Here is a 55603-nt window from a genome sequence, read left to right as displayed (position 1 = left end):
GCGCCGTTGTCCGCGCGGAAGCCGACGTCGGTGTTCTGCTGCCCGGCGGGGGCGTGGAAGCGGGTGGACCACGGTCCGGCGCCGATCACCTTCACCGGCTTGAGGTAGACCTGGAACTTGCTGGACGTCTGATAGTCGCCGGGCGGCAGGTAGACACCCTGAATCTTTCCGGTGGTGTCCATCCGGGCCTGGTCCAGCGCGTTCTGCACGTCCTGGTGGCCGAACCCGGCCGGTTGCACGAACGCCGCGGGGTCCGGGTTCGGCCTCGCGGAGACCTTCTCGAAGTCGACGAAGTCGATGGCGTACGAGGAGGAGTCGCCGGCGTCCTTCTGGAGCCGGATCGTGCCGCCCGCCGGGACGGTGCGGCCGAGGTCGAGGTGCGCCTCGTCGTAGATGTGCCGGGCGGGGCCCGCGCCCGGGTCGTTCACCGGGAACGCCTCGGGCCCGTACAGCCAGGCGTACTTGGATGTGAGGTCGAGCGGTTTCACCTTCGCGCCGTCCGCGTAGACGTTCAGCGTCGCGTTCGTTCCGCCGCCGCCCGGTGCGTCCGGGATGGAGAAGCGGGCGACCAGGGTGTTGGTCTCCACCGGGGTGGTGAACTCCACGTACTGGCCGGTCTCCTTGAGCGTCACGGCCTTTCGGCCCGATGCCTCGCCCGCCAGGTCGCCGATCTTCCGGTTGGGCCCGATCACCTGGGCGCCGCCGCCGGTGGTGCCGGTCTCCGCCTCGACGGTGGTGTACGGCATGGTGGCGCCGGCTGCCGCCGTCTTGGCGCGTCCCGGGCCCCGGCCCTGCGTGGGCTTGGCGCTCGGCGGGGTGAACGCGGCGCGCGAGGAGCCCTTGCCCGCCGCGACGGTGCGGGTGGCCGTACGGCTGTCCGGGGACGTGTTGCCCGACGCGTCCCGGGCCCGCACGCTGTAGTCGGTCCTGTGCTCCGTGCCGCCGGGCGCCGTGGTGTCGCTCCAGCGCGTCGCCGTCGCGGGCAGCCCGGCGCGCAGCCGGCCGTCGGCGTAGACGTCGTACCCGGCCGCGCCGGGGGCGCGCTCCCAGCTCAGCGTCGCGCCGTCCAGCCGGACGCCGCGCGGCGTCTTCGGCGGCGTGGTGTCGCCCGACGCCGCTCCGTACACGGCGAGCTCGCCGACCCGGTGCGCTCCGGCGAGGCGGAGATAGCGCAACGGGGCGCCGCCGAGGCGCAGCGTGACCTCGCCCTCGCGGGCACGGGCGTCGGACAGTTCCACGAAGTCGCGGCCGTTGACGGAGCCTTGGAGCTGGACCTGCTGGGCCTCGCCGGGCAGTCGGAGCTCGACCCGGTCCAGCCGGCGGGTCGTCCCGAGGTCGGCCCGTACCCAGTGGGAGCCGCTGCCCCGCGCGTACGAGGCGGGGTCGCCGTCATGCGCGCGGGCGGCGTTCGCGTCGCCGCTGAGGCTTGCCGGGAGGGGGGATTCGCCGGCCGCCTTGCTGTCCGGCGCGGTTCCGGCGGCGGCCGACGGCCCGCCGGCCAGCAGCAGTCCGGTGCCGAGCAGGGCGGCCAGTACGGGTCGCCAGGCTCTTGTGCGGTGTGCGGTGCGTTCCGTGGCGCTTTCTGTTGTGCCCATGACATTCCCTTCTGTGGGAGGGCGGGCGGCGGTCGTGCCCGGGTGGTCAGGCCCGCAGCCAGACCGCCGTGTCCTGCGGCAGCGCGCCTCCTGGCCTCAGAGGGCCGCTGGCCAGCAGAAGTTCGCGGTGCGCGGGAAGCGTCACGTCCGCCGCGCCGAGGTTGGCCACGCACAGCAGGTCGCCGCCGTCCGGCAGAGTCCGCGCGAAGGACAGCGTGTGCGGTATGTCCGTACGCAGCCAGCGCAGCGGGCCCGCGTCCCCGAAGGAGCGGCGCAGCCGCAGCGCGGTCCGGTACAGGGCGAGCATCGAGGCCGGGTCGGCGGCCTGCCGCTCCGCCGCGTACCGTCCCCAGTCCGCTGGGCGCGGCAGCCAGCTCGGGCCGTCCTCGTCGGCCCGCCAGGGCAGCGGCACCCGGCAGCCGTCGCGTCCCGGGTCCACGCCGCCGGAACGGGCGTGCATCGGGTCCTGCACCAGCTCGGGCGGTATCTCCGCCTCCGGCAGACCCAGTTCCTCGCCCTGGTAGAGGTAGACGGAGCCGGGCAGGGCCAGTGTGAGCAGCGCGGCGGCGCGCGCTCTGCGGGTGCCCAGCGCAAGGTCGGAGGGGACCCCGAAGCGCTTGCGCTCAAAGGCGAATCCGGTGTCCTCGGCCCGTCCGTAGCGGGTGACCGTGCGGGTCACGTCGTGGTTGGCCAGCACCCAGGTCGCGGGTGCGCCGACGGGCGCGTGCGCGGCCAGGGTGAGGTCGATGGACGCCCGCAGTTCGGCCGCGTCCCAGGGGCGGGCCAGGAAGTCGAAGTTGAAGGCGGTGTGCAGTTCGTCGGGGCGCAGGTAGCGGGCGAAGCGCTCGGGGTCCGGCAGCCAGATCTCGCCGATCAGCACGGCCCCGTACTCCTCGGCCAGCCGCCGCCAGGAGCGGTAGACGCCGTGCAGCTCCGGCCGGTCGTGGAAGGGGTGCGGCCCCCCATCGGCACCGTCTTCGGCATCGCCGCCGGGCATGTCGGGCAGCCCGTCGGCCTTGGCGAGGAGCGCCGCGGAGTCGATCCGCACGCCCGCCGCGCCGCGCTCGAACCAGAACCGCAGCACGTCCTCGTGCTCCTGACGCACCGTCGAGTGGCTCCAGTTGAGGTCCGGCTGCTCGGGGCTGAAGAGGTGCAGGTACCACTGGCCGCTGTCGGTGCGCGACCAGGGCACGCCGCCGAACTCGCTCACCCAGTCGTTGGGCGGCTCGCAGGAGGGCGGCCGGAAGTGGAACAGCTCCTGCTCCGGCGATCCGGGGCCGGCGGCGAGCGCGGCCTTGAACCACGGGTGCTGGTCCGAGACATGGTTCGGCACGATGTCCACGATGGTGCGCAGGCCCAGCTCGTCCGCCTCCGCCAGGAGCTTCTCCGCCTCGGCGAGGGTGCCGAAGGCCGGGTCGACGGTGCGGTAGTCGGCGACGTCGTAGCCGCCGTCGGCGAGCGGCGAGAGATACCAGGGGGTGAACCACAGCGCGTCCACACCGAGTTCCGCCAGGTACGGCAGCCGGGCGCGGACACCGGCCAGATCGCCGGTTCCGTCGCCGTTGCCGTCGGCGAAGGAACGTACGTACACCTGGTAGATGGCAGCGGTGCGCCACCAGTCCGTGCGGGGCAAAGGAGGTTCCTTTCGTACGGGGCCGTGCGCGTGCGTACGGGCGTACCGGCGGGCGGGGCGGGCGGCGTCAGCCCTTGAGTCCGCCCGCGCCGAGGCCGGCGATGATCTGCCGCTGGAAGACCAGGAACAGCGCGATCAGCGGCAGCGAGGCCATCACCAGTCCCGCTACCAGGCTGTTGAGCGGGGTGTCCTGGGCGATGCGCTGGAGGAAGACGCTCAGCGGCTGCTTCGCCGGGTCGGGCAGTACGAGCAGCGGCCAGAGGAAGTCCTTCCACACGGCGACGACCGACAGGATCGACACCACGGCGAGGATCGGCCGGGACAGCGGCAGCACGATCCGCCACATCGTGCCGATCGGGCCGGAGCCGTCGACGCGTGCCGCGTCCAGCAGTTCGTCGGGGACGCGGTCGAAGAAGTTCTTCAAGATGTAGATGTTGAAGGCGTTGGCGGCGGCGGGCAGCCAGACCGCGCTCGGGCTGTTGATGAGGTTCCGGTTGACCAGCGGGACGTCGACGACCGTGAGGTAGGCGGGTACCAGCAGTGCGGTGGCGGGCATCATCAGGGTGACGAGCATCAGTCCCAGCACCACGTTCTCGAACCGGGGCCGCAGCTTGGAGAGCGCGTACGCGGCGGGGACCTGCACCGCGAGCTGGATCAGCCAGGCGCCGCCGGCCAGCAGCACCGTGTTCAGGAAGTAGCGGGTGAGGTCCATCTCGCGCCAGGCGCGGGCGTAGTTCTCCGGGTGCCAGTGCGTGGGAACGTAGCTGGGCGGGTTCTGCGCCAGCTCGGCCGAGGACTTCATCGCGCCCGTCGCGGCCCAGTACAGCGGGACGAGGAAGGCGACGGTGAACAGGGCCAGCGCCACGGCCAGCGCCGTCCAGTAGATCAGCTTCCCCTTGCGGGTGCGCAGTACGCCGGGGCGGACCAGCGTCCGGGTCGAGGCGGTCATCAGTCCTCCTTGGCGCCGCGGGTGGCGCGCAGGTAGAGGCCGGAGAACCCGGCGAGGACGAGGAGCAGCAGCAGGCTGAGCGCGCTCGCGGTGCCGAAGTCGTCATAGACGAAGGCGTAGCGGTAGACGAGGAACATCACGGTGACCGTGGAGTCGTCGGGCCCGCCGCCGGTCATCACGTACGGCTCGGTGAACACCTGCATCGTCGCGACGATCTGGAGCAGCATGAGGACCAGCAGGACGAATCGGGTCTGCGGGATCGTGATGTGGCGCAGTCGCTGCCAGAGGTTCGCGCCGTCCAGTTCCGCCGCCTCGTACAGCTCGCCGGGGATGGTCTGGAGGGCTGCCAGGTAGATCAACGTGGCGGTGCCCATGTTGGCCCAGGTGGAGACGATCACCAGGGAGACCAGTGAGGTGGCGGAGGAGTCCAGCCAGCCGGACGTCGGCAGGTGGAGGGTGCGCAGCAACTCGTTGAGCAGCCCCGGTCCCGGGTCGTAGAACCATTTCCACATCAGCGCCACGACCACCGGCGGCAGCATCACCGGGAGGTAGACCAGGACGCGGAAGTACGCGCGGGCGTGCCGGAACTCGTTGAGCAGCACCGCGGTCGCAAACGGCACGAGGAAGCCGAGGACCAGCGCGTAGGCGGTGAACAGCGCGGTGTTCCGCCACGCCGTGGCGAGCAGCGGGTCGCGGAAGAGCTTCGCGAAGTTGGCCGGGCCCGCCCATGTGTTGCCGGTGGCGAAGTTGACATGCTGGAAGCTCAGCAGCGCGTTGCGGATGATCGGCCACCACGAGAACAGCGCGAAGACGACCACGGCGGCGCACAGGAATCCGTACGCGGTCAGGTGCTCGCGCACCGAACGGCGGCGGCGGGCCGCGCGGCGCTCCCGCTCCGCGGCGGCCGGCGGGGGCGTGGACGCCGTTGTCTCCAGCGCGGGCGCGGTGGCCATCAGGACGCGCTGTAGATCTGGTCGACCTTCTTCTCGGCGGTGGCGAGAACCGCGTCGATGTCGGCGTCCTTCTCGGTGAGGACCGCCTGCATCGCGTTGTCGAGCGCGGCGTAGACCCGCTGTGCCTCCGGAGGCTCGATCACGCCGGGGACGCGGGGCGCGGCGTCCATGAAGGACTGGTAGTTGCCGACGGGGACGTTGGCGTACGTGCGCTTGGCCTTCTCCACCCGGTCGCGGACGGCCCCCTTCCAGATGTCGGGGGTGGGTGGCATGGGCAGCCCGATGGGCAGCTTCGCTTCGAGGTTGTCCTTGATGTTCCGCTCGACAAGGTCCGGGTTGAGGAATTTCCACTGCAGCCACTTGATCCCGGCCTTGATCTTCTTCGGCGAGGACTTGGGGTTGATCATGTACCCCTCGCCGCCGATCAGCGTCGCCTTGGCGTCAGGGACGGGTGCGAGGCCGTAGTCCCGGTACTCGCCGCCGAACTGCTTGGCGATGACGGTGATGTTGTCGGCGGCGGAGACGTACATCCCGAGCTTTCCGCTGCCCATCATCCGCTGGACGTCCTCGGCCTGGAGCAGCTGTTTGCTGCCCATCGAACCGTCCTCCCAGCGCATGTCGTGCAGGTCCTGGAGGGTGGCCCGGCCGGCCGCCGAGTTGAACGCGGCCTTCCACTTTCCGTCCTGTCCGGTGGCCACCCGGCCGCCGCGCGAGTAGAGCTCGGCGGTGAAGTGCCAGCCGCCCTGGTTGTTCTTGGAGAAGTCGGCGTAGCCGGCGATGTTGTCGCCGAGCTTCGCGATCCGCCGCGCCGCGGCACGCACCTCCGGCCAGGTCCGCGGCGGCCGGTCCGGATCGAGCCCGGCCTTCTTGAACAGCGTGCGGTTGTAGAGCAGGCCCATCGAGTAGTTGGCGGTCGGCAGGCCGTACTGGCGGCCCTTCCCGTCCTGGAACACCTTCATCAACTCGTCCTGGACGTCCGCGCGGTGCGGCATGTCCTTGACGTAGCCGGTGATGTCGGCCGCCTGCCTCTTCGCGATCAGGCCGCGAGTGTCGGTGAAGTAGACGTAGAAGACATCCTCCAACTTGCCGCCGGCCAGCTTGGCGTTGAAGGTCTTCGGGTCCATGAAGCCTTCGTGCGGCACGATGTCGATGTCGGGGTTGGCCTGCTCGAACTGCCGCACATGCTTGTCGAAGAGCGTGCGCTCGAACGCCTGCGTCGTGGGCGGCTGGCCGTTGACGGCGAGCTTCACCTTGCCACCCGGCGCGCCGTCGGTGTCATCGCCGCCGTCGCTGCTGGTGCCGCAGGCGGTGAGCGCGGTCAGGGAGAGGACCGCGACGGAGGCGAGCGCGAGGGAACGGCTTCTCGTGGGTGACGTGGATGACATCGGTGGACCCCTCTGGGCGTGAGCTCTGGGCGTGAGCGATGCGGTGAGCGGTGGCGCACACTCAAGCACCGGGGTCAGGGGAGGGCAAGATGTCATGCAGAGCTTGCAAAAGATTGACAGATATTGGGAGGCGGGCTCTCGGCGCGAGGGGCGAGACGCAAGCGCCGGGAAACGGGGGCTGTCAACGCGCGGGAGCGCGGTTCGCTAGCGCGAGGGGGCCGGGCCCGTCGAGCCGCGTACGACGAGCTCCGGCTCGAACATGATCTCGTCGCGGACCACTTCCCTGCCGTCGATCTGCGCGGTCAGCAGCTGGACCGCGGTACGCCCCATGGCGTCGATCGGCTGCCGGACGGTCGACAGCGGCGGCTCCGTGACGGTCATCAGCGGCGAATCGTCGTACCCCACCACCGACACGTCCTCCGGCACCCGCAGCCCGCGCCGGCGCGCGGCTCGCACCGCGCCCAGCGCGATGATGTCGCTGGCGCAGACGATGCCGGTGACCCCGGCGTCCAGCAGCCTGGAGGCCGCCGTGTGGCCGCCCTCCATCGAGTACATCCCGCGCACCACGCGCTCTCGCGGCAGCTCGGCGCCCGCGGCCCGCGCCACTGCCTGCCCGGCGGCCAGCTTGCGCCGCGAGGGCACGTGGTCGGACGGGCCGAGCGCCAGACCGATCCGCTCGTGCCCGAGCGAGGTGAGGTGGCGCCACGCCTGCTCCACCGCGACCGCGTCGTCGGTGGAGACGCAGGGGAAGTCCAGCCCCGGAATCGGCGCGTTGACCAGCACCACCGGCAGGTTCCTGGCGTGCAGCAGCCGGTAGTGGTCGTGCGGCGCGTCCGCCTGGGCGTACAGCCCGCCCGCGAACACCACGCCGGAGACCTGCTGCTGGAGCAGCAGATCCACGTAGTCCGTCTCCTGGATGCCGCCCGGCGTCTGGGTGCAGAGCACGGGGGTCAGCCCGCGCTGGGCCAGCGCACCGCCGACGACCTCGGCGAAGGCGGGGAAGATCGGGTTCGACAGCTCGGGCAGCACCAGCCCAATGAGCTTGCCGCGCTCGCCGCGCAGTTGGGTCGGGCGCTCGTAACCGAGTACGTCCAGCGCCGTGAGCACCGCCTGCCGAGTGCTCTGCGAGACCCCGGGCTTGCCGTTCAGCACCCGACTGACGGTGGCCTCGGAGACGCCCACCTTCTTCGCCACCAGCGCAAGTCGTCGCGTCATACACGCAATATTAGCGCAAGGCTTGCACGCTGCTTGCGGTTCTTGCGCCGCTCGCCGCTTACGGCTGGGGGTGGTTGGCTTGGCCTGGGCGACGGGCCCGATGGCGGGTGCGGCGAGTACGCCGCCGTCATCGGGCCCGCACGATGCCGGGGGCCGCTATATGAGGGCGGCGGGCCGTTGCATCAGGGCGACCGACAGGGGACGGTTCAGCGGACGAACTTCCAGCTGACCTTCTCGACCATGTCGGTGCCCGCCGGCACCAGCTTCCGGAAGGCCGCCTGGCCGAGGTCTATATGGGTCGAGGCACAGGAGGGGCACTTGTCCCTGACCGGCACGGTGATGGTCTTGCCCTTGTACGTGACCTGCACCTTCACCCCGGAACAGAGCGGGTCCTTGTTCGGGTTGGCCGAGGTCCACCAGGCGGCGGAGACGGCGACCAAGTCCTGTGCGGTGGGGTCGATGTACGTGCCGCAGGCGCCGTAACCCTTGTCGTTGTAGTAGGTCATCTTGCCGGTCATGGGCTTGCCGATGGGCACGTCGGCGTGGGCCGTTCCGGTGCCGAGGGCTATGCCGGTGACGGCGATCACGCCGCAGACCGTGGATCTCCAGCGTAAGGATGCGCGCATGGCTTCTCCTCATTCGAGTTCATCCGAGTACATCCGGGTCGTTCCGGGGCCTTGCTCGGGCAGGCGCCGTTGCCTGGACGGCGGTGCGTCCGGCGGTGCACAACGGCGGGAGACCGCCGACGCGTTGCCGTCGCCTACGCGCGCCCGGCACACCGGGGCGCGGACTTCGGCGGCGGCAGTCCTCGGAGCTCTCCCGAGCACATGAGTGTCATGGACTCCGGCCGCCCCACAACCCCCGATGGGCACAGCTGTCCTGAACCAGCGGATATATTCGGTGAGTTTGGCCCGGAACGGTCGGACGGACCGTCCGCTCACCGGACCGTTACGGGCGTCCCCCGCACCGCCGTCGCACCCGGACCCGCCGCGTCAGCCCCGGCACGTACGCGGTCGTTCCCCGACATACATGGGAGGTTCGGCCCCCGCGCCTCCCGCCCCGGCGCCCCTACGTCTCAGTCTCCGTCCGCCTCGTCCGTCGCCTCGTCCGCCGCCTCGGGCAGCAGGGGGAACAGCCGGGAGATGAGGGCCACGGGCCGAGCCCCCTCGGGCCGGGCCAACGGGCGCTGCTCACGGCCCTGATAGGGCGCGAGCGCTCGCCGGAGTGCGGCCGCCACCCGGCTCATCTCGTCGGGCGTCAGGTAGGCGACGGCGCTGAACGCTTCGTCCTGGCACCACTCCGCCGGCGCCTGGCCGCGCTGGGCGAGCCATCGGCGCCAGCTCTCGTCCTCCAGCCCGCGGGCCAAGTCGCTGAAATCCTCCGCGGGTGCGTCGGCGGCGTCGTCACCCTGCCGCAGCCGCCAGGGCCGGGCCCGTCCCCCGCCGTGCGGAGCCTCTTCGACGTGGCCGTGGCGGGCGAGCTGCCGCAGGTGGAACGAGCAGAGGCCGGAGCTGTAGCCGAGCCGGGCGGCGGCTTCGGTCGCGGTGACGGTCCCGACTTCCGCCAGTAGGGCCAGCAGGGCGGTACGGACCTCGTGCTCGCGCAGTCCGTCGAGGTCGCGGGTCCGGCCGGGCCGGGAGTCGCCGAGGTCGTCTTCAGTCACTTTGCAAAGTCTGCTACTTTGCAAAGCGCTTGGCAAGTCCGCGCTCAGCTCAGGCACGTCAGGCCGCAGTGACGCGTACGCGATACCTGTGGCGTGCGCACCGCCTGCCGTGGCGTGCGAAAAAGGGGAGACACCACCACCATGTCCGTTCATCACGACCGGTCCCGTCCCGCCGACCGGCGAGTCCGCGTGCAGGGGCGCCCCGTCGACTCGTACCCGGCCCGGCCGGCGCAGGCGCGGCGCGGTGCGGCGCGCCGCGTCACGGAGGTCGGCGAAGAGGTCCTGAGTCGCCGGTGCCGGGACGTCACCGAGTTCGGCTCCGCCGAGCTCTCGGCGCTGATCGACGACATGTTCCTGACGATGTACGTGGCCGACGGCGCCGGCCTCGCCGCCAACCAGGTCGGCGTCGGCCTGCGGCTCTTCGTGTACGACTGCCCGGACGACGCCGGGGTCCGGCATGTCGGCCACATCGTCAACCCGGTTCTGGAGCTGCCCGGTCCCGGTGGTCGCCGTCTCGTCGACGACCATGAGGGGTGCCTCTCCGTGCCGGGCGCCACCATGCCGGTGCCCCGTACCGACCGCGCGGTGGTGCGGGGGTTCGACAAGGACGGCGAACCGGTCGTCGTCGAAGGGACCGGCTACTTCGCCCGGTGCCTTCAGCACGAGTACGACCATCTCCAGGGCCACACGTATCTCGACCGGCTCTCCAAACGCGACCGCAAGGACGCGCTGCGGCAGATGGAGAACCGCCGCGAAGAGGTCTTCGCCCGGCGCGCCGTCAAGGCCGCCGAGCTGGGTCGGTGAGCCCGTTCAACTGCACCGGTGAGACCGCCTCGACGGACGTCACGGGTACAGCGGCCACCGAGCCACCAGCACAGGAGGACCACCCGAAGTAGCCGCCGTACCCACTGCCTCCGCTCCCCCGCCCCTTCCGCCTGCTTCCGGATGCTTCCGGATGGCGGAGCAGCGGTGGCGGCGCGCGCCGGGACGGGGGACGTTCGAGCCATCGTCCCGGCCGGTGCGGCGGGTGTCCGAGTGGCGGCGGCCGGAAGCGGGCCGGCGCCGTGGAGTCCTCTGGTGGTATGGATGGGAAAGCAGCGCTCGGCATCCGGCGGCACCGCGCCCTGTCTGCGGCTCGACGTCGCCCGGGACGGCCGGGTCGAGGCCGAGGGCGCGCCGTCCGTGTATCTCGGCGACCCGGACGGCGCCCCCGGAGACCCCTTCGCCGCCTGGCACTGGGATGGGCGGAAGCTCACCGTCCGCTGTGACCGCTACGGGCTGCCCAAGGTCTTCTACGCGGTGACGGACAGCGCTGTGATGCTCTCCACCGAGTTGTCCCGGCTCCTGGACATGGGGGCGCCGGCCGCCGTGGACGACGACGCGCTGGCGGTGTTCCTGCGCCTCGGGACGTTCCTCGCCGAGGACACCCCGTTCCGGGCGGTGCGCGCCCTGCCGCCCGGCGCGCGGATGGAGTGGACGCCCGTACGAGCCGGGGAGGGGCTGCCATCCCCTCCGGCTGATGGGGCACGGCGGGCTGCGGGTGCATCTGCCGTATCTCGACCACGGCCTTTTCGATCTGATGGCGGCGCTCCCGGAGCGCATACTGACGGACGAGGGTTTCCATACCGAGGCGATCCGGCGCGCCTATCCGCGCCTCGCGCATCTGCCGTTCGCCGAGGGTCCGATGCGGCGCGGGCCCCGTGTGGCGGCGAACCGGCTGCTGTACCTCGCCGACCTGTCCTTCCACGCCCTCACCCGGGAACGCGGATGGTGGCGATCGTCCGACGGGCTGCTGCCCAAGCTGCTCACCGGCGGCGGGCGCCCGCCGTCGTGGCGGGCGGTGGACAAATTCGCGCCCTTAGCCGTCCAGCTGTTCCATCTGGAGGCCCTTGTCTCCGAGAAGGGCGGCCGCGTTTCCGGATAGAGCCGTTGCATTCCGTATCGGACCACCAAGGAGAAGCGAATCCATGACCGATGCTTCGACCACGCGTGACGACGGGCAGCGAGCCGGTCGGCGCTCGTGGCAGATGATCGACGGGGCGCTGGAGGCCATCGACTATCCGGGGCCGACGGACATGCGCTTTCCGGAATCCCTGGCCGCGTACGCGGTGGAGAACTTCTCCCGCCCGGGCGACTGGGTCCTCGACCCGTTCTGCGGCTTCGGCACCACGCTCACCGTGGCCGACCGGCTGGGCCGCGAGGCTGTGGGGTTCGAACGCGACGGCCAGCGCGCCGCCTTCGCCAGGACGCGGCTGCCCGACCCGTCGCGCCTCCTCGTCGCGGACGCGGAGCACGCCGACGCGGGGCCCTGGCCCCCGTTCGCGCTGCTGCTGACCAGCCCGCCGTTCACCAGTTTCCGCACCTCCGTCGGGCGCGACGGCCACGACACCCATCTCGGCGACGCGCGACGGATCTTCGCGGGGCTTACGCGCTTCCTCGCCCCGGGGGCGACGGTGGCGATCGAGGTGTCCCAGTTGCGGCGCCCCGAATGGCGCTGGACCCGCCCGCTGGTGTGGGAGTTCGGCATGCTGCTGGGAGAGCTCTTCCACTTCAGCGAGGACATCGTTTTCGTGCAGACAGGGTCCGACCACGCGGCTCCCGGCTATCACCACACCCACCTCCTGGTGTTCCGCCACGAACCGTGACGGCCGCCAGCAGGTCGCGGGCGATCGCGGCGGCCCCGGTCCCCTCCGCGCCGGAAGAGGAAGGTGCGACGGCGCGGGCGCCCGCGCCCAGTACGGCGGCGAGGCCGTCCGCGATGGAGTGCGCGTCCGCCTCGGCCACCGTCGCGTTCAGCCGTGCGCCGGCGGCCCGCAGGTGCACCCGTTGGTCGTCGAAGTCGCGGACCCCGGGTACGGCCACGGTCGGCACCCCGGAACGTACGAGTTCCTGAACGGTGTTGTAGCCGGCGTGGGTGATGGCGGCAGTGGCGTGCCGGTAGATGTCGTAGCCGGGCCCGAGATAGGGGGCGATCCGTACGGGGCCGGGCAGGCCGGGCGGCACCAGGACGTGTCCGTCGAAGTGCGGGCCGGTGAGCACCAGGACGTCGACGCCCTCGGGGGCGTCGCGTAGCGCGTACGCCCGTACGCCGTGCAGTGCGGCGTTGAGGAAGCCGGCGGCGTCCGCGTGGCCGCCTCCGCCGGCTACCACCGCGATCTTCATCGCGGTGTTGCCGGGTGGCCATGGCGAGCGCGTATCGAGCAGGCGGCGCACGACGTTGTCCACCCCCACCAGGCGGACTCCGTGCTCCACGACCTGCCGTTCGGGGTCGCCCAGCAGATAGACGCGGTCGATGGCGGGCGTGTGGTGGGCGACCCACGCCGCGGGGTCGGGCCGGTTGCGCTGGAAACGATGGACCAGGAACTGGGGGCAGCCCAGTTCGGCGGCGCGCTCGTACAGCTCCCGCTGCACCGTCACATCGTGCAGTACCACGTCGTCCGGGCGCAGCGCCTGGGCGATCAGCGCGTGGGCGAGGCGGTGGTCGACGGCGGGGCCAGTGCCGTGCAGGGGCTCGCCGACCAGGCTGTCGGCGTCGGTGGGGATGACCGTCTGGCAGAGGCCGTAGTCATCGATGAGCCGTTGGTGGCGCTCGGTGAGCAGGAGAGAGCCCCAGCCCCGGGCGTGGAGCTCAGTATGGACGGCGATGAGGCGCGAGACGTGTCCCAAGCCCCGGCCCCAGGTGAAAGAGGCGACGCGGCGATTCATGACGGCTCCCGGGCGAGTGCGGCACGTTGTCGGCCCGCGGTCGATTCCTGATCCGCAGTGGATTCCCGGCCTGGGACGGATTGCTGAGCCGCGGCAGATTCTCGGCCCGGGACGGATTCCTGAGCCGCGGCGGGTTCTCGGATCGCGGTCTGGCTCGCCGTGCGATCCGGGTCCCCGGTGGATCCCTGGCCCGCGCCGCGTCCCGGGTCCGCGACGGGGAGCGGGAAGAGGGCTTCGGTGTCCTCGCCGATCGGGCGCAGCGGCGTCACGGTCGCATAGCCGGCGGCGAGGAGGGCCGCCTCGCCGTCGTCGCCGTGTGCGGCCGACTGGTGGGAGGCGTACAGGAGTTGCGGGCCGATGCGCTGGATGGTGAAGCGGCTGTCCGCGTAGGCGCCGAGCCCGGCGCGCACCACTCCGGCCAGCCGGTGCGCGGGCACGTTCGGTACGTTCAGGTTCCACAGCGGCGGTGGCTGCCGCCGCCTCCTCCGCGCGGCAGCCAGGATGCCGGGCAGTACGGCCGCCAGGGCGTCGAGCGCCGTGTCCCAGTGGTACGGCGCGCCGTGGCTGAGGGAGACGGCGACGGCCGGCCTCCCGTACTGGGTCGCGGTGAGCGCGGCGCCCACCGTGCCGGAGTGCACCACGGCCGGGCCGATGTTCGCTCCGGGGTTGATGCCGGACAGGACCAGGTCGGGCGCCGGTCCGAAGGCGCCTTGGCAGGCCGCCGCCACGATCAGCCCCGGCGGGGCCGCCACGGCGTGCACGGGGGCCCCGGCCGGCCCCGCCGGAGCGCAGGTCCGGGTGGGCACGAGCCCGTCCGAGGGGACCGCGCGGCTGGTGCCGCAGCCGCTCTCGTCCCTTTCCGGGGCCGCTACGACCACGTCGAAGCCCTGGTCGCGGAGGTAGCGGGCCAGCCGGTGCAGGCCCTCGCCCGCCACCCCGTCGTCGTTGGTCACCAGGACTCTGGTGGCTACCGTCATGCGGTGCTCCTGCCCCGGTGCCGCCGGGCCGGTCGGCGCATCGGGGTCAGCCGCCGATCATGGACATGCTGCGGTCGGGGCGGACGAAGTCGGGGTGGTTGATCTTGTGTCCGGGCCACTTGTGCCAGAGGGCTTCGCGGATCATCCGCTCTAGTCCGGGGTCGTCGGCGTCCGAGCGGAGCGCGGCGCGCAGGTCGGTCTCCTCCAGAGCGAACAGGCAGACGCGGAAGGCCCCTTCGGCGGTGATGCGCATGCGGTTGCAGCTCTCGCAGAAGGGGTTGGTCACCGAGGGGATGAAGCCCAGGGCGCCGGGAGCGCCGTCGGCGAACCGGAAGGAGGTGGCCGGCTGGGGCGAGTTCTGGGCGACGGGGACGAGGTCGAAGACGGAGGAGACGGCGGCCAGCGTCTCCTCGGCCGGCACCACCTTCTCGCGTTCCCAGGTCTGTTCGGCGTCGAGCGGCATGTACTCGATGAAGCGCACGTCGTAGCCGCCCTCCCGGGCCAGGCGCGCGAAGTCGACCGCTTCGTCGTCGTTGGTCCCGCGGATGACCACACAGTTGATCTTGATCGGGTCGAGCCCCGCTTCCCGGGCGGCCTCCAACCCCTTGGTGACCTTGGCGAAGGCGTCCCGCCGGGTCATCTCGGCGTAGCGGTGGCTCAGCAGCGAGTCGCAGGAGACCGTGACGCGCCGCAGCCCGGCCTCGCGCAGCGGTCCGGCGAGTCTGTCCAGCAGTAGCCCGTTGGTGGTGATGGAGACGTCCACCCCCTCCAGCGCGCACACGCGCCGCACGATCTCGGGCAGCTCGCGGCGTACGGTCGGCTCCCCGCCCGTGATCTTGAATTCGCGCACGCCCAGGGAGTGGAAGAGGCGGGCCAGGCGGTCGATCTCGTCGACGCTGAGGATCTCGTCCTTCTCCAGCCAGGGCAGTCCCTCGGCCGGCATGCAGTAAGTGCAGCGCAGATTGCACTTGTCGATGACCGAGATCCGCAGATCTCCCGCGACGCGGCCGAAGGTGTCGGTGAGCGGGCCCTCGGTGGGGGCGGGGCCCGGGTTACGCCAGTCGTACGTGGGTGCGGCCATGGCTGTTGCTCCTCTTCTGGACGGGGTTCTGGACTGAGTTCTGGACGGGGTTCTGAGTGGGGCCCTCGGTGAGGTTCTCGATGGGCTCCTCGCTGGGGGCGGAATCCGCTTCCGGGACCACTTCCCGGAAGCGCTCCAGCACTTGGCCGGGCGACATCTCGGAGGCGTCGAGATGGTGCACCGGCACGCGCGACGACAGCTCTTCGGCCACGTCTTCGAAGCACTGCGACACCAGGGACACGTAAGAACTGGTGAAGGAGCGCTCCAGGACACGGTCGCGGCGCCGCATCCGGCGCATCAGCACGTCCGTACGGGCCGTCAGGTGCACCACGGCCGCCGGCGGCGGCAGCGCCGAGGTGATCAGGTGGTGGTAGCGGTAGTAGGTCTCGTACTGCTGCGAGCTCAGCGCGCCGCTCAGCCGCATCGCCTTCGCGTACGCCAGCGAGCTGTGCACGTCCTGGTCCAGCACGCTGCCGCTGCCGGTGCGCAGGTTCTGCAGTACGCGCAGCAGCAGGGTCTCCATCTGGCAGAGGAGCGCCGAGCCGCTGTCGCCGCGCAGATAGCGGGTCAGGTAGTTCTCCCGTGCCCCGCCGCGCCCCCGGCCGCGGCTGACCGGGACGATGTCCCGCACATGTCGGGTCCGCGGCGCGCGGGCGGTGTGCCGCTTGAGCAGCGTGCTCTTGCCCACGGCGGGCGGTCCCAGGACCACGATGGGGGCCGGGGCCGCCTCCCGCCACAGGGCCGGGACCGGACCGATCAGAAGCCGTGCCGCGCGCTCGATGTCGGCCACGGGCGAATCGTCCTCGGCCGCCGGGCGGGAGAGCCGGTGCGCCTCCTCACTCAGGCAGTGTGCGGCCGCCGGTTCCAGCTCGCCGTCCGCGATGCTGTCCAGGGCCCGCCACCGCAGGTGGGGGCCGGGCGGCCGGGTGGTGGCCGTACCGCGCCGCCATGCGAATACCCGCAGGTCATAGGGTTCCTCGCGGTGCGGGCCGGAGGGGAGATACAGCTCGGTGAGGTAGTCCAGTCGGGCGCCGGACACGCGTTGCCGGCAGGCGCGCCCGGCGGCTGCCGCGGCGGCTTGCCGTGCCGTGCCTCCGGCAGGAACCACGGCCCAGGGGAGGCCGACGGCCCCGGACCCCGTTGGCGGGTCGGTGAGCAGGACCCGGCCTCGGCTGTCGAGGATCACGCATGCGGCGCGGCGGTGGGCGGGGCGGTGCCCCGGTGGCAGGTCGGTGAGCATCGCGTTCCTCACGGCTCGGTCGGCAACAGGCGGGGATCTGGGGCGGAATCGGAGCTCGGATCGAGGGCAGGGCCTGAGCCGGGGCCTGGATCGGGACCTGGATCGGGGGCGGAATCGAGACCGGGATCAGGATCGGAATCGGGGTCGGGGGCACGGTCGGAATCGGGGTCGGGATCGCGGTCGGGGGCGGAGTGGGTCGGTGCGGTACGCGGAGGGTCTGCCGCCCCGTCCGGCACTCGGGTACGGGCCAGGCGCGCCAGGGACAGCAGGGCCACCCGCTCCGCGAACGCGACCGGGTCCACCTCCCGTCCGGCACGCGTATATGTCTCCCGCGGCGGCAGCAGCCAGGAGAAGCGCGCGTCGCCGCGGAGCAGCGCGTCCAGGACCGCGGCTCCGGCGGTCTGCGGGGCAGGCGCGGGGGTGTGCCACCTCGCCCACACCCGGAAGTCGGGCCGCTCCCACGTGCCGTCCGCCCCGCCTCCCCCGAGAAGGGCGGTGGTCGCTTCCGATCCGTCTCCGACCAGCCCGTGCACTCGGCATCCGGGCGACTCCTCCACCCACAGGGTTCGGCTCGGCGAGCCGACTGCCCGTACGGGCGGGATGCCCAACCACCAGCATTGTTCTGCCGGGCTCCCGCCGGCCGTTCCCAAGGGCGGTGCCGGATCGAGGATCTCTCCGCGCCACCCCCGGCGCGCCAGGTCGGCGCGCAGCCGGTCGGCCGAGACGGGAAACAGTGAGGCGGCGCGCCACCGCGGCACTCGGGCCCCTTCGGGGAGGGCGCGCAGCACCTGCCACCGGCGGATCGGCGAGGCTTCGATGTTGGTCAGCAACTGGCGGTAGGACGCGGCGGGGAACCGCACGCCGCCGCCGAGGTGCGGTTGCGCCTCGACCAGGCAGGCCAGCAGCAGAAGCCCCAGGCCGTCGTCGGGTTGGGTCCGGGGCGCGGGCCACGGGGCGCGTCCGAGCACACCGGCATAGCGGCACCGGTCCCCGTCGATGACGGTGCCCGAGGCGTGGCCCGGGTCCTCGCCGCGCGCCAGGCACCGTCCGATGCGCGCCCACACGGTGTGCTGCCCCGGTACGTGCGTTGGCGGGAGTGCGGGACGTTCAACGAGGCCGGGGGGTCTGTGGAGTTCAGGGGGTTCAGGGGCTTCAGGGAATTCCAGCGAAGGGTGGAGCGTACGAGAGCGGGCCGCGGTGGGCGACCGGACCGGACGCCCGTGCAGACACGCCTCGATCTCGCTGTCCAGCTCCGCCGGCGGGGACCCGAGACGGGTACGGAGCAGCAGGGCGGACAGTCCGATGCCGGAGAGGGCCACTGCGCCGTGGGCGGGCAGCGGGTCGTGTCGGCTGGTGATCAGCGCCGGGCCCGGGGCGGCGTCGGCGGCCGGGCCGGGCCGGATCTCGCGCAACCGGCCGCCGTACTGCGCGGCGGAGTAGCCCAGTCGGCCGGTCAGAAGGTCGTCCAGGTCACTGGCGGCGACCGCCACCTCGATGTCCGGCACGGTCGCGGGCGGTTCCGCGGTGAGGCGGCCCGACGCCCACAGCCGCATGGTCCGTACGGCCGCGGGGAGCGCGCGCGAGTCCACCACGACGAAGCGGTAGACGGTCTCGCGCAACCGGCCGTGCGCGTTCGCGGCGAGTTCCCCGAGGGCGGGCGCCGGGGAGGGGAAGGGACCGGCGCTTTCCTCGTCGGCGGGCGGGAGACCCAGCAGTCGGTCCAGCGACTGCCCGGCTTCGGCAGGCCGGTCCCTCGATGGCGCGGCCCGGTGTTCCGCGGCGAGCGGCCCGATCCGGGAGCCGGGGTGGTACGCGCGGTCGCGGTGCTCGCCTGTGGCGTGTACCCATGCCAGCGCGTTCCGCTCCCGCCGCACGCCCGCCGTGGACGTCACGGTGATCCGGTCCCCCGGTTCGGCGCGCAGGATCTTCCGGTTCGGATCGTCCGCGCTCAGGACCTGGTCCACGAGGTCGGGCGGTACGGGGAATTTGTGGGCGTTGAGCCAGGCCGCGTCGCCGAGCCCGTACTGCCCCTCGGGCAGCGGGGCCACATGGGCAGGGCGGGCCTGAGCCAGCAGCGCCGTCAGCGGTTCCGCCCAGTCCGCGTCCGCCCCTGGCGGCTCCCCCTCCACGCTGCGGGTCTCCATGATCGGCTGGCAGGGCATCAGGAGCAGATCCGGCGGTCCGGCCTCGGTCAGCCTCTCCACCCAGGCAGGGGTGACCAGGCTGTCGACCATGTGCCACACGAAGCGGTCCGGCGTACGGACGGCCAGGCCGTGCTCCGGGCCGTCGAAGGTCGAGGGCGTCCACATCAGCTCCAGCCCCGGGCGCGGGGTGAGCGTCATCCAGTCGTGCACCACGGCCGTATCGGTGAAGCCGAGTCGCCGCAGGGCGTGGGCGATGCGGGGGTCGTCGGGGTGCAGCACCGGCAGGGTGCGGTCCAGGCGGTGGAGGGAGGCGATGTCGAAGTGGTCGCGGTGGGAGTGGGAGATCCATACCGCGTCGGGCCGAGGGATGGCCCGAGTCAGGATCCGCCGGGCGGGAGCGAACCCCATCAGCCCTCCGCGGTAACTGTCGTGCAGATGCGGATCGCACAGCAGCGTGAAGCCGTGCGCGCGCACCAGCACCGTGGCGTGTCCCGCGATCTCGATCGTGACGGACATGCCGGGCTCCTCACCGGTTCCGCAGGGCTCGGCCGGTCCCGCCCGGCGTGACGCGGCTCCGGACTTCCGCCCCACTCGGCCTGACGCGTACCTCGTCGGCGGTTCCGCCCGGACTGACGCGTACCTCACCGTCGGTCCCACTCGGCCTGACGCGTACCTCACCGTCAGTCCCGCCCTGCCTGACGCGCACCTGAGCGTCAGTCCCGCCCGGACCGACCAGGCCCTCGTCAGCACCCGGGGATCTCGCGCCGATCCCCAGTCGCGCGGCCAGTCCGCGGAAGGCCCGTCCCCGGCAGTACAGCGCGGCCTTCTCCTCCGCCGTCATCTGGCCGAGCGTGCGCCCGTCCCCCTCGTCGGGTACGAACACGGCGTCGTAACCGAACCCGGCGTCGCCGCGCGGCCATTCGGTGATGCGCCCGCGGGCCACGCCCTCGCCGACCACCCGTCGGCCGTCCGTATGGCACAGCAGGGCCACGGTCCGTACCCGCGCACCGCGCTGCGCCGCGGGCACGCCCGCCATCTCCGCCAGCACCTTCGCCGTGTTCTCGGCGTCGTACGCGCTCTCGCCCGCGTAACGGGCCGAGCGCAGCCCGGGGGCGCCGCCGAGCGCGTCCACTTCCATCACCGTGTCGTCGGCGATCGCGGGACACCCGGTGGCGCGGGCCACCGCGACGGCTTTGAGGTAGGCGTTCTCCTCGACGGTCGTCCCGTTCTCGACGACGTCGGGGATCCAGGCGGGCCTGGGCAGGAGGTCCAGGCAGCCGTCCAGCAGGGCGCGGATCTCGGCGGCCTTGGCCGGGTTGGCGGTGGCCAGAACTGCTCGCAGCATGCGGGGCTCCTTCAGCGGGAGAAGGTGGGGGTCATCGGGCGTCGCGCCGTCCCGGCAATGTCGCCGGCTCCGATCTGCTGTGGCCCATGGCGAGGTAACCGCCGTCGACGGGGAGGTCGGCGCCGGTGATGAAGGTCGCGCCCGGGCCGCACAGGAACAGCACGGCGGCGGCGACCTCCTCCGGCTCCCCCACGCGCCGCAGCATGTGGTGTTCACCCAGTACGGGCCCCCAGCCGGCCCGATCGCCTCCCGTCATCCGCTCGATCTCGGGGGTCCACACCAGCCCCGGGGAGACGCTGTTGACCCGGATGCCGTCGTCGGCGAGGTCGAGTGCCTGACAGCGGGTCAGCGCCAGCAGCGCCCCCTTGCCGGCGCTGTACGTCCACTGGCCGGGCTGCGCGATGTGCCCCGAGATCGACGCGACATTGACGATGGCGGCGCCCTGGGCCAGGCGCAGCAAGGGCCCCAGTTCGGCGGTCATCATCGCGCTGCCCTTGACGTTGGTCCCCAGGCTCTGGTCCCACTCCTCGGGCCGGGCCCGCGCGTCGCGGGCCAGGAAGGTGGCCGCGCAGTTGACGAGCGCGCGCACCGGCAGCCCGACGGCCTCGGCGGCCCGCGCTGTCGCGCGGCAGTCCGCCTGCCGCGAGATGTCGCCTTCCACCGCGGTGGCCTTCCCCTCCAGCTCCTCGGCCGTGCGGTGCAGGGGGTCGGCGTCCCGGTCCATCAGGACGACGTGCGCTCCCGCCGCGGCGAAGGCGTGCGCCGTGGCGCGGCCGATGCCGGACGCCCCGCCAGTGATCACGCAGGTCGTGTCGGCGAAGTCCGGTACCGGTCGCCGCGCGGCCGGCGACGCGCTGCCGGAGGCGGTGATTGGCGCTGTCATGGCCTGTCCCAAAAACTCGACGGTGCGGCGCTCGCGACATGCGCGAGCCACCTACACGTACCAATAGTGATGACACGACCACGTTCCGCAACCGCAGCGGGATTGTGCCGCCCCGGCTGACCGGCCGCGCCCCAGCGGTCCCCAGACCCCGGCGGTCCCCACACCCCGGCGGGAAAGGAAGGCAGAGTTGAGCAGATCTCCGGAGCCGCGCCCGCCCCGTCTCCTCCTCCCCCCGGAGGACCGCCTCCGCTCCCCCCACACCGGGTGGACGCGGGCCCACTGGGAGGCCGTCGCCGATCACTTGCTGGACGCGCTGCGGCCGTACATGAGCCCGTACGGAGCAGCGGTGCATCCGCCGGGGGCGCCCAGTTGGTCCGGTCGCCGCGTCGACGGCCTGGAGGGCTTCGCCCGCGGCTTCCTCCTCGTCGCCATCCGCCTCGCCGGCGCCGGGGGCGCGGACCCGTCCAGCAGGTCCGAGCGCTGGGCGCGGGGGTTGGTCGCCGGGACCCGCCCCGACGGCCCCGAGGCGTGGCCGGACATCGCCGACGGCTCCCAGCAGATCGTGGAGGCCGCGGGGATCGCGCTCTCCCTCCACCTGTCCAGGCCGTGGCTGTGGGACCGGCTCGCCCCGTCCGAACAGGACCGCGTCGCCCACTGGCTCACCGGTGTGGCAGGCCGGCGCACCAGGGACAACAACCACGTGCTCTTCCAAGTCGTGGTGGAGGAGTTCCTCTGCTCCATCGGGGCGCTGTCCGACCGGGCGGGCATCGAAGCGGGGCTCGCGCGTGTGGACGAGTGGTATCGGGGCGACGGCTGGTACCAGGACGGCCCGCGGCGGCGCCGTGACTACCGCGACGCCGATGGCGGAAGGATCCGCTCACTGCCCGGCGCGGGTTACGACGCCGGGGAGCGCTTCGACTACTACAACGCGTGGGGCTTCCATCTCTACACCCTGCTGTGGGCGCACATCGCGGGTACGGGTGGGCACGTCCGCGCCGGTGTCTACCGGGAGCGGCTGCGCGCGTTCCTGACGCAGTACATCCACCTGTTCGGCGCGGATGGCGCCCCTGTGCACCACGGCCGGTCGCTCCCCTACCGGTTCGCCTCGCTCGCCCCCGTCTGGCTCGGCGCCTGGGCCCATGGCAGCGGCCGGGAGGACGCGGAGCCGCCCTTGCCGCCCGGTCTCACCCGCCGGCTGGCGAGTGCCACGCTGCGCCACTTCGTACGGCGCGGCGCGCCGGACCCGCGGGGGCTGCTGCCGCTCGGGTGGTACGGGGAGTTCTCACCCGGCACGCAGGCGTACAGCGGCCCGGGGGCGCCGTACGCCGCGAGCAAAGGCTTCCTGGGGCTGCTCCTCCCGCCGGACCACCCCGTGTGGACCGCTGCCGAGAGCCGGCTGCCCATCGAGGACGGGGACTGCGTCAGGCCGCTCCCCGCGCCCGGCTTCCTCATTCACGGCACCCGGCGGGACGGTCTGGTGCGGCTGCTCAACCACGGCAGCCACTACCTGACGGCCCCGCCGGCCACGCACCGGGACGATCCGCACTACGCCAAGCTCGCCTACTCCTCGCGTACGGGGCCGGAAGTCGGCGAAGCCGCGCGCGAACGGCTCGACAACCACATCGCCCTGGTCTCGCCCGCCGGGCAGGTCTCGCGGCGCGAGCGCATCCACCGCGTGATCGTGGCCGATGGCTACGCCGCGTCCTGGCACCGGCCGCGACTCGACGACGACGCGTCGCCCGGCGGTCGCCGCGACGAGCTCCGTAACGGCTCCTGTGGTGAGTCGGGGAGCAACTGCCGTATCGACAGCGTGTCCATCGTGTGCGACCAGTGGGAAGTCCGGGTGCACCGGGTCGTCGCGCCGACGGGATGGACGGTCCGCGAGGGCGGCTATGCCCTCGCGGACCGGACGCGGCCGACCGCACGTACGACAACTCACCCTGGAGAAGGGGCACTTGCCGCGGTCCGGCGTACCGACGGCCTGGTCAGCGCCGTCTTCGGGCTGCACGGCTGGACAGCGGGCGGCGTGCGGCACGGGGCCGGCACGAATGCCTTCGGTCCCCTCTCAGCGGTGCCGTACGTCTCCGGGCCCGTGGGCCCCGCGGGCGAAGCCGTTTACGTATCGGCCGTCCTGCTCGGCGAATACGCCGACCGCGCCCTCGACGAGGTGCTTCCGCGGGGGATCTCCGTGACGGTGGACGGCCTCGCGGTGCACCTCCAAGCACCCCCTGGGCGGCGGCGGTTGCTGGTCAGACCGGGAACGCCGCGGCCCGTCGTCACCGACCGCGCCACGGCGGCCGGTGACGGAACGCGGTAGGCGACAGGCGGGGGCCGAAGGGCGCGTGAGTCACCGGGGGACGTTCTTGACCGGCAGTTCCTTGCTCGCGCCCGCGATGTAGTAGTCCTTGGGGGCGGAGAAGAGGACGAAATCGTGGTCGTCTTTCCTGATCTTGGCGCGGACGGTGAAGTTGCCGTTCGCGTCGGCGGTGGCCTGCGCGTTGGACTCGGTCTCGTAGTACGTCCGCAGCAGAACCCGGGTGCCCTTGACCGATCCGTGCCCGGCAGGCCAGGCGACCTTGCCGGTGACGGTGAGGGTGTCGCCGGGGTGCAGTTTGGTCTTGTCGGCCTTGTAGCTGATGGTGCTGGTGACCGGCTGGACGGTCACCGAGGTGTCGGCGAAGAAGAAGTGGCCGTCATCAGGGTCGCCGGGGTCGTACGACGCCCGGAATTCCACCTCGTGGCTGGGGATCGGGAACTTGCTCTCCGTGTTCTCCCAGCGGTCCGCCCGGACGCCCGAGAGCGCGAACCGCCCCTGGGCGTCGGTGCGGAGGGTTCCCAGGCTGCGGGATTCCCGCTCGTTCGGATCGATGGGGTCGCCCCACGGGTTCCAGGTGTCGAACGTGACGTTCTGGCCGAGCTGGACCGGCACGTCCGCCGCGGGGGTGCCGTCGGCGCGGTTCACCGTTCCGGTGAGGTCGACGGTGCGGTGCGTGAAGTCGGTCGTCGCGGCGCTGCTGGAGAGGGTGACCTTGAAGGGGTCCTCCGGCTCGGCGGAGGCGTCCGCTCCGTGGGCGGCCGGTATGCCGATGGCGGTGGTGGCCATGGCGAGGGCGGCGGCGGTGGCCAGCCGGGCGAGCGGTATACGGGTATTCACAGGGGCTCCGCGGGTGTTGTGGGTCGCCGGTGGTTCCGGCATCTGCTTCGACATGCGGTACGCCGTCTGCGGTTGTAGGGATCGCGGGGAGTGCATGGGCTGTTCAACGGCTGGTCGCCTGCTGGGCTTCTGCCGCCGGCGCGGCGCCGGGTGAACGGAGGACCCGTCGTCGGCCCGGCCTCCGCTCGTACCGGGAATCGCCGTGCCCCACGGCCGTCACGGGCGCGTGGAAGGATGATCCTTCATGGGATCACCGCTGGTGTTCGGGGACGGGTTGCGGGCCGAGTTGGGGGCGCCCGAGCGCTCTCGCAGGCTGGAGAGCAGCCCTCGGTCGCGTGTGTGGCACGTCGAACTGCCCCGCGCATCGGGGCCATCGGGGAAGTCGGCGGTGGTGAAGCAGCTCGTCGAGGGCCCCGGCGCCGACGAGCGGTACGCCCGCGAGGTCACCGCTCAGCGGATCGCGACCCGCGCCGGGACCCCCGTGGCACCCGCGCTGCTGGCCACGGATCCCGCGGAGCGGATGCTCGTACTGGAACATCTGGAGCACCGGCGCCCGTCCGGCGACTGGATCGTCGGCTACGCGACCGCGTTGGCGCGGCTGCATGCCACCGCCCGCCCGGAGGACGCGGGGGCGCTCCCCCGGTGGCGTGGCCCGGACCGGGCCGACATCGAGTCCTTCCTCGGGCTGGCGGAAGCCCTCAAGTCCCCTGTCGCTCCTGGTGTTTCCGGCGAACTCCACGACCTCGTGTCCCGCCTCGGCCGGGCGCCCGGCCATGCCCTCCTCCACGGGGACCCCTGTCCTGGAAATGACCTGCACACCGCCACGGGGATCAAGTTCATCGACTTCGAGCAGGCGTCGCTGGGCAACGGCTTGACGGAGCTGGCCTATCTGCGCATCGGATTCCCGACCTGCTGGTGTGTCACTTCGGCATCCGCGCCGCTGCTGGAACGGGCGGAGCGCGCGTACCGCACGACGTGGCGCACCGCGACCGGCTCCGAGCCCGAGGGCGACCTCGCCGACGCGTGCACCGGTTGGCTGCTCCGCGGCGACGCCCTGGTCGAGCGCGCCCGCCGCGAAGGCGCCGACCACCTGGCGCGGATCCCGCACCAGGACTGGGAGTGGGGCACCGCGACGGCTCGACAGCGGCTTGTCCACCGGCTCGGCGTCGTCAGCCGGATGACCGCCGCACACGCCTCGCTCGGCGGCGTGAGCGGTCTCACCGCCGATATGCGCCGCCGCATGGTCACCCGCTGGCCCGCACTTCGGCCGGTCCCGGCAGAACGGCCGTAGCGAACGACCGCAGAGGCCGGCCGGCGACGCGGCCGAGGCGGCATCGCGGCTGAGGATGAATCACGGCCGAGGATGAATCACGGCCGAGGCGGCATCGCGGTCAGCTCTGCGGCGCGCCGGGGTGGGAGCGGTGCCGGTCCACGACCCCGGCGCGCAGGCGCTGGACGGCCTCGGCTGGATCGACCGCCTCAACGGGGGCGGCCGGGGGACTCCGATGTCAGCTGATCAGGACACGCGAACCGCAATCCTTGACGTCCTCAGTCCCCTTGCAGATGTAGACAAAGCTGTTTCCCGAGGTCGGGACATCGGCCTGGGCCTTGACCGGAACGGAGCCCGGACCGCACGAACTGGCGGACTTCTCGAAGCTGGCGCCGCTCTGGTCGCCCCACTGGAACCACAGCGTGGAACAGCCCGGCCCGGTGTTTTTGAACGTGCCCTCGACGGTAATCCGCTGAAAGAAGACGAGAGGCTTGTTGGTATGGGTGCCGGCGGCCGATGCGCTGCCCTGGGACACCTGCCAGGGAGACGTCTTGTCCGCCACCTGGGCCGTGGGCGAAGCGGCCACCGCCGATTGCGCGAAAGCCGTCAGGGAGAGGGCGGAGAACAAGGCTGCCATTACGGTGACGCGTCCACGTGTACGCATGTCGCATTCCTCCGGTCAACTGATCGAACTGCTTGCGGATCTTGAGCCTAGGCAGCCCTCGACGACGGAATAAATGACTCCGCGATGTGTGGCGGAAAACGATCGATGGTGTGCTCACCGATTCCGCCCGTACCGCAATTCAGCGCTGAAAGCTGAGGAAATCCAGATATCGGCCGCACCGAACACCCTCGCCTCGCCGCCGGCCCTCCCAGCCGGAGCCAGGGCGCCGGCCGGCCTCCCGGAACCGGCGGCCCGGTAGGCGCGGGACGAGCGGGCGGTCCGGCACCTGGAGCCCCGAGGCCCCGTACAGCCTTCTCCGCGGACGCACCTCTGCGGAGATCTCCATGCAGAGACCTCTATGCAGAGAAACCTTTGCAAAGGAGTCTCTGCAACACGTACTGTCCCGGTATGCCTTCCGAAGACGACGTCACCCCGCGATCCGTCAAGCCCACCCGGCGCCTCGACGCCCACAGCCTGCGCGGCCTGGCGCATCCCCTGCGGATGCGGATCTTCGAGCTGCTGAGTCTGGACGGCCCGGCCACCGCCACCGGACTCTCCGAACGCGTCGGGCAGAACACCGGGACCGTGAGCTGGCACCTGCGCCACCTCGCCGAGCACGGGTTCATCGAGGAGGAGACCGGGCGGGGCACGAAGCGCGAGCGCTGGTGGCGGCGGGCCGATGCCACGAACGAGCTGAACATGGCCGACTTCCACGACGAGCCGGACGCGCGGGGCGCGTTGTCGGTCTACCTCCACGAGCTCGTGCAGCAGTACTTCAGCCGCGTCACGAACTACCTCAGCGAGGACTGGGACGACACCTGGCGGAGCGCCGGCACCGTAGCCGACTGGCCCGACCTGCGCATGACACCGGACCAACTGGCGGCGCTCAACGCGGAGCTGATGGCCGTCGTCGCCCGCCACACCCCCGCCCCGGACGCCGTACCCGACCCGAGCGCGTCGCCCGTGGTCGTACAGCTCCAGTCCTTCCCCCGCCATGAGCGCGGCTCCGCGTGAACGCGACCGAACGCGGCGGCCTCCTTCGACGGCATCGCGACTTCCGGCTGCTGTGGTGCGGCGAGACAGCCGGCAAGTTCGGCGCGTCCGTCACCGGGGTGACCATGCCGCTGATCGCCGTCTCCGTCCTCCACGCCGGCACGTTCGAGGTCGGGCTGCTGACCGCCGCCGCCTGGACTCCGTGGCTGGTCATCGGGTTGCCTGTCGGTGTGTGGGTGGACCGGTCGCGGCGCCGGCCGATCATGCTGGGCGCCGCCGCGACCTCCTTCGTCCTGTTCGCGGCCGTCCCGGCCGCCGCGGCCGCGGGCCGGCTGAGCATCGGTCTGCTGCTGGCCGTCGCGCTGCTGACCGGCACGGCGACGGTGTTCTTCCAGACCGCCTACAGCGCCTATCTCGCCACCCTGCTGGACCCCGCCGACCAGCCCGAGGGCAACGCCAAGCTGCACGGCAGCGCGTCCGCCGCACAGATCGCCGGGCTCAGCTCCGGCGGCCTCATCGCGCAGTTCGCGGGAGCGGTCAACGGGATGTTCGCCAACGCCGCGACGTTCCTCGTCTCCCTCCTCTGCCTCTCCGGCATCCGGCACACGGAGCCGCGCGTTCCCAGGTCGCCGCGCGCCACCGCCGGGCCGGAGGGCCACCGCGGCGCTCTGGCCGGTGAGCTCGCCGAGGGGCTGCGGCTGGTCGCGGGCGACCCCTGGCTCCGTACACTGACGCTCTTCGGCGCGGCTTCCAACCTCGCCCTCATGGGGTACCAGTCGATCAGAGTGGTCTTCCTGGTCAAGACCGTCGGGCTGTCCTCCGGGGCGGTCGGCGCGCTCGTCGCGGCGGCCGGCGCCGGAGGCGTCGCCGGGGCCTTCGCCGCGCGCCGGGTCGCCGGGCGGATCGGTACGGCCCGCGCGACGCTCCTCTTCGAGCTGGGGCTCCCCCTCTTCGCCCTGCTCATCCCGCTCACCACGAACGGCGCCGGAATCCTGTTCTTCGTGGCGGGCGGGTTCTGCGTCTCGGCCGGCGTCGTGGCCGGCAACGTCATCAAGGCGAGCTTCCAGCAGCGCTACTGCCCACCGGAGCTGCTCGGCCGGACCACCGCGACCACGGCGTTCCTCAACTACGGAACGATCCCCCTCGGAGCGCTGCTGGGCGGCGCGCTGGGCACCGCGCTCGGCCTCCGCACCGCGATGTGGATCACCACGGCGGGGATTCCGCTGGCCGCGCTGATCCTGCTCTTCTCGCCGATCCGCCGGGCCAGGGACCTGCCGACCTCCCGCCGTCGGCCGAAGCCAGAATCGAACGGTCCGCAGGACCCCGCGCACGAGCCGGCCTCGTCCCCCCGATAGGCAGCCGGGCCTCCGCCCATCTGGTGGCCCGCTGCTGCTCGGAGGCCCCGCGGCGCTGCCCGGCGACCGGCGCGGAGCCGGGGGGAACGCAGCCGCGGAGCGGAAGCGGGCACCGTCTCGGAGCCGGGGCGACACGGCCGCTGTTCGAATCCAGTCGATCAGTATGGAAAGCTGAACCCGTGCTTCCCATGTCCATCCGGTCCACCGGAACCCTGGCTCTGTCCCTGGTACTTATCACCGGCTGCTCCGTCGGCGCCTCCAAGTCCACGCCCGAGGCTCCCTCGAAATCCACTGAGAAGAGCGTGTCCGTGGAGTCCAGCGCGGACGGGGTCCGCCTGCCTCAGGCCGGCGCCTCCTTCGACTACCAGCTCGGCGGGCCGTACACGCCCCCGGACGGCGTGCGGGCGGTCTCCCGCGACCGTACGGCCAAACCGGCCGCCGGCCTGTACAACGTCTGCTACGTCAACGCTTTCCAGACTCAGCCCGGCGACGCGATCGGCTGGTGGAAGGACAACCATTCCGACCTTCTCCTGCGCGACTCCGACGACGAACTGGTCGTCGACGGCGACTGGGAAGAACCGCTCCTCGATATCTCCACCCCCGAGAAGCGCAAGGCTCTTCTCAACATCGTCGGCCCCTGGATCGACGGCTGCGCCCGCGCCGGTTTCGACGCCGTGGAACCCGACAACCTCGATTCCTACGAGCGCTCCGACGACCTGCTCACGGAGGACGACGCCGCGGCCTTCGCCAAGCTCCTGGCCCGCCGGGCCCACGACCAGGGTCTGGCCATCGCCCAGAAGAACACCACCGATCTCATCGACAAGCACGGCACGATCGGGTTCGACTTCGCCGTCGTCGAGGAATGCGCGCATTACAAGGAGTGCCCGTCCTTCACCTCTGCCTACAAGGGCAAGGTCTTCGACGTCGAGTACAAGCGGAAGGATTTCACCGACGCCTGCCACGCCTGGGGCAAGGAACTGTCCATCAACCTGCGCGACCGCGACGTGGTTCCCGCCGGCAAGAAGGGCTACGTCTCCAAGCGCTGCTGATCGAGCGGCCTTTCGCGGTGCGTGTGGTGAGTTCTACGCACGAGGGGCGCTGCCGTCGCGGCAGCGCCCCTCGTGTGCTGTTCAGGATTCGTCGCGGTTGTCGCTCAACGAGTCCTTCACGCCGTCGGCGCGGTCCTTCACATCGTCGACCGCGCCCTTGACCTTGCCCTTGGCCTGGTCGGTCTTGCCTTCGGACGCCATCCGGTCATTGCCGGTGGCGTTCCCTACGGCCTCCTTGGCCTTGCCCTTGATCTTGTCCATGGCGCTGCTGTCACCCACGGGAGACTCCTCACGGTCGGGATCACTGACGAACCCAAAGTAGTACAAATGACTCGATGAGGTCCATCGGGGCCCATCGACGCGACATCTGCCGCTCACGCTTCTGCGGAAGCGTGCAGGGGCGGGTGCCCGGAGACCCGCCGTTTAACCGGCCCGGCCTCGCGTCGAGGGCCGGCTCGACGCCGACCGGGTCGCGGTCGCGGTTTGCGGGGGCCGCGACCGGTGTATCGATCAGGCACCCCCGCGGGTGCACCGATCCGACATCCGGGGCATGACACAGCAATCCGACCGGAAGGCGTGGACATGGCCCTGCTCGACTCCCTGGTATCGGCCCTCCTGAGCGGGGCGGTGGAGGTGGTCGACCTCACCACCCCGCTGAGCGAGAGCACCCCCGTCATCGAGCTGCCCCCCGAACTGGGCCAGGCGCGGCCGTTCGAACGGGAGCTGATCAGCCGGTACGACGAGGCCGGGCCGGAGTTCTTCTGGAACAACCTCCGGCTCTCGGAACACACCGGCACCCACTTCGACGCCCCCGTCCACTGGCTGTCCGGCCGCGATCTCGACGACGTCGCGTCCGTACCGCCGGCCCGGCTGGTGGGGCCCGCAGCCGTCCTCGACTTCCGCGCCCAGGCCGCCGCGGACCCCGACTACCTGCTCACCCGCGACGACCTCGACGGCTGGGTCGAACGGCACGGACCGCTGCCCGAGCACGGCTGGCTGCTCCTCCGTACGGGCTGGGACGCCCGCGCGGACGACCGCCACCGGTACCTCAACGGAGGCCACAGCCCCGGCATCGCACCCGAGTGCGCCCGCTGGCTGGCCGAGGAGACGTCGGTGCTGGGCATCGGCGTGGAGACCGTCGGCATCGACGCGGGAGCGGCCGGGTCCTTCGCCGACCGGCCGTTCCCCTGCCACTGGCACCTCCTCGGCGCGGGGAAGTACGGGCTCACCCAGCTCCGCAACCTGGAACGCCTGCCCGCCAAGGGCTCGATGGTGATCGCGGCGCCGCTGCCCATCGTCGGCGGCTCCGGCAGTCCGGCCCGCGTCCTCGCGCTGGTCGAACCAGCCGAGACGCCGCCCGAGGCACCGGTCGGGACGCAGACCGGGACACGGGCCGACTCGGACGCCTCCGGAAGCGAACGGCGGATGCGCGGTGAGCGATGACCCGGGGATGGAGCGCAGCCGCGAACTGCTGCGCCGCCACCAGGAGAACACCCTGCGGCAGGCCCACACCTTCACCGCCCTGCACAAGGAGTGGGACGTCCTCCCCGGCGTCTTCTCCCCCGAATTCACCCCGGTGACGGCCCTGTTCACCAGCTGGCTCCCCTACCCGGCCGGCGGCTCCTTCCTGGACGTGGGCTCCGGTACCGGAGTCACCGCCGTCTGGGCGGCGTTGCACGGCTGCCGACGCGTCGTCGCCCTGGACATCAACCGCGCCGCCGTGGAGAACACCCGCGCCAACGCGCGCCGTCACGACGTGACCGACCGGCTCACCGTCCTCCACAGCGACCTGTTCACCGCGCTGCCGCCGGACGCGGAGTTCGATGTCATCTTCTGGAACTCCAACTATGTGGAGCCCCCTGCGGACTTCCCCCTCGACACCGAGCTCCATCACGCGTTCTTCGACCCCGGGTACGCCGCGCACCAGCGCTTCCTCGCCGAGGCGCCGGCCCACCTGGCCCCCGACGGCCGGCTCCTGCTCGGTTTCAGCGACGTCGGCAACCACACGCATCTCCGGCGGTTGTGCGATACGTACGGGCTCACGCTCTCCACCCTCCGCTCCGAGGTGCGCGAGCTGCACATGACCGTGGAATTCCAACTCCTGGAGCTGACCCCGGCCCGTCACCGTCGTTGACCCCGCGTGCTGTCACCCCATCGGGTCTCTTGACAGGCGTTTCGACGCGAAGCCGTCGAGTGTCGGCGAATCTTGCCTGCGGCCGGTTCACCGGGACCGGCCTCGGGCTGCCTTCGCAGCACACAGGATCGCCTGGGATCACTATCGCCCGGGATCACCGAGGAAGGGAATTCGCACTGTGAGGTTCCGCAAGCGCGCCACCGCCGGCCTGATGGCCGCATTCCTGATGGGCGGCGGTCTGGCCATCGCCCCTGCCGCCACTGCCGCCGCGGCCCCCGCCATCAAGATCGCGGGCACCGCCCCGTCCTGCGTCGGCCGGGATGTCATCAAGCACAAGAAGTACGTGAAGGTCACGAACAGGTGCGGCCGGGCGATGCACCTGAAGGTCGTCATCGACTGGGGGCCCGACTCGCGGTGTCTGACGTACCAGAACGGTGAGCAATGGGAGTGGCACTGGGGCCGCGGCTCGTACGGCAAGGTCGTCACCTGCTGAGCCGCTGCCCGTCACCCCTGTGATCACGGCCGTGGCCCCGGCGACGCACACCGGGGCCACGGCGGGGCCTGGCAGCCGTGCCGCTCGCCCGCACCGGCCGGATCGTGCCCGGCCGAGACGCCGTACGGCGAGTGGGCGCCCAGGCAGCCGTCGGTGAGGGCGTGGTGCCGACCGCGCGGGTCCCCGTCGTCGAGCGGGCCGGCGGTCGCCGCGAATTCGGCCCGGCGCGGCATGCTCCGTACACGGCCATGGGCCCATTCCCGGTGTTTCCCAGTGCGCGCCGTCCGGGGCAAGGGGCCGGGTGGCGACGAGGGGGCCCAGCGACAGGGCAAGGGCAGTGGCGCGACCATGGCACAAACAATCACGAGCGAGACATGCGCGGAACAATTCCCTCGCCATTACTATCGCCCGGTCGCTCTCCCCTCTCACATCTCTCCCTGGAGAAACTGTGATCACACGCATGGTCGGCCGGGACGAAGAATTATCCAGACCCGGTGGTGCAACGACACCCCGCGTTCAGTACGGAACATGGCGCCGCCCCCGCACGCGCGGCGCCGGCGCCGCCGCCTTCCTCGCCGCCGCTTCCCTGGTCGTGATCTCGGCCCCGTCGGCCGTCGCCGACCCGCCGCCCGCCCCCACGCTCACAGCTCTGCCGTTTCTGCCCGGCGACTGGTACAGCGAACCGACAGGAGTGAACGAGGCAGGCGTCATCACGGGGTACTCGACCCCTCCCGACGGCATCTACCCGGCCAACTACCGGGATCGCGCGGTGCGCTGGGGCTCCGACAACACCATCGCCGCCCTGCCGCCCGCCCCCGGTGACCTGTACGGCAGAGCCACCGCCATCAACAGCTCCGGCACCACCGCGGGTTACTCCTGGTCCGCTGGGACCGCGCAGTCCGCGCGGCAGGGACACGCGGTGCGCTGGGACAGCGGCGGTGGTGTCACGCCGCTCGCGCCGCTGCCCGGCGACACGTCCTCCATGCCTGCCGCCATCAACGACGCGGGCGCTGTCGCGGGGTCCTCCTGGAACGGGGAAGCCTCGCCCACTGAAGGCCACGGCGTGGTGTGGAAGCCCGACGGCACGCACCTCACCCTGCCCGCGCTGCCAGGTGACACCTACAGCGCGCCCAAGGCCATGAACAGCGCGGGCGACGTAGTCGGGTACTCCTGGAGCGGCGGCCTCTCGGCATTGCACGCGGTGAAGTGGAGTTCCACCGGCTCCGCCACCGACCTCGGCGCCCTCGTCCGCGCGAAGTGGCCGCAGCACGACTCCAGTTCCGCCGTCGGCATCAACGACTCGGGCACCGTCATCGGAAGCGCCTCCAGGGCCTACCCGGTGAGCCAGAGCGAGCCGCACGCCGTCGAGTGGGGCGGCGACGGTGCCGTGAAGGACCTGGGGCTGAACGCCAGCGCCAGTTCACTCAGCGCCCAGGGCATCGTGGCCGGCTCCCAGCGCACCGACGCATCAGTCCGGCAGACCGCTGTGCGCTGGGCCCCCGACGGTTCGGCGACCCCGCTGGGGCTGCCGGTCGGTCTGCACGCCAACAGCACCGGCGCCCAGGCCAACGACGCGGGCACCGTCGTCGGGAACGCCTGGGACGGCAACCCGAGCCGCGAGAACAAGCGCGCCATGCGCTGGAGCGCCGACGGCAGCGTCATCGATCTGGGGAGCGCGCCCTCCGATCCGTTCAGTTCGGCGCTGTTCGTCAACTCGGGCGGGACCATCGCGGGGGTATCGATACGCACCCCCATTTACACCTATCTGGCCGGTTCGCACCACGCTGTGGTGTGGCGGCCCTGATCTCCTCGTGGACCCCGCCGCGCGGGCGGGGCTGACAACGCCGGCCGGTCGGGCGGGTCGGTGCCCCGCCGAATCGACGCGGCGGATATCGATATGAAAGGGTGAAAACTGGCTGAAACCAACCCTGAAAGGAGACGGCATGTCCTCGAAGCGACGCCGTAAGAAGAAGGCCCGCCGCAAGAACGGCGCCAACCACGGTAGCCGTCCTCAGTCCTGAGCTGACGGCCGCCGCGCGGTACGCACGGGCCGGGCCGGACGGATACGGCACACCGCACTCGCCCGGAGCCGGCCTGAACGCCGCCTCGACCGGCGGCCTCGGACAACCGAGGCCGCCGGTATCTTTTCAGCTGACATGGGATCGGCGGCACTACGCCGCTTTCAGCCGCATACTCGCCGGGCCAGGCCGGTCCCCGACGTCCGGTGGCGCGGTACGACCCTGGATCCCGACGGATCCGGAACAGCCGAACTCACCCTAGAAGGCCGTGAGTTGACCCCTGCCGCCCTCGACGGCGGGGAACCTCCAGCCGCTGCGCACTTGGCGCGCCCGGCCACCGCACCTACCCGGACGCACCCCGCCGCACGGCACGGCGCTCGACACCTGCGCACCACCCTCGGCCCGGGCCTCCTCACCGCGTCCCGCGCCCGCACCACCGCCACCGCCACCGCCACCGCCACCGACTGAGCGCCACCCCCACCCCCTCAAGCGAGGAGCACTCCCCACTCCTTGGTACGCTCCCGAACATAAACGGGGAACAGTCCCCACATGCCTGGGAGCCAGTATGCGCATCGACCCCATCACCGAACCGACCTCGGCCTCCTCCCCCGATTTCCTCACCGACCCCTACCCCGCCTACCGGGCCCTGCGCGCCCGGGGCCCGGTGCAGCGCGTGAAGATGCCCGGCGGCGAGACGGTCTGGATGGTCCTCGGGTACGACGCCGTGCGCACCGCCCTCGCCGACCCCCGGTTGCGCAACGACATCCGGCACTCGGCCGAGTTCGACGACGACGGCGGCTACGCGATCGGCCTCAACATGCTCCAGACCGACCCGCCCGATCACACCCGGCTCCGTACCCTCGTCGCCCGCGAGTTCACCGCCCGCCGCATCGCGCGGCTGCGCCCGCGCATCGAGCACATCTGCGCCGAACTCCTCGACGACATGGCCGCCGCCGACCGTACCGACCACTCCGGCCACGCCGCCCGCGCCGACCTCGTGAGCGCCTACGCCTTCCCGCTGCCCATCACCGTCATCTGCGAACTCCTCGGCGTCCCGGCCGCCGACCGCGCCGCCTTCCACGGCTGGTCCAGCGACATCGTCGCCATCACCGACCCGGAGGCCGCGGGCGCCGCGGCGGTCGCCATGACCGGCTACCTCACCGGCCTCATCGAGGACAAACGCCGCCAGGCCCCGGACGAGGACGGCGACCTGCTGCACGCGCTCGTACGCACCCACGACCAGGACGAGGACCACCTCACCCCCGAGGAACTCCTCGGCATGGCCTTCCTGTTGCTCGTCGCCGGGCATGAGACCACCGCCAACCTCATCTCCAGCGCCGTCCACCATCTCCTCCGCCACCCCGAACAGCTCGCCGCGCTGCGCGCCGACCCTTCCCTCGTGGACGGCGCGGTCGAGGAGGCGCTCCGCTACGAGCCCCCCGCCCAGATCGCCGCCTACCGCTACACCGCCGAACCCATGACACTGGCCGGCACCGCGATGGACCAGGGCGAACGCGTCGTCCTCGCCCTCGCCGCCGCCAACCGCGACCCCGAGCGGTTCGCCGACCCCGACCGCTTCGACATCCACCGGGACCCCGCCGTCAACCGCGCGCAGATCGCCTTCAGCCACGGCATCCACCACTGCCTCGGCGCGCCCCTCGCCCGCCTCGAAACCGCCATCGCCCTGCCTGCGCTCCTCAAGCGCTTCCCCGGCCTCGCCCCCGACGACTCGGCGGCCGCCCAGTGGCGGCCGAGCCTGCTGCGCGGGCTGCGCAACCTGCCCGTCCGCTGGTAGCTCCAGCGGCCTCCCGGCCCGTGCGGCCGTACGCACAGCCTCCGCCGCGCGCAACGCTTCCCGCCCGCTTCCGACGGGCCCGCTTCCGGCCCTCTCATGGATGCGGATGCCTGATCGACCTGAGACCTCTCAGGCTCCCTTGCGGCTTCTGCGGTGTAACGATGCTTATGCGGGCGGCGCGACAGGGGACGACCCTCGCACCGCCGGCAACGGGGAGAAAGGCTCCCTCATCAGAAGGGAAGAGACATCATGAGCATCCGCAACAACCGCAGCCGCATCGCCGTCGTCGCGGCGTCCCTCATCGGGGCAGCCGCGATGTTCGCGGCACCGGGTACGGCCAGCGCGGACCCGGCCCAGTGGCCGTGCGACTCGTCGGAGTTCTGCATCTACCACGACACGCAGGGCGGCGGAAGCCACCTGTCGCTGTCGGACGGCGTCTACGACCTCGGCGGCGTGGCCGGCAACCTCAACGACCACGTGTACTCGGTGAAGAACATCTCCGGCGACAACTGGTGCCTGTACGCGAACTCCGGGTACAACAACCAGATCCAGCTCATCCCGGACGGTGCGGCCATCGACCTCGCCCCCAACATCGCCAACCAGGTCAGTTCCGTCCGATCCTGCTGACCCGGGCACGGTGCGGGGGCCGACGCCCGTAACCGGGCCGTACCGCAGGCCACTTCACCGGTCCGTACCGACCGGGTACCGCCCGGCGTGTGAGGTGCGCGCCCCCGCGCAGGCGTCAGAGACCTGCGCGGGGGCGCACGCGTGTCGGGCGCCGGGTGGTCACCGCCGGGGATCGCCGGGCCAGACGAGGCGCGGGAGGCCGCCGGCGAGTTGGCGCTCCTGGGCGGTCAGCGGCACGTCGGCGCGGACCCGCTCGGGGTGGCCCGGCGGCGGCCCGGCCAGGGGCCGCGGCGCGGGGTCCACGGGCGGGGGGAGCTGACCGGTCACATGCAGCGTGCCGAAGGCCACCAGGCCCTCCCACAGAGAACGCACGAGTCGGGCGGCCACGCGGTGTCTGATCCCTGCGTTGGGCATGGCCGAAGAGTGCCAGCGGCCGGTCGAGGCCGGGTGGAGCGGCGGCGGAAACGCGTCGGGGCGGGCGGCGCGATCACGTCGGAACGGCGGGGAAACGCGTCGGGGCGCCGTCCGCCGGTGGCCTGAACGGGACTACGGCGCCCGGCGGAAGGGCGCGCCCGCGCTATGCCGCCGGGCGCCGCCGCCGGGCGTGCTTCTTGTGGGCGGACTGGCGGGAGACGCCGAGCGGTCCGGCGATGTCGCCCCAGGCCCAGCCCAGTTCGCGGGCCCGGTCCACCTGCTGGGCCTCCATCTCCTCGACGAGCCGGCGCAGCACGCGTACGGCGGCCAGCCCCTCCCGGATCCCACCGGATGCCGCGGCGGCCACGAGCCGGTTGACCTCTGCTTCATCCACTCCGTCCACTTCATCCACGGCCGTCAACCTAGGCTGACTACTAAGTGTCGTCAAGCGCTTACGACGTCACAACCGGAATTGGGCTCACCGCCCGACCCCTACTCCGCGCCGATGCCGAATTCGGCCAGTACCGCGTCGGTGTGCTCGCCGAGGGCCGGCACGGCGTCCATCCGCGCCTCGGTGTCGGAGAAGGTGATCGGCGGCAGTACGGCGTCGATGGGGCCGACCGGGGTCTCCACCGTGCGCCACCGGTCGCGGGCCGCCAGCTGCGGGTGGTCGGCCAGGCCGTGCACGGAGTTCAGCCGGGCGTTGCCGACGCCCGCGTCGTCAAGGGCTCGTACGAGCTCGGCCACGGGCAGTCGCGCGGTCACCTCGCCGACGAGGGCGTCCACGGCGGCGCGGTGGCGGCAGCGCGCGACGTTGGTGGCGTAGTCCGGGTGTTCCGCCAGGTCGGGGCGGCCGAGCACGTCGGCGGCCAGGGCGCGCCACTGCCGGTCGTTCTGCACGCCGATCAGGACGTCCGTCCCGTCCGCCGTCGGGTACGCGTCGTAGGGGACGATCGAGGGGTGGCCCAGCGCGGCACGGCGCGGCGGCGTCCCGGTGTGCAGGGTGGTGTAGAGCGGGTGCCCCATCCACTCGGCGATCGCGTCGAACATCGACACCTCCACGCACGCGCCACCGCCGCCCCGCTCCCGGCGCAGCAGGGCCGCCAGGACCGCGGAGAAGGCGTACAGACCGGCCCCGATATCGGCCACCGGAATGCCGGTCTTCACCGCCTCCCCCTGGGTGCCGGTCACCGAGGCGAGGCCCGTCTCTCCCTGTACGAGCAGGTCGTAGGCGCGTTTGGCGCGCAGCGGGCCGCTGCTGCCGTAGCCGGACATCTCGACCACCACCAGGCGGGGGTGCGCGGCGCGCAGGGCGGCCGAGCCGAAGCCCAGCCGGTCGGCGGCGCCGGGTGCGAGGTTCTGGACGAACACGTCGGCGTGCGCCAGCAGGGCGCCCAGCGCCTCGCGGCCCCGCGTGCTCTTGAGGTCCAGGGCGACCGACTCCTTGCCCCGGTTGAGCCAGACGAAGTGCGAGGACATGCCGCGCACCGCCGCGTCGTAGCCGCGGGCGAAGTCGCCGCCGTCGGGCCGTTCGATCTTGATGACGCGGGCCCCGAGGTCGGCGAGGTGGCGGGTGGCGATCGGGGCGGCCACCGCCTGCTCCAGGCTGACGATGGTGACGCCGTCGAGTGCGCGCATGGTTCCTCCAGAGGCGGGGCGAGGGCGGTTCCTTACGAGCCCGCCGGTACGGGCGGCAGTCCCGTACGAGCGGTGGTCCCGTACGAGCGGTGGTCCCGTACGAGCGGGAACGGTGCGAGCGGGTCGGTCGGTCGGTGCGAGCGGATCAGTACGAGCGCGGCAGGCCCATCACGTGCTGCGAGACGTAGTTGAGCACCATCTCCTGGCTGACCGGCGCCAGCCGCAACAGCCGGGACTCCCGGAAATAGCGCTCCACGTGGTACTCCCGCGCATACCCCATACCCCCCAGGGTCTGCACCGCTTGGTCCGCGGCCTGGAACCCGGCGTCCGCGCAGAGCCACTTGGCCATGTTCGCCTCGCGCCCGCAGGCCAGCCCCCGGTCGTACCGCCAAGCCGCCTGACGGGCCATCAGCCGGGCGGCGTCCAGCCGGGTGAGGGCCTCGGCCAGCGGGAAGGCGATGCCCTGGTTCTGGCCGATGGGCCGGTCGAAGACGACGCGGTCCTTCGCGTAGCGGGTCGCCGCGTCGAGGGCGGCCCGGCCGAGCCCCAGCGCCTCGTGGGCGAGCAGAATGCGCTCCGGGTTGAGGCCGTCCAGCAGGTAGCGGAACCCCTCGCCCTCCGCTCCGATCCGGGCGGACGCGGGCACCCGGAGGCCGTCGATGAAGATCTCGTTGGAGGCCACCGCGTTGCGGCCCATCTTCGGGATCGGCCGGATGTCCATGGCCCGGCGGTCGACGTCGGCGAGGAAGACCGACAGCCCTTCGGTCGGCCGTTCCACCTCGTCGCGAGGGGTCGTGCGGGCGAGCAGGATCATCTTCTGCGCGTCCCCGGCCTTGGTGATCCATATCTTGCGGCCGTCGATCACGTAGTCGTCGCCGTCGCGCCGCGCGACGGTGGAGATCCGGGTGGTGTCGGTCCCGGCGTCCGGTTCGGTCACCCCGAAGCACACGTGCAGTTCGCCGGTCGCGGCGTGCGGCAGCACCGCGCGGCGCAGTTCCTCGCTGCCGTGCCGGGCCAGGACGTTGAGGCCGAAGATCGTCAAATGCATCGTGCTGCACCCGTTCATGCCGGCTCCGGACGCCGCCACCTCCTCCAGCAGCAGCGCCGCGTCCAGCACGCCGAGCCCGCCGCCGCCGTACTCCTGAGGGACGGCGATGCCCAGCCAGCCGGCCGCGGCGAAGGCGTCGTAGAACGCCCAGGGGAACTCGCCCCGGTGGTCGTGTTCGGCCCAGTACTCGGGCGGGAAGCTCCGGGCCAGCTCGCGGACGCCGGCCTGGATGTCCCGCTGCTGCTCGGTGAGTTCGAAATCCATGTGCCGCTCCCGATCGCTCCCGCCGCCCTTACTTGTTCCTATATAAGAACGCGAGTTCGTAAGTAGGGACGAACCTAGGTAGGGGTGTGACCCCTGTCAAGGGATGGGACCGCCGCGCGGGTACTGCGACAATGACCGGCGACAATGGCGGCCGGGCAGCGGCGCGGCGGAGCACGGAGGCGACGTGGCAGGTCACAACGGCGAAGGGGTCGTGGCCGGGACACCTGTTTCGGGCCCCCCGGCCACGACGCCCAAGGAACACCGGACCGTCACCCGGGTGACCACCATCCTGGAGACCGCCGCCGCCTCGGACGGCATCCGGCTGGCCGCGCTCTGCGCCGTGCTCGACGCCCCGAAGTCCTCCGTACACGGCCTGGTCCAGGGGCTCGTGGCCACCGGCTACCTCACCGAGCGGGACCACGGCTACGTACTCGGCCCGGCCGCCGGCGCCCTGCTCGCCGCGCCCCGGCCCGCCCTGGCCGACCTCGCCCGCCCGGCGATGGAGCGCCTGCTGCGGGAGTTCGACGAGACGGTCATGCTCGGCGAACCCGTCGGCGACTCGATCGTCTACGTCCAGGTCCTCGAATCCACCCAGGTGATCCGCTACTCCGCTCCCCTGCGCACCCGTCGGCCGCTGTATCCGACCAGCACCGGCAAGGTGGCCCTGGCCCACCGCGACACGGCACGCCGCAACGCCTACCTGCGGGCCCACTTGCCGGACGAGCGCCAACGCTCCCGGGCCCGGGAGGAACTGGCGGCCATCGCCGCCGAGGGCGTCGCCTTCAACCGCGGGGAGACCCTGCCCGACGTCAGCGCCACCGCGGCCGGGGTGTTCGCGGGCGGCCGGCTCCTCGCCTGCCTGGCGGTGGCGGGCCCCACCCCCCGTACCGCCGAGCGGCTCGACACGGTCGCGGACGCCGTACGCGCCGCCGCCGCCGACCTCTCGGCCAGGCTCTCCCGGCCGGGCGGCGCGTCGGCCTGACGCTCTACGGGCGCGGTATCGGGAACGTACCGCCTCCGCCGGACCACCGCGCCCCTGGTACGAGGCGGCTACGCCCTGGATGCCCCCGCCGCTGGGCCTCTGCCGCTGGGCCTCTGCCATCGCGGGGTGCCCCCCTGTGCCCCGCGCCGCCGCGGCTGACCATGATGAGAGGTGCACAGCACGGCACGGATTCGCGGAGGACTGCGGCATGGACCAGCACACCCACCCCATCGGCACCGGGCCCGGCAGGACCGGCGACATCGCCCGGGCGCTGGCCGAGGCGCTGCCCGAGGGCCGGGTCCTGACGGGGCCGGAGACCATGGACGGCTACCGGCACGACGAGGCCGAGTGGGCCCCGTACGGACAGCCGCTCGCCGTGGCCCGGCCACGGTCCACCGCCGAGGTCCGCACCCTGGTGCGGTGGTGTCTGGAGCACCGGGTGGCGCTGGTGCCGCGCGGCGCGGGCACCGGGCTGTCCGGCGGGGCCAACGCCCTGGACGGCTGTGTCGTGGTGTCCTTCGAGGCCATGGACCGGGTGCTGGAGATCGACGCGGGCGAGCGGCTGGCCGTGGTGCAGCCCGGGGTCGTCAACGACGATCTGCGCCGGGCCTGTGCCGAGCACGGGCTGTGGTACCCGCCGGACCCGGCCAGCTCCCCCTGGTCGACCATCGGCGGCAACGTCGCCACCAATGCCGGTGGGATGTGCTGCGTCAAATACGGCGTCACCCGGGACTACGTGCTGGGCCTTGAGGTCGTCACCGGCGGCGGCGAGGTGGTCCGGCTGGGGCGGCGCACCGCCAAGGGCGTGGCCGGCTACGACCTGTGCTCGCTGCTGGTCGGTTCGGAAGGCACCCTCGGGGTGATCACCGAGGTGACGGTGCGGCTGCGAGCGCAGCGTCCGCCCGAGCGTACGGTGGTGGGCCATTTCGACTCGGCCGTCGCGGCGGGTGAGGCGGTCGCCGCCGTGGCCGCCGCGGGGGTGGCGCCGTCGGCCCTGGAACTCGTCGACCGGCACTGCCTGGCCGCCGTCGACGCCTGGAAGAACATGGGGCTCTCCGCCGAGGCCGACACGGTGCTGCTGGGGCGGCTGGACACGCCAGGGGCGGCCGGGGACGCGGAGGCGGAACTGATGGTCGACTGCTTCCGAGGGGCCGGAGCGAGCTGGGCCGCGGTCTCCACCGACCAGCAGGAGGCCGACGCCCTGTTCGAGGCCCGCCGCCTGGCCTATCCGGCGCTGGAGCGGCTGGGCCCGGTGCTCACCGAGGATGTCTGCGTGCCCCGGGCGAAGGTGCCGGAGATGCTGGCCCGTATCGACCGGACCGCCACCGCGCACGACCTGCTGATCGCCAACATCGCGCACGCCGGGGACGGCAACCTGCACCCCCTGATCATCACGCCCCCCGGCGACGACGCCGCGCGCGCCCGGGCGCAGCGCGCCTTCGAGGCCATCCTCGACGACGCTCTGGCGCTGGGCGGCACGGTCACGGGCGAACACGGCGTCGGGCTGCTCAAGCGGCGCGGCATGGACCGCGAGCTGGGGCCGGGGGTGCTGGCCCTGCACCACGCCGTCAAGGCCGCCCTGGATCCGCACGGCATCCTCAATCCGGGGAAGGTCCTCGACGTCGACGGGTCGGTCTCCGGGCTGGTCGGCGAGGTGGCCGGGGCGGTCGGCGAGGTAGCCGGGGCGGTCGGCGAGGAGCGGGCGTGAATGTCCCGCGACCGGTCGTCCGGATCGGGCAGGGCGCCCCGCGCGGCCCGGCCGCCGGTGTCGCCGCCTCAAGGGCAGTTCTTGCGCCGCCGCCACCGTCGGCCTCCCGCGCCGCTCACAACCGGCGTCTTCCTGGTCGCCCTCGGCTGCCGACCCGGAATGCCCGAGGCCGCGGGAGGCTCGACGGGGCTTGAGGGTTCTGCGCGTACGGGCCTTGATTCCTCGGCCCTGTCCGCCGAGAAGTCTCCGGGGCGACTTCAACGGAAGACTTGAAGTCATGAGGGCCGACGAGGGCGGACGGCCGGTGTTCCACCGGCCGCATCGTCCGCACCGGTCTCATCGCCCGCAGAGAATTCCCATCGGAAGGGAAACGGACAATGGGCCGCAATCAAGAAACCGCCACCGTGGTCGACGGCTTCGTACCGGTCATCGACCTGTCCACCAGGGGAAGTACGCACGGACGGGGGCTCATAGCCGACGCGATCGGTTCGGCCTGCGAGAGTTCCGGGTTCTTCACCATCGTGGGTCATGGCGTGTCGCGAGAGCTCATCGATCGTATGCACGCGACGACGAACGCCTTCTTCGCATTGCCCGACGCGGAGAAGGATCTGGTGGCGAACCGGCCCGGTGTCGCCGGTTTCCGGCGCTTCGGAGGGGTAACCGCCCTGAGCCTCGACCAGCCGACCCCGCCCGACCTGTGCGAAGTGTTCGCATCCCATGTGACGGGAGAGCTGAGCGACGACGAACGCGATCGGCTCGGCGACTACTGGGCCCCGTGGAAGATGGCGAACATCTGGCCGGACGCTCCCGCCGGCTTCCAGGACACGTGGCATGAGTACATGAGCGCCATGACCGAGCTCTCGCGCGACATCATGCGTCTGTTCGCGCTGGCGCTCGGGCTGGCCGAAGAGTTCTGGGACGACAAGTTCGACAACCACACGTCGGCGCTCATCGCCAACTACTACTACCCGCAACTCGCGCCCCCGTTGCCGGGGCAACTGCGGCGAGGCACGCATACCGACTGGGGCAGCCTGACGGTCCTCCACCAAGAGGACGGCCTCGGCGGGCTCCAGGTCCTCCAGGTCTCCGGCGATAGGAGCGAGTGGCTCCACGTCCCGGCCGTCCCGGGCAGCTTCGTCGTCAACATCGGCGACCTGATGGCCCTGTGGACCGGCGGACGGTGGGTTTCGACCATGCACCGCGTGGTGAACCCGGAGCGGGGAAACTCGTCCTCGCGCCTTTCCATCCCCTTCTTCCACCAGCCGAATCATGACGCTCCCGTCGAACCGATCTCCGGCGTCGCGGCCCCGGACGCCGAGCTCCCGACCACGAGCGGCATGACCTGTGGGCAGTGGATTTCGGCAAAGATGGTCAAAACATTCTCGACGGAGCCATAAGCCGTAGGCCGTGAGCCTCAGGAGAATTCCTGGCTCGCCCTCCCGGGTGAAGGGGGAGGGCGGGCCTCTCCTGCCAGGGGCGGCACATTGCGGAGCCGGGTCGTTGAGACCATGATCGCGGGGAGGGCGGGCCACACCGAAGGCAGCCCCGTGCCACATGGTCCGGCGGCCGTCCCGACAGGCCGTCGTCCGTCCGCAAGCAGGCCGGTTCGTCCGTCCGCAAGCAGGCCGGTTCGTCCGCCCGTAAGACAGGCCGGTTCGTCCGCCCGTAAGCCGTTCGTCAGGAGGAGAAGACCATGGAACGCCATGACATCGGGCCGCGGATGATCGGCGGGCACCTCGCGTACCACCGGGCCGTGGTGGTGGAGGAGCCGCGCCGCTGGCTGGTGCTCTCCGGCCATGAGGCCCGCGACGAGCAGGGCCGCATCGGCCACCGCGGCGACATTCGCGGGCAGATCGCGCTGACCTGCCGACGGCTCGGCGAGACGCTGGACGAGGCGGGATTCGGTTTCTCCGACGTCGTCCAGATCCGCGTCTTCACTGTCGATCTGCCGGCCATGACCGCCAACTACGACGCGCTCACCGCCGAACTCGAACGGCGCGGCTGCCGGCCGGCAAGCCTGCTCGCCGGGGTCAGCGCGCTCTCGGATCCGGACATGCTGGTGGAGATCGAGGCCGTCGCCGCCCAATGAGGCGCCCGGGCGGCGGGGAGCCCCTTCGCCGCCTCAGGCCGCCTTCGCCACCGCCGCCTCCACCACCGACAGGGACGAAGGGGTGGGAAGGGCGCGGATCATCGTCAGCCCCGCTTCCGTCAGCAGCCGACGGAAGTCGTCCGCACCGCGCTCCTGGCCGCTCAGTGACGCCATCATCAGCACATCGAGCGTCTTGCCGTGGTGCGGAGCGTTGTCCCGCGGCAGTACGGCGTCGATCACCAGCAGCCGGCTGTTCTCCGTCATCGCGGCGCGGCAGGCACGCAGGATGCGTAGGCAGTCCTGGTCGTTCCAGTCGTGCAGGACGCGCTTGAGGAGGTAGACATCGGCCGCGGCCGGTACGGACGTGAAGAAGTCACCGTTCTCTACCCGCCAGCGTCCTGCCGTCTCCGGCCCCTCCAACGCGTGGCCGCGCACCACCGCCTCCTGGTCGTACAGGACACCGGTCAGTTTCGGGGCGCGCAGCAGCACCTCGCGCAGCAGCCCGCCGCGACCGCCGCCGACGTCGGCGACCACGCCGGTCGCGGGGAGCGGGCAGGCGGCGGCGATGGCGCGGTTCTCGCTGTCGGAGAGGGCGGCCATACCCGTGTCGAAGGCGGCGCCCAACTCCTCGGTGCGGGCCAGGTAGTCGAAGAAGGGGGCGCCGAAGATGTCGTCGAAGACGGTGCGCCCGGCGCTCACGGTCTCCTCCAGCCGGCCCGCGGGGCGCCAGAACGTCTCGTCCGTCAGCATGCCGACCGCCTCCCGCATCGACGCCGGCGCGTCCGAGCGCAGCAACTGGGCCAGCGGCGTCAGGCCGAAGGCGCCCGTTTCGTCCTCGTGGAAGACGTCCCGGGTCGCCAGCAGGCGCAGGGCGCGGCGCAGATGGCCGGCGTCGGCGCCGGTGGCGGCGGCGAGCTGAGCGGGGGTGCGCGGACCGTCGGCGAGGTGATCGGCCACGCCGAGGCGGGCGGCGGCCCGCAGTGTCGCGGAGTGGAGATAGGCCAGAGCGTGTTCGCTCAGCCGCCGTACGAGGGCGTCCTGGTCCTCGGGGGCGGGGCGGGCGGTATCCATGGCTGCCTCCTTTTTGTCACGGGCCGCGGCGGGCGCGCGGGCCGGGAGTGCCGTACGGCCGGGCGCGGTACGAGCCGTGGGCGCGGGTGCGGGGACAAGTGCGGCGCTTGAGGGCGGTGATCCGCTGTCGGCCCCCACGATGGCCGGTAATCCGCGGCGCCGCCAGGGGGCGTCACCGTGGAAGGGAGGCCAGGGAGCAGGCCGTCCCGGGGCCGGAACCGCCCCGGGCCGGGCGGGGGCCGAACTCCGCCCGAATGCTGCCTTGTTGTGACGGTCCGGGCGTGGGTTACATCAGAGGTACGGGTGGGCGGGGGCCGGGACCGGCTTCGAGGGGCGGCAGCGCGTACTGGGCGGCGAGGGCGTCAACCGTCCCGCCCCCTGGGGCGTCCCTTTCACCGCGATCGGAACGCCGGAGGACCGAGGTACCGGTCCGGGCCCGTCGGCCGCACCGCGACGGCCCACCCGCCACGGGGGTGCGGGTGGGCCGCCCTCACCGGCGCGATGTCAGACGCAGGCCGCGGTGGGGCACAGCCGCCACGGTTCCCAGCCACCCCCGGGTACGCGCTCGGTGGTCCGCCAGGTCCGTTCGCGGTTCCATTCGCGGGCGCTCACCCGCAGTCGGCCGTCGGCGAGTTCGGTGACGCCGCCCGGCGCACCGAGCCCCACATTGGCCTCCGGCACCTTCCCCATGGACCGAACCGGCCCCCATGTGCTGGACGGGCCGCCCTGGCTCCGCACGTTCATCGACGAGGTGTCGGCGGCGCTGGACGCGAAGGCGTGCAGCCGCCCGTCACGCGCCGCGAACAGCACCACGCCACCGTGGTACGGGGCCGGGTTCAGACCGAAGTCCTCAGGCGCACTCCAGTCCTCCCCGTCGGCGGTGGCCTGTGCGGTGTGGCAGAAGACGCCGTACGAGGGGAAGAACGCCTCCAGCCGGCCGTCGGCGTCCTCGGCCGCGCTCGCGTACGAGATCTTCGGACCGACGGGCACGGCGCTGACGCGCTCCCAGTCGCCGTAGGCTCCGCCCGGTCCCTCTTGAGCCCGGTGCCACAGGAACCAGGGCAGCCCCTCGGTCACCGAATCGTCGGCGAAGTACTGGAACTGCTCGACTCGCCCGTCGCCACGCGGCACCGACACCAAGCTGCCGTCCAAGGCCCGGCTGGCCAGCCCCGCGGCGTCCGCGTTCGGGCGGCAGGCGTCGGACCGTACAGCGGAGGAAGGGGCGTGGACGGACGGAGCGGCGTGAACGGACGGAGCAGCATGGGCGGGCGGAGCGGTATGAGCAGGCGGAACGGCGTGAGCGGGTGCGGCCACCACCACACCCGCCGAGATCACCGCGCCCACGGCCCACAACGCGCGTAATAACGGTCTTCGGAACACGGTCGGCACACCTCCATCGCAGGTTCCCCACGCCCTCGGCGGTACGTACGGCCGTACGTACCGCCGCCGCGCAGCGGCCGGGCGTCCGAGCCATCCTCGCTCGCCACAGTGGCCACGGCCAGAGCGCAGAACCCCAACTTCCTTACGGATAAGGAGGCTTTACCGCTTCAGTGGTGCCGATTCCTCAGCCCTGAGCGCCGGTGCCCGCCTGGAGGGCGCCGACCGTGAAGGTGCCGCCGCACACCCGCAGCCCCGAGGTCCGGGCGGTCATGGCGTCCTTCGAGCCGGGCGCGTATGCCTTCACGAGCTTCCCCGTCTTCCAGCACGGGGTGTCCTTGAGGCCGTCGTTGAGCGTCCGCAGAACGGCGTGCGCGCTCTTGCCCGGGGCCAGCCGCACCACGTGCCCCGCGCCGCCCTCGCGCTTCGCGGGCGAGCCCACCGTCTGGCCGTCCCCCGCGAGCAGCGAGACTCCGGGGTACCCGCCCAGCGAGCAGGACTTCTTGCCCGTGTTCGTGAACACCAGCGGGTAGCGGATGTTGCCCGCCCCCGCGTCCCCGTCGCCCAAGCGCAGCGACATGTCGGCGGCCGCGCAACGGTCCGAAGCGGACTGGGGCGACATGTTCGACGCCACGGCCGCCGCGCTCCCCGAACCGCCGGTTCCGGCGCTGCCGCCGGAGCCGGACCGGGTGCCGGAGTCGGAGCCGGACGCGTCGCCCGCCCCGGAGCCACCGGCCGAGGCAGCGGACGACGAACCGGTCGCCGCGCCCGCCTTGTCGTCCCCGCAAGCGGAGAGCGACAACGCCGCGACAGCGACCAGCGAGACCGCGGCGGCACAACGAGCACGGCGAGCGACGAGAGTGGCAGACGACATGAGAGAGCCCCTTACGGGAGTACGACAGACCGAACGCTTGCGTCTCCACTCTCCGTCCGCCCGCTCACGATCCGCTAACACCGCACTAACGCCCGCGCGGAAAGCGGCGGATACCTGGACTCGGGCGCACAACGCACCCCGGTACAACGCAACCCGGCACGACACGGTCCCGCCACAACGCGGCGGGACCGATCAATGCGCTCGACCGGGTTCGGATCAGGAAACCTGTTTCACGGTGGGCTTGGCCTTGCTGCCCTCGGTCTCGAACTTCAGCTTCGCCTTGTCCGACACAACGGACTTCTCGGCGGATCCGCCGCCGTCGGGGACGACTCGCACATTGACCGGTGTCCCCTTCGCCGGCTCCACGGTGAAGGTCTTCGTCTGGCCCTTGCGCACGCCGGTCTGGCAGGTCCCGCCCAGGTTGTCGGTGACGCATACCGCCGCCGTGTAATTCCCTTTCTGCGCGACCTGAACCGTCACCTTCGCCGCCGCCCGCTCATTTCCGGCGGACACCGCACCGGCCGACGGCGAAAGCCCGAACCCCATCCCCGTGGCAATTCCGACGGCCGCCAGCAAGGTCACCGAGCGCCGTCCGCGCTTTCCGCGTGAGGAAATTCCCATAGCCATGTCCCCCTGTCGCAATCGCCCCGACCGGCGTTCCCGACGCCGGTCCGAACTCCGGATACCTTCCGGTCACAGCGGAATACGCACCGGCATCGAGAGGCGTTCAATCCCCGCCCGAAAAATTCTCCGCCCCGCTCCGTGAGCCCCTCCATGGCCCCCGGATGCCCCCTCCGCGCCCAGGAGGCCCCGGAGCGTCCCGGCACGGCAGGCCCTCCGGCGCAGCTCGGGGCGGGCGAGCCCGCCGCGATGTGTATACAACATATGGGATACCCTCGCTCGACATAAGCCAAGGCTTACCTAAGTAGGCCGCTGGGTGGTCAGAGTCCAGAGTCGTCAGAGACAGCCGGAGCCCGCATGTCCCCTTCTCGCACCGTCACCGCACCGGCTCGCACGCCCCGGCTCCCGCGCCGCGTCCTCGACCTCGTGGGCGGCGTCTTCATCCCCCTCATCCCCGCGCTCACCGGCTGCGGGCTGCTCGCCGGGCTCACCGGGCTGCTCGCCAACCTCGTCCACACCGGCCATCTGCTGTGGGCGGCCGGAGCCGTCACCGTTCTGCTGCCCCTGAGCAACGGCTTCACCGCCGTGCTCTCGGTGTTCGTCGGCTACAGCGCGGCCCGTGCCCTCGGCGGGACGCCCGTACTCGGCGGTGCCACCGCGGCGGTCATGCTGCATCCGAAGGTCGCGGCCATCCACTACACCCTCCCCCTCATCGGCCACGTCTCCCCCAGCCACAACGAAGGCGGCCCGCTCACCGCGCTCGCCATCGGGCTGGTCACCGCCTGGCTCGAACGCCGGCTCCGGCGCGTCGTGCCGTCCAGCGTGGACGAGCTGTTCACGCCCCTGCTCACCGTCCTGACCGCCGGTCTCGCCACCGTCCTCGTCCTCATGCCGCTGGGCGGAGCGGTCGCGACGGCGACCGGCGACCTCGCCTCATGGGCGCTCGGCGTCAACGGGGCCGTCGGCGGCGCGATCCTCGGCGGGGTCTTCATACCCGGCCTGCACCAGGCGCTGATCGGCGTCACCAGCACCCTTATCCAGCAGCACGGCTCCTCCGCCCTACTGCCCATCATGGACATGGCCGGCGCCGGACAAGTCGGCGCCGCCCTCGCCGTGTACCTGCGGGCCCGGCCCGGCAACGCCCTGCGCAACGCCATCCGCGCCACCGCTCCGGCAGCGCTCCTCGGCGTCGGCGAGCCCATGTACTACACGGTCACCCTGCCCCTCGGCCGCGTCTATGTGATGGGCTGCCTCGGCGGCGCCGCGGGCGGCGCGTTCCTCGGCGCCTTCAACCAGCTGGGCTACACCGTCGGCGCGGTCGCCCAGGGCAAGGCGGGCTGGTCGCTGCTGCCGCTGCTGACCGGCAACCACGGCACCGCCGCCGCCATGGCCCTGTACGCCGCCGGCCTGGTCCTGGGCACGATGGTCGGTCTCGCCGCGGCACTCGCGGCCCTCCGCGGCGACCGCGCCACCGCCCTCCTCGAACGGACTCCGCCACTGCGGGCCGCGGCCGAGGACGTACGCATCCCCGTCCACCGGGCGCCCACCGCGGGCGTGAGCCTCGTCAAGGAAGGCGTCTGACGCTCGTACCGGCTCCAGCCGCCGGCTCCCCTCCCGATCAGTGCTACAGGAATCAGCGGAGGAGGAAGGGGAGAAGACGGTCGAGGAGTGCGTCGGGGCGCTCCTCAGGGACGTAGGGGACGTAATGGCCGCAGTCGGGAAGGACGACGCTGTCCAGGGTGTCGGTCACGCGTCCCGGGTCAGACCCTCCCAGTGGTCGGCCAGCTCCGTCAGCTCCCCCAGCAACGCCGTACGCTCGCCCGGCCCGTACCGCTCCAGCAACCGCTCGTCCAGCAGCCGCGCCCGCCGATCCGCCTCCGCCAGCGCCCCCTGACCCGACTCCGTCAGAAACAGCAGCTTGCGACGCCCGTCATCCGGAGCCGTACGCCGCACCAGCAACCCACGACCCTCCAACCGCCGCGCCACATCCGCCATCGTCGACGTATCCAACGCCACCGCCGACGCCATCGACGACTGATCCTCACCCGGCGCCGCCCCCACCGCCGTCAACACCGCGAACTGCGGCCCCGTCAACACCGGATCGACCAACCGCACCCACGCCGCCACATACGCCTGGTACAACCGCCGCACCTGATACCCAGGAGCAGCCGACAGGGCGGTGGGCGGCGTGTCCGCTCCCGCGTCAGAAGGTGTCATCTCAGCCATGACCACACCTAAACACGGCCCGCGGCGAGTCCCTCGGCCGGTCCGGGCGTCGGGGACGGCGGGCTGCCGCGCGGGGCTCCTCACAGCGGCTCCCCGACCGCCCCTGCGCCGAACGGGTAGAGAGTCCGGCGGGTGGGTTTCGCCTGTTCCACCGCAGGGGAACCGACCACGGGGCCGAGGGGGGATTCCAGTGAAAGGTGTGGCACGTGGTACCGCGCACCGCGCAACATCCCCCGGCCGTCTCCGCGGTCACCCTCCATGTCAACGGCGCCTCGCACCGGTTGACCCTGGACAACCGCACGACCGTGCTCGACGCACTGCGCGAGCACCTCGCCCTGACCGGCTCGAAGAAGGGCTGCGACCACGGGCAGTGCGGCGCCTGCACGGTGCTCCTCGACGGCCGGCGCACCAACGGGTGCCTGAAGCTGGCGGTCTCCTGCGACGGCGCGGAGATCACCACGGTGGAGGGCCTGGCCGACGGGGAGAACCCGCATCCGGTGCAGCGGGCGTTCCTCGAACGCGACGGATTCCAGTGCGGCTACTGCACACCGGGCCAGATCTGCTCCGCCATCGGCGTCCTGGCCGAGGCGGCGGACGGACATCCCTCGCATGTGACACCCGTGCCGTCCGAACCGGCCGCCCCGCCCGGCCCCGGTGGCGCGGACGCCCCCCGGGCCCCGGTGCCGCTCACGCCCGAGGAGATCCGCGAGCGGATGAGCGGCAACCTGTGCCGCTGCGGCGCGTACGCCAATATCATCGCCGCCGTCGAGGATGTGGCCGGGTGAAGTCCTTCGCCTACACGCGCGCGGGCGACGTCGACGCCGCCATCGCCGCCGTCGCCGCCGACCCCGCGGGCAGCTACCTCGGGGGCGGTACGAACCTGGTCGATCTGATGAAGCTCGGGGTGGCGGCTCCGGGGCTGCTCGTCGACATCTCCGGGCTGCCGCTGACCGACGTGTCCGAGACCCCGGACGGGGGTCTGTCGGTCGGCGCGAACGTCCGCAACAGCGACCTCGCCGCGCACCCCCTCGTCCGGGCCCGGTACCCCGTGCTGTCGCAGGCCCTGCTGGCCGGCGCGTCGGGCCAGCTCCGCAACGCGGCGACCACCGGCGGCAATCTGCTCCAGCGCACGCGCTGCCTCTACTTCCAGGACGTCGGCAAGCCGTGCAACAAGCGCGAGCCCGGCAGCGGCTGCCCCGCGCGGGAGGGGGTGCACCGGCATCTGGCGGTGCTCGGCCATTCCGCGCACTGCGTCGCCACGCACCCCTCCGACATGGCCGTCGCCCTCGCCGCCCTGGACGCCGCCGTCCGGCTGCGCGGGCCCGACGGCGAACGGACCGTGCCCGTGGCGGACTTCCACCGGCTGCCCGGCGACCGGCCCGAGCGGGACAGCGTCATCGCCCATGGCGAACTGATCACCGCCGTGGAGCTCCCCGCCCCGCCGCCGGGCCGGTCCGCCTACCGCAAGGCCCGCGACCGCGCCTCGTACGCCTTCGCTCTCGTCTCCGTCGCCGCCGCCCTCGACGTGCGGGGCGGTACGGTCCGTGCCGCGCGCCTCGCCTTCGGCGGCCTGGCGCACAAGCCCTGGCGCGCCCGCGCGGCCGAGGAGGCGCTGCTGGGCGCGCCGGCCACGGAGGAGTCCTTCGGCCGCGCGGCCGACGCCGAGCTCTCGGCGGCGGAGCCGTTGCGGGACAACGCCTTCAAGGTGGAGCTCGCCCGGAATCTGACGGTCCGTGTGCTGGCCGGGCTGGCGGAGCTGACCGGGCCCCCCGGTCCCGCTGCCGAAGCGGCGCCCGATTCCCGGCCCCCCGGCCCGTACATCGGCAGTTGAGGAGCGTTCGCATGCCTCGTACGCACAGCGCAGGTCCGGCTCTCGGCGCGCCGATCGGCCGCTTGGAGGGCCTGGAGAAGGTCACCGGCACCGCCCGGTACGCGGCCGAGCACACCCCGGCGGGCACCGCGTACGCCTGGCCGGTGCCCGCCACTGTGCCCTGCGGCAGAGTGACCGCGGTGCACGTGGAGGAGGCGCTGTCCGAGCCCGGAGCCCTCGCCGTCCTCACCCATGAGAACGCGCCGCGCCTCGGCGAATGCGACGACCCGATCCTGTGGGTCCTCCAGGACGGGGAGGTACCGCACCGCGGCTGGTACGTGGCCCTCGCCGTCGCCCGGACCCCGGAGGCGGCGCGCGCCATGGCCGCCGCCGTCCGCGTCGACTACGAGACGCGGGCCCACGATGTCGTGCTCACCGCCGGCCATCCGGGGCTGTACGCGTGCGAGGAGGCCAACGCCGGGGCCGAGGGGACCCGGGTGCGGGGCGACTTCGACACCTCGTACAAGGCCGCGCCGGTGTGCGTCGACGCCACATACACACTGTCCGGCCTGCACAACCACCCCATGGAGCCGCACGCCGCCACGGCCGAGTGGGACGGCTCCAGGCTGACCGTGCACGACTCCAGCCAGGGCGCGACGACCGTGCAGCGCACGCTGGCCGCGCTCTTCGGGGTGGCCGAGGAGCGGATCACGGTCGTCTCGGAGCACGTCGGGGGCGGATTCGGCGCCAAGGGCACGCCGCGGCCCCAGGTCGTACTGGCCGTGATGGCGGCGCTGCACACCGGGCACCCGGTCAAGCTGGCGCTGCCCCGCGCGCAGTTGGCGGCCGTCGTCGGGCATCGCGCGCCGACGATCCAGCGGGTGCGGCTCGGGGCGGGCGAGGACGGGGTGATCACGGCGCTGGCACAGGAGGTCGTCACCCAGACCTCCACCATCAAGGAGTTCGTCGAGCAGGCCGCGGTCCCGGCCCGCATCATGTACACCTCACCGAACAGCCGCACCACGCACCACGTCTCGGCGCTGGACGTGCCGAGCCCGTCGTGGATGCGGGCGCCGGGTGAGGCGTCGGGCATGTACGCGCTGGAGTCGGCCATGGACGAGCTCGCCGAGCGGGCCGGGCTGGACCCGGTGGAACTGCGGGCCCGCAATGAGACTGCCGTGGAGCCGGACACCGGAAAGCCGTTCAGCAGCCGCCATCTCGTCGGCGCTCTGCACGACGGCGCGCGGCGGTTCGGCTGGTACGGGCGTGATCCCCGCCCCCGGTCCCGGCGCGAGGGGCGGCTGCTCATCGGCAGCGGTGTCGCGTCGTCCACGTACCCGGTGCTGATGATGGCCTCGCGGGCCGAGGCCAGGACCGAGCCGGGGGGCCTCTTCCGGGTCCGCGTCAACGCCACGGACATCGGTACAGGCGCCCGTACCGTGCTGGCGCAGGTCGCGGCCGACGCGCTCGACGTGCCCTTGGACCGGGTGGGCATCGACATCGGCAGCAGTGCGCTGCCCGCCGCGCCGCTCGCCGGGGGCTCCTCCGGCACCGCGTCCTGGGGCTGGGCGGTGGACAAGGCGTGCCGCGCGCTGCGGGCGCGGCTCGACGAGCACGGGGGCGAGGTTCCGGCGGCGGGGCTCTCCGCCGTGGCGGACACGGCGGCGGAGATGGAGAAGGAGGCGGCCTCCCCGTACGCGAAGCACTCTTTCGGGGCACAGTTCGCCGAGGTGCAGGTCGATGTCGACAGCGGTGAGACGCGGGTGCGCCGGCTGCTGGGCGTCTTCGCCGCCGGGCGGATCCTCAACTCCCGTACGGCGCGCAGCCAGTTCATCGGTGCGATGACGATGGGGCTGGGCATGGCGCTGCTGGAGGGGAGCACGATGGACCCGGTCTTCGGTGACTTCGCGGAGCGCGATCTGGCTTCGTACCATGTGCCCGCCTGCGCGGACCTGCCGGAGATCGAGGCGCACTGGCTCGATGAGGACGACGGGCGGCTGAACCCCATGGGCAGCAAGGGGATCGGCGAGATCGGCATCGTGGGGACGGCGGCGGCCATCGGCAACGCGGTGTATCACGCGACGGGCGTCCGGTTCCGCGAGCTGCCGCTGCATCCGGACAGAATTCTCGCCGGTCTCGGCCGCTTCACCTGAGGTCGTGGGGGCGGCAGGCATAGACTGAATGCGCACTTTGGGCGGAAAGATATGAGGTATCCGGTGTGACGGCTGGGTGTATGACAGGCGCCCCGTGCTGGGTCAGCCTGATGGCGCGGAGTCTCGACGGGGCGGCGGACTTCTACGGTCCGCTGCTCGGGTGGCGGTTTGTGACGGGGCCAGAGCCATGGGGCCGTTATCTGCGGGCCTTCTCCGGGGACACGGAGGTCGCGGGCGTGGGCGAGGTCGCCCGCGACTGGGAGTACCCGGTGACGTGGACGACGTATTTCGGCACGGAGAACGCGAATGAGACCGCCGCCTCGATCCGCGAGCGCGGCGGGACCGTGGCGGTGGGCCCCCTGGAGTTCGAGGCGGGCCGCATCGCGCTGGTCGCCGACCCGGCCGGGGCCGCGTTCGGCATCTGGGAGGCGACCGGCAGCGCGGGCAGCGGTCTGCGGTCGGGGGTCTCCTCGGTCTGGACGGAGCTGCGCACGCGGGACGCCTTCGACGCGGCGATCTTCTACGGCAACGTCTTCGGCTGGGACGACCGGGACCCGGCCCGCTACGAGGTGCGGTGGGAGCACGACCATGTGGTGCTGCACGTCGACGGGCGCAGCGTCGCGGCCCTGCACGGCGGCGGCACCGAGGCGGCGGTGGACCCTCGCATCCGGCCCCGGTGGCATGTCTTCTTCCCGGTGGCGGACGTCAACGAGGCGGTGCGCGAGGCCGAGAAGCTGGGCGGCGAGCTCATGGACGAGCCGCGGGACTCCATGCACGGCCGGGTGGCCGGGCTGCGCGATCCGGACGGCGCCCTGTTCTCCGTGCTCAGCGAATCCTGAACATGCTCACGCTGACCGATAATTGACTGCCCGTCAGGGGGCGCTGTCGTCGGGCAGCTTCTCCAGGAGCGTACGGGCCGCGTGGAGCATCAGGCGGCAGATGTCCTCGGGATCGGCGTCCGCGATAGGCTCCTTGCCGATCACGGTGCGGGTGAGCCCGATGCCGAGG

The 55603-nt window shown here is 72.1% G+C and carries 53 protein-coding genes and 1 pseudogene (2 of these 54 running past the window's edge); 25 read left to right on the top strand and 29 right to left on the bottom strand.

Annotation, left to right across the window (positions count from 1 at the left end):
* From AC07AB_RS13050 to AC07AB_RS13015, 8 genes and pseudogenes are all read right to left on the bottom strand, one after another.
* Positions 1-755, bottom strand: a pseudogene (locus AC07AB_RS13050) (glycosyl hydrolase) (its annotated part extends 919 nt beyond the left edge of the window); the annotation flags it as partial.
* Positions 756-1641: 886 nt separating this feature from the next.
* Entirely contained in the window at positions 1642-3228 is a 1587-nt protein-coding gene (locus AC07AB_RS13045; protein WP_478564624.1) for a glycoside hydrolase family 13 protein, read from the bottom strand.
* A 67-nt stretch (positions 3229-3295) separates the two neighbouring features.
* Entirely contained in the window at positions 3296-4177 is an 882-nt protein-coding gene (locus tag AC07AB_RS13040) for a carbohydrate ABC transporter permease (RefSeq protein WP_478564622.1), read from the bottom strand.
* Positions 4177-5130, bottom strand: a complete 954-nt coding sequence (locus AC07AB_RS13035; protein WP_478564619.1) for a carbohydrate ABC transporter permease — start codon at positions 5128-5130, stop codon at positions 4177-4179. The genes AC07AB_RS13040 and AC07AB_RS13035 overlap by 1 nt, the downstream gene beginning before the upstream one ends.
* Entirely contained in the window at positions 5130-6515 is a 1386-nt protein-coding gene (locus AC07AB_RS13030) for an ABC transporter substrate-binding protein (protein ID WP_478564616.1), read from the bottom strand. Before AC07AB_RS13030 ends, AC07AB_RS13035 begins: the two co-directional genes overlap by 1 nt.
* A 204-nt stretch (positions 6516-6719) precedes the next feature.
* Positions 6720-7730, bottom strand: coding sequence for a LacI family DNA-binding transcriptional regulator (locus tag AC07AB_RS13025; RefSeq protein ID WP_478564613.1), 1011 nt, complete (start codon positions 7728-7730; stop codon positions 6720-6722).
* Between the two features lie 206 nt (positions 7731-7936).
* Positions 7937-8356 carry a cysteine/serine endopeptidase inhibitor gene (locus AC07AB_RS13020; RefSeq protein ID WP_478564610.1) on the bottom strand — a complete coding sequence of 140 codons (420 nt, stop codon included), beginning with the start codon at positions 8354-8356 and terminating at the stop codon, positions 7937-7939.
* A gap of 449 nt (positions 8357-8805) precedes the next feature.
* Positions 8806-9393 carry a winged helix-turn-helix domain-containing protein gene (locus AC07AB_RS13015; RefSeq protein ID WP_478564608.1) on the bottom strand — a complete coding sequence of 196 codons (588 nt, stop codon included), beginning with the start codon at positions 9391-9393 and terminating at the stop codon, positions 8806-8808.
* 141 nt (positions 9394-9534) lie between these two features.
* Between AC07AB_RS13015 and def the strand changes: the two genes are divergently transcribed.
* The 3 genes from def (at position 9535) to AC07AB_RS13000 (ending at position 12038) form a co-directional block, all read left to right on the top strand.
* A complete protein-coding gene (gene def, locus AC07AB_RS13010) occupies positions 9535-10197 on the top strand; it encodes a peptide deformylase (protein ID WP_478564606.1) in 663 nt (220 codons plus the stop codon).
* Between the two features lie 715 nt (positions 10198-10912).
* The gene (locus tag AC07AB_RS13005; RefSeq protein ID WP_478564605.1) at positions 10913-11317 is read left to right on the top strand and encodes a hypothetical protein; all 405 of its coding nucleotides are present in this window, start codon (positions 10913-10915) and stop codon (positions 11315-11317) included.
* A gap of 43 nt (positions 11318-11360) precedes the next feature.
* Positions 11361-12038, top strand: coding sequence for a DNA methyltransferase (locus AC07AB_RS13000; RefSeq protein WP_478564602.1), 678 nt, complete (start codon positions 11361-11363; stop codon positions 12036-12038).
* On the opposite strand, the gene AC07AB_RS12995 is transcribed toward AC07AB_RS13000, so the two are convergent.
* Genes AC07AB_RS12995 through AC07AB_RS12965 form a run of 7 tightly spaced genes read right to left on the bottom strand, consistent with a single transcriptional unit; the run spans position 11944 to position 20768 of the window.
* Positions 11944-13098 (bottom strand): glycosyltransferase, encoded by a 1155-nt coding sequence (locus AC07AB_RS12995; protein WP_478564599.1) that lies wholly within the window; start codon positions 13096-13098, stop codon positions 11944-11946. The genes AC07AB_RS13000 and AC07AB_RS12995 overlap by 95 nt on opposite strands.
* The gene (surE, locus tag AC07AB_RS12990) at positions 13095-14075 is read right to left on the bottom strand and encodes a 5'/3'-nucleotidase SurE (protein WP_478564596.1); all 981 of its coding nucleotides are present in this window, start codon (positions 14073-14075) and stop codon (positions 13095-13097) included. Before surE ends, AC07AB_RS12995 begins: the two co-directional genes overlap by 4 nt.
* A 46-nt stretch (positions 14076-14121) precedes the next feature.
* On the bottom strand, positions 14122-15156 hold the full coding sequence (moaA, locus tag AC07AB_RS12985) for a GTP 3',8-cyclase MoaA (protein ID WP_478564594.1): 1035 nt from the start codon (positions 15154-15156) through the stop codon (positions 14122-14124).
* Complete coding sequence (locus AC07AB_RS12980) at positions 15128-16396, bottom strand: deoxynucleoside kinase (RefSeq protein ID WP_478564592.1); 1269 nt, start codon at positions 16394-16396, stop codon at positions 15128-15130. Before AC07AB_RS12980 ends, moaA begins: the two co-directional genes overlap by 29 nt.
* Positions 16397-16404: 8 nt before the next feature.
* Positions 16405-19056 carry an MBL fold metallo-hydrolase gene (locus AC07AB_RS12975; RefSeq protein ID WP_478564590.1) on the bottom strand — a complete coding sequence of 884 codons (2652 nt, stop codon included), beginning with the start codon at positions 19054-19056 and terminating at the stop codon, positions 16405-16407.
* 10 nt (positions 19057-19066) lie between these two features.
* A complete protein-coding gene (locus tag AC07AB_RS12970) occupies positions 19067-19885 on the bottom strand; it encodes a non-canonical purine NTP pyrophosphatase (protein ID WP_478564588.1) in 819 nt (272 codons plus the stop codon).
* Positions 19886-19916: 31 nt separating this feature from the next.
* The gene (locus AC07AB_RS12965; protein WP_478564586.1) at positions 19917-20768 is read right to left on the bottom strand and encodes an SDR family oxidoreductase; all 852 of its coding nucleotides are present in this window, start codon (positions 20766-20768) and stop codon (positions 19917-19919) included.
* Between the two features lie 187 nt (positions 20769-20955).
* Here AC07AB_RS12965 and AC07AB_RS12960 point away from each other — a divergent pair, with 187 nt between their 5' ends.
* Positions 20956-23085: a DUF2264 domain-containing protein gene (locus AC07AB_RS12960; RefSeq protein ID WP_478564584.1), complete on the top strand. Its 2130-nt coding sequence runs from the start codon at positions 20956-20958 to the stop codon at positions 23083-23085.
* A 30-nt stretch (positions 23086-23115) separates the two neighbouring features.
* On the opposite strand, the gene AC07AB_RS12955 is transcribed toward AC07AB_RS12960, so the two are convergent.
* A complete protein-coding gene (locus AC07AB_RS12955) occupies positions 23116-23922 on the bottom strand; it encodes an acyl carrier protein (protein WP_478564582.1) in 807 nt (268 codons plus the stop codon).
* 244 nt (positions 23923-24166) lie between these two features.
* Here AC07AB_RS12955 and AC07AB_RS12950 point away from each other — a divergent pair, with 244 nt between their 5' ends.
* Entirely contained in the window at positions 24167-25213 is a 1047-nt protein-coding gene (locus AC07AB_RS12950) for a phosphotransferase family protein (protein ID WP_478564580.1), read from the top strand.
* A 217-nt stretch (positions 25214-25430) separates the two neighbouring features.
* Here the strand turns inward: AC07AB_RS12950 and AC07AB_RS12945 are convergent, their stop codons facing one another.
* The gene (locus tag AC07AB_RS12945; RefSeq protein WP_478564578.1) at positions 25431-25856 is read right to left on the bottom strand and encodes a hypothetical protein; all 426 of its coding nucleotides are present in this window, start codon (positions 25854-25856) and stop codon (positions 25431-25433) included.
* Between the two features lie 408 nt (positions 25857-26264).
* Here AC07AB_RS12945 and AC07AB_RS12940 point away from each other — a divergent pair, with 408 nt between their 5' ends.
* The 3 genes from AC07AB_RS12940 (at position 26265) to AC07AB_RS12930 (ending at position 29253) form a co-directional block, all read left to right on the top strand.
* Entirely contained in the window at positions 26265-26870 is a 606-nt protein-coding gene (locus tag AC07AB_RS12940; RefSeq protein ID WP_478564576.1) for an ArsR/SmtB family transcription factor, read from the top strand.
* Entirely contained in the window at positions 26867-28204 is a 1338-nt protein-coding gene (locus AC07AB_RS12935; protein ID WP_478564573.1) for an MFS transporter, read from the top strand. Before AC07AB_RS12940 ends, AC07AB_RS12935 begins: the two co-directional genes overlap by 4 nt.
* A 188-nt stretch (positions 28205-28392) precedes the next feature.
* Positions 28393-29253 carry an endo alpha-1,4 polygalactosaminidase gene (locus tag AC07AB_RS12930; protein ID WP_478564570.1) on the top strand — a complete coding sequence of 287 codons (861 nt, stop codon included), beginning with the start codon at positions 28393-28395 and terminating at the stop codon, positions 29251-29253.
* Positions 29254-29334: 81 nt separating this feature from the next.
* On the opposite strand, the gene AC07AB_RS12925 is transcribed toward AC07AB_RS12930, so the two are convergent.
* Positions 29335-29532 carry a CsbD family protein gene (locus AC07AB_RS12925; protein WP_478564567.1) on the bottom strand — a complete coding sequence of 66 codons (198 nt, stop codon included), beginning with the start codon at positions 29530-29532 and terminating at the stop codon, positions 29335-29337.
* 303 nt (positions 29533-29835) lie between these two features.
* Here AC07AB_RS12925 and AC07AB_RS12920 point away from each other — a divergent pair, with 303 nt between their 5' ends.
* The 3 genes from AC07AB_RS12920 (at position 29836) to AC07AB_RS12910 (ending at position 31880) form a co-directional block, all read left to right on the top strand.
* Positions 29836-30696 carry a cyclase family protein gene (locus AC07AB_RS12920; protein WP_478564564.1) on the top strand — a complete coding sequence of 287 codons (861 nt, stop codon included), beginning with the start codon at positions 29836-29838 and terminating at the stop codon, positions 30694-30696.
* Positions 30686-31387, top strand: coding sequence for a methyltransferase (locus AC07AB_RS12915; RefSeq protein ID WP_478564561.1), 702 nt, complete (start codon positions 30686-30688; stop codon positions 31385-31387). The genes AC07AB_RS12920 and AC07AB_RS12915 overlap by 11 nt, the downstream gene beginning before the upstream one ends.
* Positions 31388-31565: 178 nt before the next feature.
* Complete coding sequence (locus AC07AB_RS12910) at positions 31566-31880, top strand: hypothetical protein (protein WP_478564558.1); 315 nt, start codon at positions 31566-31568, stop codon at positions 31878-31880.
* Between the two features lie 23 nt (positions 31881-31903).
* Here AC07AB_RS12910 and AC07AB_RS12905 read toward each other — a convergent pair whose 3' ends face one another.
* Positions 31904-32113, bottom strand: coding sequence for a hypothetical protein (locus AC07AB_RS12905; RefSeq protein WP_478564556.1), 210 nt, complete (start codon positions 32111-32113; stop codon positions 31904-31906).
* A 215-nt stretch (positions 32114-32328) separates the two neighbouring features.
* Here AC07AB_RS12905 and AC07AB_RS12900 point away from each other — a divergent pair, with 215 nt between their 5' ends.
* The 5 genes from AC07AB_RS12900 (at position 32329) to AC07AB_RS12880 (ending at position 36320) form a co-directional block, all read left to right on the top strand.
* Positions 32329-33684 carry a hypothetical protein gene (locus AC07AB_RS12900; protein ID WP_478564553.1) on the top strand — a complete coding sequence of 452 codons (1356 nt, stop codon included), beginning with the start codon at positions 32329-32331 and terminating at the stop codon, positions 33682-33684.
* 139 nt (positions 33685-33823) lie between these two features.
* Positions 33824-33901: a 50S ribosomal protein bL37 gene (locus AC07AB_RS12895; protein WP_370443954.1), complete on the top strand. Its 78-nt coding sequence runs from the start codon at positions 33824-33826 to the stop codon at positions 33899-33901.
* 270 nt (positions 33902-34171) lie between these two features.
* Positions 34172-34366 carry a hypothetical protein gene (locus AC07AB_RS12890; protein WP_478564550.1) on the top strand — a complete coding sequence of 65 codons (195 nt, stop codon included), beginning with the start codon at positions 34172-34174 and terminating at the stop codon, positions 34364-34366.
* A 97-nt stretch (positions 34367-34463) separates the two neighbouring features.
* On the top strand, positions 34464-35693 hold the full coding sequence (locus AC07AB_RS12885) for a cytochrome P450 family protein (RefSeq protein ID WP_478564547.1): 1230 nt from the start codon (positions 34464-34466) through the stop codon (positions 35691-35693).
* Positions 35694-35942: 249 nt separating this feature from the next.
* Complete coding sequence (locus AC07AB_RS12880) at positions 35943-36320, top strand: peptidase inhibitor family I36 protein (RefSeq protein WP_478564545.1); 378 nt, start codon at positions 35943-35945, stop codon at positions 36318-36320.
* A 159-nt stretch (positions 36321-36479) separates the two neighbouring features.
* Here the strand turns inward: AC07AB_RS12880 and AC07AB_RS12875 are convergent, their stop codons facing one another.
* The 4 genes from AC07AB_RS12875 to AC07AB_RS12860 all read right to left on the bottom strand — a co-directional run bounded on the left by AC07AB_RS12875 (position 36480) and on the right by AC07AB_RS12860 (position 39684).
* A complete protein-coding gene (locus tag AC07AB_RS12875; RefSeq protein WP_478564542.1) occupies positions 36480-36734 on the bottom strand; it encodes a DUF6059 family protein in 255 nt (84 codons plus the stop codon).
* 163 nt (positions 36735-36897) lie between these two features.
* Positions 36898-37146, bottom strand: coding sequence for a hypothetical protein (locus AC07AB_RS12870; protein ID WP_478564540.1), 249 nt, complete (start codon positions 37144-37146; stop codon positions 36898-36900).
* 80 nt (positions 37147-37226) lie between these two features.
* A complete protein-coding gene (locus AC07AB_RS12865) occupies positions 37227-38372 on the bottom strand; it encodes a CaiB/BaiF CoA transferase family protein (protein ID WP_478564537.1) in 1146 nt (381 codons plus the stop codon).
* A 145-nt stretch (positions 38373-38517) separates the two neighbouring features.
* The gene (locus tag AC07AB_RS12860; RefSeq protein ID WP_478564534.1) at positions 38518-39684 is read right to left on the bottom strand and encodes an acyl-CoA dehydrogenase family protein; all 1167 of its coding nucleotides are present in this window, start codon (positions 39682-39684) and stop codon (positions 38518-38520) included.
* 184 nt (positions 39685-39868) lie between these two features.
* On the opposite strand from AC07AB_RS12860, the gene AC07AB_RS12855 reads away from it, so the two are divergent.
* From AC07AB_RS12855 to AC07AB_RS12840, 4 genes are all read left to right on the top strand, one after another.
* Complete coding sequence (locus tag AC07AB_RS12855; protein WP_478564531.1) at positions 39869-40666, top strand: IclR family transcriptional regulator; 798 nt, start codon at positions 39869-39871, stop codon at positions 40664-40666.
* A 319-nt stretch (positions 40667-40985) separates the two neighbouring features.
* Positions 40986-42374: an FAD-binding oxidoreductase gene (locus AC07AB_RS12850; protein ID WP_478564712.1), complete on the top strand. Its 1389-nt coding sequence runs from the start codon at positions 40986-40988 to the stop codon at positions 42372-42374.
* A gap of 377 nt (positions 42375-42751) precedes the next feature.
* Positions 42752-43771, top strand: coding sequence for an isopenicillin N synthase family dioxygenase (locus AC07AB_RS12845; RefSeq protein WP_478564528.1), 1020 nt, complete (start codon positions 42752-42754; stop codon positions 43769-43771).
* Positions 43772-44067: 296 nt separating this feature from the next.
* Entirely contained in the window at positions 44068-44463 is a 396-nt protein-coding gene (locus tag AC07AB_RS12840) for a Rid family hydrolase (RefSeq protein ID WP_478564525.1), read from the top strand.
* A 33-nt stretch (positions 44464-44496) separates the two neighbouring features.
* On the opposite strand, the gene AC07AB_RS12835 is transcribed toward AC07AB_RS12840, so the two are convergent.
* The 4 genes from AC07AB_RS12835 to AC07AB_RS12820 form a co-directional block, all read right to left on the bottom strand.
* Positions 44497-45534, bottom strand: coding sequence for a methyltransferase (locus AC07AB_RS12835; RefSeq protein ID WP_478564522.1), 1038 nt, complete (start codon positions 45532-45534; stop codon positions 44497-44499).
* Positions 45535-46038: 504 nt separating this feature from the next.
* Positions 46039-46848 carry a DUF8189 domain-containing protein gene (locus tag AC07AB_RS12830; RefSeq protein WP_478564519.1) on the bottom strand — a complete coding sequence of 270 codons (810 nt, stop codon included), beginning with the start codon at positions 46846-46848 and terminating at the stop codon, positions 46039-46041.
* A 250-nt stretch (positions 46849-47098) separates the two neighbouring features.
* Positions 47099-47785 (bottom strand): DUF4232 domain-containing protein, encoded by a 687-nt coding sequence (locus AC07AB_RS12825; protein WP_478564516.1) that lies wholly within the window; start codon positions 47783-47785, stop codon positions 47099-47101.
* A 216-nt stretch (positions 47786-48001) separates the two neighbouring features.
* Positions 48002-48367 carry a hypothetical protein gene (locus tag AC07AB_RS12820; protein WP_478564513.1) on the bottom strand — a complete coding sequence of 122 codons (366 nt, stop codon included), beginning with the start codon at positions 48365-48367 and terminating at the stop codon, positions 48002-48004.
* 396 nt (positions 48368-48763) lie between these two features.
* Here AC07AB_RS12820 and AC07AB_RS12815 point away from each other — a divergent pair, with 396 nt between their 5' ends.
* Positions 48764-49987: a PTS sugar transporter subunit IIC gene (locus AC07AB_RS12815; protein WP_478564511.1), complete on the top strand. Its 1224-nt coding sequence runs from the start codon at positions 48764-48766 to the stop codon at positions 49985-49987.
* A gap of 165 nt (positions 49988-50152) precedes the next feature.
* On the opposite strand, the gene AC07AB_RS12810 is transcribed toward AC07AB_RS12815, so the two are convergent.
* Complete coding sequence (locus AC07AB_RS12810; RefSeq protein WP_478564509.1) at positions 50153-50632, bottom strand: MarR family winged helix-turn-helix transcriptional regulator; 480 nt, start codon at positions 50630-50632, stop codon at positions 50153-50155.
* Positions 50633-50829: 197 nt separating this feature from the next.
* Here AC07AB_RS12810 and AC07AB_RS12805 point away from each other — a divergent pair, with 197 nt between their 5' ends.
* The 4 genes from AC07AB_RS12805 to AC07AB_RS12790 all read left to right on the top strand — a co-directional run bounded on the left by AC07AB_RS12805 (position 50830) and on the right by AC07AB_RS12790 (position 55434).
* On the top strand, positions 50830-51417 hold the full coding sequence (locus AC07AB_RS12805; protein ID WP_478564507.1) for a 2Fe-2S iron-sulfur cluster-binding protein: 588 nt from the start codon (positions 50830-50832) through the stop codon (positions 51415-51417).
* Positions 51414-52463: an FAD binding domain-containing protein gene (locus AC07AB_RS12800; protein WP_478564505.1), complete on the top strand. Its 1050-nt coding sequence runs from the start codon at positions 51414-51416 to the stop codon at positions 52461-52463. Before AC07AB_RS12805 ends, AC07AB_RS12800 begins: the two co-directional genes overlap by 4 nt.
* An 11-nt stretch (positions 52464-52474) precedes the next feature.
* Positions 52475-54595: a xanthine dehydrogenase family protein molybdopterin-binding subunit gene (locus tag AC07AB_RS12795; protein ID WP_478564502.1), complete on the top strand. Its 2121-nt coding sequence runs from the start codon at positions 52475-52477 to the stop codon at positions 54593-54595.
* Positions 54596-54675: 80 nt separating this feature from the next.
* The gene (locus AC07AB_RS12790; RefSeq protein WP_478564499.1) at positions 54676-55434 is read left to right on the top strand and encodes a VOC family protein; all 759 of its coding nucleotides are present in this window, start codon (positions 54676-54678) and stop codon (positions 55432-55434) included.
* 33 nt (positions 55435-55467) lie between these two features.
* On the opposite strand, the gene AC07AB_RS12785 is transcribed toward AC07AB_RS12790, so the two are convergent.
* Positions 55468-55603 carry the final stretch of a TetR/AcrR family transcriptional regulator gene (locus AC07AB_RS12785; RefSeq protein WP_478564496.1) on the bottom strand. The gene runs 449 nt beyond the window's last position, so the window shows 136 of its 585 coding nt (coding positions 450-585); the start codon falls outside the window, past its right edge — the gene reads right to left on this strand; it ends in the stop codon at positions 55468-55470.

The sequence above is a fragment of the Streptomyces sp. NPDC044033 genome, from assembly GCF_056434425.1.
Note: the sequence above shows the minus strand (reverse complement) of the source record. Positions and strands in the feature narration are given on the sequence as shown.

Excerpts from the sequence above, each read along its gene's own strand:
- AC07AB_RS12995 (WP_478564599.1), bottom strand. The coding sequence starts at position 13,098 with ATGAATCGCCGCGTCGCCTCTTTCACCTGGGGCCGGGGCTTGGGACAC.
- AC07AB_RS13035 (WP_478564619.1), bottom strand. The coding sequence starts at position 5,130 with ATGGCCACCGCGCCCGCGCTGGAGACAACGGCGTCCACGCCCCCGCCG.
- AC07AB_RS12970 (WP_478564588.1), bottom strand. The coding sequence starts at position 19,885 with ATGCTGCGAGCAGTTCTGGCCACCGCCAACCCGGCCAAGGCCGCCGAG.
- AC07AB_RS12845 (WP_478564528.1), top strand. The coding sequence starts at position 42,752 with ATGGGCCGCAATCAAGAAACCGCCACCGTGGTCGACGGCTTCGTACCG.
- moaA (WP_478564594.1), bottom strand. The coding sequence starts at position 15,156 with ATGGCCGCACCCACGTACGACTGGCGTAACCCGGGCCCCGCCCCCACC.
- AC07AB_RS12815 (WP_478564511.1), top strand. The coding sequence starts at position 48,764 with ATGTCCCCTTCTCGCACCGTCACCGCACCGGCTCGCACGCCCCGGCTC.
- AC07AB_RS13020 (WP_478564610.1), bottom strand. The coding sequence starts at position 8,356 with ATGCGCGCATCCTTACGCTGGAGATCCACGGTCTGCGGCGTGATCGCC.
- AC07AB_RS12975 (WP_478564590.1), bottom strand. The coding sequence starts at position 19,056 with ATGTCCGTCACGATCGAGATCGCGGGACACGCCACGGTGCTGGTGCGC.
- AC07AB_RS13040 (WP_478564622.1), bottom strand. The coding sequence starts at position 4,177 with ATGACCGCCTCGACCCGGACGCTGGTCCGCCCCGGCGTACTGCGCACC.
- AC07AB_RS12840 (WP_478564525.1), top strand. The coding sequence starts at position 44,068 with ATGGAACGCCATGACATCGGGCCGCGGATGATCGGCGGGCACCTCGCG.
- AC07AB_RS12835 (WP_478564522.1), bottom strand. The coding sequence starts at position 45,534 with ATGGATACCGCCCGCCCCGCCCCCGAGGACCAGGACGCCCTCGTACGG.
- AC07AB_RS12880 (WP_478564545.1), top strand. The coding sequence starts at position 35,943 with ATGAGCATCCGCAACAACCGCAGCCGCATCGCCGTCGTCGCGGCGTCC.
- AC07AB_RS12940 (WP_478564576.1), top strand. The coding sequence starts at position 26,265 with ATGCCTTCCGAAGACGACGTCACCCCGCGATCCGTCAAGCCCACCCGG.
- AC07AB_RS12795 (WP_478564502.1), top strand. The coding sequence starts at position 52,475 with ATGCCTCGTACGCACAGCGCAGGTCCGGCTCTCGGCGCGCCGATCGGC.
- surE (WP_478564596.1), bottom strand. The coding sequence starts at position 14,075 with ATGACGGTAGCCACCAGAGTCCTGGTGACCAACGACGACGGGGTGGCG.
- AC07AB_RS12945 (WP_478564578.1), bottom strand. The coding sequence starts at position 25,856 with ATGCGTACACGTGGACGCGTCACCGTAATGGCAGCCTTGTTCTCCGCC.
- AC07AB_RS12865 (WP_478564537.1), bottom strand. The coding sequence starts at position 38,372 with ATGCGCGCACTCGACGGCGTCACCATCGTCAGCCTGGAGCAGGCGGTG.
- AC07AB_RS12875 (WP_478564542.1), bottom strand. The coding sequence starts at position 36,734 with ATGCCCAACGCAGGGATCAGACACCGCGTGGCCGCCCGACTCGTGCGT.
- AC07AB_RS12920 (WP_478564564.1), top strand. The coding sequence starts at position 29,836 with ATGGCCCTGCTCGACTCCCTGGTATCGGCCCTCCTGAGCGGGGCGGTG.
- AC07AB_RS12810 (WP_478564509.1), bottom strand. The coding sequence starts at position 50,632 with ATGGCTGAGATGACACCTTCTGACGCGGGAGCGGACACGCCGCCCACC.
- AC07AB_RS12885 (WP_478564547.1), top strand. The coding sequence starts at position 34,464 with ATGCGCATCGACCCCATCACCGAACCGACCTCGGCCTCCTCCCCCGAT.
- AC07AB_RS12950 (WP_478564580.1), top strand. The coding sequence starts at position 24,167 with ATGGGATCACCGCTGGTGTTCGGGGACGGGTTGCGGGCCGAGTTGGGG.
- AC07AB_RS12850 (WP_478564712.1), top strand. The coding sequence starts at position 40,986 with ATGGACGGCTACCGGCACGACGAGGCCGAGTGGGCCCCGTACGGACAG.
- AC07AB_RS12905 (WP_478564556.1), bottom strand. The coding sequence starts at position 32,113 with ATGCCGCGCCGGGCCGAATTCGCGGCGACCGCCGGCCCGCTCGACGAC.
- AC07AB_RS12930 (WP_478564570.1), top strand. The coding sequence starts at position 28,393 with ATGTCCATCCGGTCCACCGGAACCCTGGCTCTGTCCCTGGTACTTATC.
- AC07AB_RS12895 (WP_370443954.1), top strand. The coding sequence starts at position 33,824 with ATGTCCTCGAAGCGACGCCGTAAGAAGAAGGCCCGCCGCAAGAACGGC.
- AC07AB_RS12965 (WP_478564586.1), bottom strand. The coding sequence starts at position 20,768 with ATGACAGCGCCAATCACCGCCTCCGGCAGCGCGTCGCCGGCCGCGCGG.
- AC07AB_RS13030 (WP_478564616.1), bottom strand. The coding sequence starts at position 6,515 with ATGTCATCCACGTCACCCACGAGAAGCCGTTCCCTCGCGCTCGCCTCC.
- AC07AB_RS12790 (WP_478564499.1), top strand. The coding sequence starts at position 54,676 with ATGACAGGCGCCCCGTGCTGGGTCAGCCTGATGGCGCGGAGTCTCGAC.
- AC07AB_RS13000 (WP_478564602.1), top strand. The coding sequence starts at position 11,361 with ATGACCGATGCTTCGACCACGCGTGACGACGGGCAGCGAGCCGGTCGG.
- AC07AB_RS13025 (WP_478564613.1), bottom strand. The coding sequence starts at position 7,730 with ATGACGCGACGACTTGCGCTGGTGGCGAAGAAGGTGGGCGTCTCCGAG.
- AC07AB_RS12980 (WP_478564592.1), bottom strand. The coding sequence starts at position 16,396 with ATGCTCACCGACCTGCCACCGGGGCACCGCCCCGCCCACCGCCGCGCC.
- AC07AB_RS12860 (WP_478564534.1), bottom strand. The coding sequence starts at position 39,684 with ATGGATTTCGAACTCACCGAGCAGCAGCGGGACATCCAGGCCGGCGTC.
- def (WP_478564606.1), top strand. The coding sequence starts at position 9,535 with ATGTCCGTTCATCACGACCGGTCCCGTCCCGCCGACCGGCGAGTCCGC.
- AC07AB_RS12825 (WP_478564516.1), bottom strand. The coding sequence starts at position 47,785 with ATGTCGTCTGCCACTCTCGTCGCTCGCCGTGCTCGTTGTGCCGCCGCG.
- AC07AB_RS13005 (WP_478564605.1), top strand. The coding sequence starts at position 10,913 with ATGGGGCACGGCGGGCTGCGGGTGCATCTGCCGTATCTCGACCACGGC.